Raw genomic sequence first — 57,671 nt, forward strand, 5'->3', positions numbered from 1 at the left:
GCTTTGATTACATATTCATACTTCCCGAAAAAGCCTTCTATTAATAATATTAACGACATTATTGATCAAAATAGACTAATAGCTTAAGTCGAACTCACGTTACTTTATTGTTATGGTGTTTTGTATTTCTCTCTGGATTTTCTCCTCCAGTTTATAGAGCAGTATTGATGTTTAGTGTGATTAGTCTAAGCGTTGTTTTAAGTCGGGATAGTAAATTGGAGTACAGTATCGGTATAGCTTTGGTTCTGAGTCTAATATTTGAACCCTTACTGCTGTACAATGTCAGTTTTCAGATGTCTTATGTGGCTGTATTGAGTATTGTCTTTTTGCTACCTATCTTGAGAAAGTTTAGATCCAAGTATAAAGTGTTGAATTATTTTATCGACATTACCTTTGTGTCTATTGTGGTTCAAATTGGCTTATTACCCTTGCAGTTGTTTTATTTTCAACAATTTACTTTTGCATTTTTTATTGGAAATCTGTTGGCTATTCCTGCTGTTACTGTAATCCTTTTACTTGCCATTTTGGTTGTATGTAGTATTGTGTTTACAGGGAGGTTTTACCTATTCTTAGATGTTGTCTTTAATGCTTCTTTAGATTTGTTTCTTGGTTTAGTTAGTAAACTGCAATTAGTCGAGTTCTTAGTTTTTAAGGAGGCCAAGGTAAGTAGCTTAGCTATATTGCTTTATTTTGGTTGTATTGTATTACTGTATTGGTGTTGGAAGTTAAAGAACAGATGGAGCTTTGCTTTCTTGTTGATTTGGTGTAATGCGTCTATTTATGCACTTATTCTTGAAAGGAAAAACACTGCGACGGATTGTCTTTTGATGCCTTATACTTCAAGAAGGGAGTCACCTGAGATTGTGGTTTATCAAAATAGTAAATTGATACATCAGTTTGGTATTAGCGATGCTACAACGAATAAGATTATTCCTTATTTAGACTGGAAGATTTTAGTTCTGCATGAACACTCGCCTTTTTACTTGAATGATATTGCTTACGACTATCTGATTGTCATTGGAAATGCAAAGGTAAATTACGATCGGTTGTTTTCTGAATGTACTTTTTTGGAAGTCGTTATCAGTAGTAATACACCTACTTGGTTGAGAGAGCTGATTAAGAAAAGTTGTTTAAAACACAATATCCCTTTTCACGATATTTATGAAAAGGGATATTGGGAATTATCAGTATAATATTTTAAATCTGATTTAGAAGTTTTTCAGGAGTCTGGTAACCTACAATTGTTTTGGTAACTTCTCCTTTACTATCAAAGATAACCATTGAAGGATATCCTGGTATTCTCAAGAACATTGTGAAATCGTGTGTAGCATTCTTGTTCTTTCTTTCTGGGTCAAAACCAGGATTAGTATATTTATTTCCCTTGTGGTTTATTTCTTCATTACCTTCAGCGTTAAACTTAACAGCATAGTAATTCTTATTGATGTGTTCTACTACTTTGCTATCAGTAAATGTCATTTTATCTAACATTTTACAAGGTGTACACCATTCTGTAAAGGCATCCATAAAAATCGGTTTAGGATTTTTCTTTTGAGCTTCAGTTGCTTCGTTAAAAGTCATCCATTTGATTTCTTGTGCTTGTAATGTAAATGAAAGCATTGAAATAGTGAATAATAAGAATATTTTTTTCATGAGTTGTCGAGTTTTTTTATTAATGTTTATTTTACTCCGTGCATTAGTTTCTTAAGCAATGGGTTTAATGCGATAACTAAGATACCCGCAACTATAGGAACAACAGTAAAGATTAAGAAAAATACTGATAGTGAATATTCTTCAGTTATTTTTTCAATTTGCCCTCCTAATTTAGCAGCTAAATTATTTCCAATTGCGATTGCAAGATACCACATTCCAAACATTAATGCAATCATACGGCCAGGTACGAGCTTTGAAACGTATGATAAGCCAACAGGAGAAGAGAATAGCTCTCCAAGTGTATGGAAAAAATAGGCGAATACTAACCACATCATCGAAACCCTTGTACCTTCAGATATTCCATGAGATCCGTAGGCAAGAATACCAAATCCAATTGCCATAATGATTAATCCTAATCCATATTTAATAGATGCTGGCGGGTTAAATCTTGAATCCCATAGTTTTGATACAATGGATGCCAAGGCGATGATAAAGAAAGAGTTAAGTATTGAGAACCACGAAGCAGTTATTTCTACTTGATTATCTTTTATTTCAGTAATTTCAGCTTGAACGATTGTCGTTGCTTTATTGTGTGTTTTGAAATCAGTAGTCAGCTTATCTTTTTGTTTATCACTAAGAATTGTGAAATTTCCCAATTCCTCATAGATTTCAACTTTTTTCCCTTTTTCCAATATATCTAATTGAGATACGACAGCAGTTTGTTTTACAATATCGTCCCCTTCTTTTGGTTGATTTGCTGGTGAAATAGGCGTGTACTCATATATTTTTTCATTGTGTTTATCCAATTTTGGCTCACCAGCTTTATCTAAAGCTACTGTTTTAATTGCATCGAAAGTTACTTCGTACGCATTAGAAGACCAATCTCTCCCTAACATCCAGATTGCTGCAGCCCATACCCCAATAAAGGTAATAGCTAAAACAATATTTGATATCAAAGCTTTCTTGATTGTTTGTTTGGCCAGTAAAAATAGAACCCAAGAGATAATCAATAGTGGTACTACTGTTAATAGGAGATTAAAGACATTGAATAGCATGGCCTTGTTTCCAATTAGTACCCTTTGTGTATTATCTCGTGCAAAAACTATAAGCGAAGTTGCTCCCTGTTCGAAAGACATCCAAAAGAAAATAGTAAAGAATGCAAATATGATTACAGCAATCATTCTATCTCTTACGATTTTAGTATATCTAACAATACGAGAAATAATTAGGTAAAGAAAAATCAGTAAACCAGCTATAATAATTAGTGTCTTTCCGTCATATCCCAGTATGGTCTCAGGAAACAATTTTATTTTACCAACGATATAGAACGCATCGTCAAAAGCATATAGAAAGCCAATGATAGATGTAATTACAATAAGTATATAATCTAAAGTTGTGAAAGGGTTCAGCTTTACTGCTTCTTTCTCTTCATGAATAGTTGTATGTGTGTTTTTTATATCACTCTCTGACAGTTCTATCGACTTGTTTGGCACATCTCCTATGTTTCCAAATATAGGCTTAGCAAACCAGAATTGCAGTGTTCCTAAAAGCATAAAGATACCTGCAAGTCCAAATCCATAGTGCCATCCAATACGCTCTCCAATGTAACCACATAACATCATTCCAAAGAATGCACCTGCATTTACCCCCATGTAAAAAATGGTGTATGCTCCATCTTTTTTCTCAGGAAAAGACTTGTACATTTCGGATAAGATTGAGGTCATGTTTGGCTTGAAGAAACCTGTACCGACTACAAGTAATACGAGCCCTAGATACATAAAGAACTCTGTTTCTAAAGTCATTGAGGCGTGCCCCAATGTCATGATAAGAGAGCCTATGACAACAGCCCATCGATATCCTATATATTTATCAGCTAATATTCCACCAAAGATTGGTGTGATATAAAGTAACATAGCATAAGTTGCAAATATAGCTCCAGCATCTACCATACTCATTTCCCATCCGGGATTTAGTCCTATGACTGACATGGTTAGGAATTGGATTAGTAGTACGCGCATCCCATAGAAGGAGAATCGTTCCCACATTTCTGTAAAGAAAAGAACGAATAATCCAGAAGGATGTCCTAATACTTTACTGTCAAAGAAATTGGGTTGCGTAGAAGTGTCTGTTTTCATTATATATAATAAGTTTAGGTTGGTGTTTCCTCTTTTAGGCAATGCTAAAAGGCTAAAAATAGTAAAATAAACTTATAAATATTTTAATTGAAAAAAAATTACTGTAATTATATGTCTTTTTTGTTGTGTTTTCTTCGTTATTTACTTTTTTCTTGTTTCTCAGGATCATTTGTAACAACCGCTTTATTTAAAAGTATTAGTAGTTTCCATACTTTCTGTTCTTCATTGTGTTTGTAATGTCTTTGATTCGTTACTTATCTTGTTTTAGTTTTAAGTAGGAATAGAGGAGTTGTAAGAACAAGTGGCAAATCAATCAATGCTTTTTGGAGTATCTATTTAAAAATAAAAAAAAGCGCTTTAAGTATTTAAAGCGCTTTTCTTACCATTTATCTTATCTATTTTTCTTTTCAATTGGTCGAATAATCAATCTATCATAAGCAATCAATGTTATTACTGAGAAGATTCCTATTCCAAATACGACATACCATATTTTGTTTGGATTATACGTACTCCACAACATATCTGCCATTTCCCAATGTGATAGATTTAGCTTTTGTTCTGCTAAAGCAAAATATTCATTCTTAGAGAAAGGGAAATGTACTTGACTAATATCGATATTTTTTGAGGCTGCAAACTCTTTGAAAGATACAGTTACTGCATTCCAATCTACGGTATCAGCTTTAAGGTTAAACTGTTTTTCGAAGGCAGATAAAGTCATATCTAGTGTTTTTGCACCTTGTTCCATGAATTTTTCATGGCTGACTACTTCTGGCATATCAATATTTCGCGTAGTCATTTCTCTTTTCAATAAAGACAATTTATCTGACCAAGATTGATACAATCCTCCCGATATAAAACTGGTTACGAAGTAACTTGCTGCAACAGGTAAAAAGTATGTTCCTTGATATAGTCCTTCTTTTCCTTTTGGTGTGATTAAGGCGATAAAAGATGAAACGGTTGGGCTTGACATCATTTCTCCGATAGAGAACACCATTGTTCCTATGATTGTAAAAATAGGATTATGAGTGTAGAAAGTTAACCCAACACCTATACTTGCTATAACAGCCCCTCTAATCACAGCGTTTATATGACGCATTTTTGTCACGAAGTATGAAATACTCACTTGGCAAACAATAATCATAAAAGAATCAATATTCGTAAACCACTCTGGCTTAACTTGTCCATCTTGAGTCATTAGTTTACCTAATACGGGTATGTTTTCATTTAACCAATTGCTCAAGGCAGCAGAATTTACCCAATCTTCAATAAAGTTTGGCAACGTATTAAATAACTGGTTGAACATCGTCCAAAAACCGATCATTAAAACAAGTAATATACCTAAACGAATATCTTTTAGTGCTTCAAATATACCTAAGATAGAATCTTTGATAGCTTTACCTATAGAGTCTTTTGGCTTTTCTATTCTAGGTTCTTTATAAAATAACAATAGGACAATTAAATTGATTCCTATTACTATTGCTGCTTGAATGAAAATAATTTTCCAACCATAAGTAGTACGAAGTCCTGAAGACATAGCGGGTCCTATAAAGCCCCCGATATTAACCATCATGTAGAATATCCCAAATCCCATGGTTCCTGTAGTTTCGTCTGTGTTTCGAGCTACGATGGCTGAAGCAACTGGTTTAAAGAAAGCTGCACCAATCGCAACAAGTAGGAATACCATATATACACTCCAATATGCGCTTACTTGACCTAATAGGAAGTAACCTGAGATCATGATTAAGTAGGCTATTGTTAAAGAGATCTTATATCCAATACGATCAGCTATCACTCCAAAGAGCAAAGGCAAAAAGTATAATATCCCAACGATACCTCCCATAATACTACCTTTTTGTACATGGTCGAAACCAAGACCTCCTGTATCTGTTGACCCTACCAAATAAAGACCTAACAGTGTATAGATACCATACCATGCCCAACGTTCCATTAGTTCCATAAAGCTGGCAATCCAGAAGTTTTTATTGAAAGATGTTACAGTTTGTCCGAATGATTTATTGTTCTGTGACATTGTTAAAGACTGTTTAAATTTTAGGGGAGTAAGTTAAGTCGTATATTTTATACGACAATGAATTAATGGGAGAAATTAAGGTTTTTTTCGGATGTATTTTATAGGAGTAGATAAATAGAAATTATAGCTTCTTATTTTTATACTGTTAATGCTACAAAAAGAAAAAAAGAAGAGGTTACTGATAAGTAGTAACCTCTTTTGGGTAGTCTTCCAATTTGCTCATTTGTATTACTACCTGTTTTAATGTGCAAAAGCTATTTACTTTGTTTTTGTATATATACAAATATACTAAAAACTTCTACATGTGTTTTATCCTTATAGACAATCTATTTAGATAATTCTTCTTATGTACACTTTGCTTATTTGTTTAATTGAATCTACTGTTTTTATTTGGTATAGGTACTTATTGTGACAGTTTTTAGCATTTTTAATTTTCTAAAAGTCTATCTGACTCATTTTATATTAAAAAACAAAGAAAAAGTACCATGATTTACTTAAAACACCGCAAATATTTGTAAAAATTAATAAAATAACGCATTAAGTTGTGTTTATTTTATTAAATTTAACACGTTTTAAAAAGGGATGTGATACGTTAGTTGATATTTTGTTTTTGACTGAGTAAAACACTCTTGGAAGTCTTCAATTTTGATAAGATAGGTTGCAAGTTACAAGTGTTCTTATGAAAGATAATTAAATTGTATTCCTGTGATGAAATGGAGAGTAAACTTATAGTAGTATTACCTTTATCAGTAGTATTGCTTATTTCAAAAGTGCCTTGAGTTTATACATTAGTACTTTTGATTTTTTAAAGATTTGTTTCAGTTACCTATAGTTATACTATTCGTATAAGAGCAAATGATAGTAATGTTGACAATAACGAGCAGAAGGAGAGTGATATAAAGCCTAATAGTACTTTCCAGAAGCATAGAATAATGTAGACTAACCTGTTTACGATGAAGTAATAGATAGAATGAATAGACATCTTAATTAGGTTGATGTAGACAACAAAACAATTTTTCTTTTCAGCTGAGCATAACGACTTTGTCGTTATGCTTTTTTTTATGATATAAGTGTAATCCTTGTAAATTATTTGTTATGTAATTTAGAATATTAGATTCTATTTTTGTCAGTTCTTTACAACCTGTAATTAGTTTGTGTATGATTAAAAAAGAGGATTGAGAATCACTTTTAGCCTACCTAACAACTTTTAATAAAAATCGTAAAAGTTAATAGATTCAAACTTCTTGTGTGCAGATGTAAACGTTTAGCGAGGATACATGTTTCGGTAGTCAATTCAAGAATCTAATAGTTGTCATCAAATATAGAGCCATTTGTCGGTATCGAACCTCCAAATTGTGGTGATATTAATTTGCTTGTTTCGATTATTCTATTATTGTCTTTTCTATCTTACTTATCTTCTTATCAACTTTTAGGAAAGTTTCAAAAGTCTCCAATCTCAATAAATTTGCGATGAGCATCTTAAGTTAGTTTTGTGTAGATTAGTGTGGTATTTGAGTATTTGTGGGGTATGATTGAAGTTTGTTTGCAATACAATGCTCTGTGAATCTTTTATTGCTAAGTTGCTTTGTTTATTTTTAATTGAAGTTATCTTGCAATTATTACTATAATAAATTAAGCTATTAGTTCTTACTTACATTAACTAACCCCATGTCCGTTAATTAGTATAAAGGGATAATAGATACTATTAACTCTTGTTTATTTGAACCAAACCTCGTAGCCAAAACGGCAAATAGCTATAAACATAATAAAGAGGAATACATATCTAACCCAAACTTGCCCTTTTAGAATAGCCATTTTAGCTCCACAATATCCTCCTAATCCATTGCAAAGAGCCATTGGAATAGCTATTTTCCATACTATTGCACCCTTTAATAGGAATAAACAAATACTTCCAAGGTTAGTTACTAAATTTATCATTTTAGCATAAGCAGATGCTTTAAAAAAATCAAACCCCATTAAGAATATAAACCCCATAATAAAGAATGTACCTGTAGCAGGGCCAATGAAGCCATCGTAGAATCCGACTACAAGGGATATAATTATTCCCCAGATGTACTTTTGTCTATCGGTGATATTGCTTATTGCCTTTCGCGTAAAGTCTTTCTTGAAGTAGGTGAAGATCCACAAGAGTATTAATATGACGAATAATAAGGGTTTCATAAAGTCATTATTGACCTTAGTGAGTGTATAGGAGCCTAAAAAAGCACTGCCAAATGACAGAAAAGCAAGAAAGGCGAAAAAGAGCCAATTAATTTTCGTTTTTTTAATATACAGTCTGACAGCCATTGCCGTACCTGAAAAAGCAGGGATTTTTAACGTTCCAATTACTGTAGATACTGGTATTTGAGGTAGTAATGCTAAGCCTAAAGGGGTTTGAATTAGACCACCACCACCAGCTACTGCATCAATAAAACCAGCACAAAAAGCTACAATACCTAAGTACAACAAAATGTCTAATTCCATTTCTGTTATTAAAGTTTTAAATTTTAGAAGTGTAATTAATCTTTACCAATCTATGTCTATAATTTCTCTATTAAAGAATCATATCACAATAGTTAACTATTGTGTTATACCCTTTCTCTTGAAAGTAATGCTTTGGGTCTTGTTCATGGGCAACTAATACGAAGTCACCTCCCCATCCTCCTAAGCTTTTTATTGAACCCGGAAAGTCGCTGAATAATTCCTGTTTAACAGTAGGTGTGTTTAATACACGACTCATGATGTTTTCGTGTTCTTCAATGAGTGTTTGGAATTTGACAAAAGATTGCGTCGTACTCATTTCTTTACTGATAGCAGAAACTTGATTAATTTCATATGTAAGATTGCCCTTTTTGGAATGAAAATGGGCAATAGCTTCTTTGCTATCTTTCTTTTTATTTAGGTATACAAAATATAAATTGTCAGCAAATATCGGTTTAAAGTCTATTAACTCAACAGTTGGTTGAAGTGGATCTGTAAGCGTATAATATAAGCCTTGATTGTGTTGCGCACAAGCTATATCATATCCACTGCCTCCAAAAGATTCAAAGAGCAATTGGTAAGGATTAATATTAAACCACTGAGCAATATTATTTATCCATGTAGAAGAAGTACCTAGTCCCCAAAGCCTTGGGAAAGTTAACTCTGTAATAACTTCAAACCCAATCTTGTCTTGTGATAGTAACTCACTGTTTTGTTTATGAGCAGCACGTAGAACTTGGAGAAGAGTTTCAAAGTATGTTGAATGATCAGTAGTAGTCGAGTTTGACTTGATGTCAGTAATGCTTATTTCTTCATCTATCCACTTTTTCCCATCGATGTCTAATCCAACCCACTTAATTGTAGGTTTGTTGGTTTGTTTCACAATCATCGATTGCCCAAACTTTGTAGGTAGGGCAAAGGCAAGAGCTCCTTCTAAAACTAAATATTCTCCTGATAACAAGAGTTTTCCGTTGCTGTAAAACCTCTTAGTCATTATTTTCGTAGACTTTCTAATAGTTCAACTACAGCGCTGTGTGATACTACATTCTTTTCAAAATGAGCAACTACTTTTGCGCGTTCTGCATCTGTAGCTTTAAATTGATTAAGGATATTCATTAAGTGCATTTTCATATGACCTTGTTGAATACCTGTAGTAGTCAATGATTTCACAGCTGCAAAATTTTGAGCTAATCCTGCAACAGCGATGACTTGCATTAATTCAGTAGCAGAAGGATTTTGAAGCATAGTAAGTGCTACTTTGACCATTGGGTGTAAAGAAGTCAAACCTCCAACTGTACCTAATGCTAACGGCAAATCTATCCAAAACTTGAATTGGCCATTTTCAATAGAAGCATGAGATAAACTACTGTATCGCCCGTTTCTCGATGCATAGGCATGTACTCCAGCTTCGATAGCTCTAAAGTCATTACCAGTTGCTAATACAACTGCATCAACTCCATTCATAACACCTTTGTTATGAGTGACTGCTCTATAAGGCTCAACTTCTGCTATGCGGACTGCTTGAACAAACTTTTCGGCAAAGAGTTGAGGATCTTTTATATCTTTTCCTTTTAGGTCTTCTATCGGGCAACTTACCTCTGCACGAACAACACAGTTAGGTACGTAATTTGACAGAATACTCATAATTACATCGATAGCCTTTTCTTTTTCTGAAAAGTTTGAATATTGCATTGCCTCATTCTTAAGGGTTTTGGCAATCTGTTCAAGACAAGAGTTGATGAAGTTAGCCCCCATACTGTCTTTTGTTTCAAATGTAACATGTAATTGATAGTAGTTCTCTATATCAGTTGTTTTGTCACGTAACTCAATATTCTTAATTCCGCCCCCTCTTTTTTGCATATTCTGAGTAATTGGTGCGGTATCTTCATAAAATTTGTGTTGGATTGTATTTATGAATTGGGTCAAAAGATCAATATGACCTTTGTATATGAAGTGTACTTGTCCTATTTTTTCTGTGCCAAGTATAGTTGTTTTGAACCCTCCTCTTTCAGACCAAAACTTTGCCGCCTTTGCTGCTGCAGCGACTACGGAACTTTCTTCTATCACCATTGGTATGGTATACCACTTCTCATTTATTTTAAAATTTGGAGCAACTCCAAAGGGAAGGTAGAAGTTAGTAATCGTATTTTCAATAAACTCATCGTGTAATTTTTGTAACTCTTGATCACTATTCCAATATTGTTCAATGATTTCTATTACATCTTGATTATTATTGAAATAGGTGTTTGAGATCCATTTGATCTTATCGTGTTTACTCAATTTGGAGAATCCGTTTATAGTATTGGCCATTTGATTGTCTTATTTTGAAAGGACAAAGATAAAGTATTCTGATAAGGTTAGGAAAAAACTCGCCAGTCAATTCTGTAAATGTGTGTATTGGGTATTTTGATATAGGTGATTTGCGTTTTTCTAATTCCTTGATAGGTAGTGAGCTGAACGATTTTTATTCTGATTTGTTTGACTTTTCTACATGTGCATTAGGATTATATTGTCGTAAATAAGAAGTACGATTAAGCTATTTAACTGATTTTATCTGCATTAAAGCTTTGTAAAAAGCAATGAAGATTATATAGTTTAGCCATTTTTATTTAAGCGTTAACAATAAAGCATAGTTAGTCCGTTTAAAAAACTAAAAAAAGAACTATTAATATTATTTGTTCAAGTTATTGTGAGTTTTAGTGTCAAAAGTGTGTCAATAGAATTAAGCTTTTATTGGTTAATTCCAAAAAAAAGTTGGTGTAAATCAGATTTTTTCATTAAAATTGGAAGTTTTTTCGATTAAATAAATAATGAAACACCTTAACTTTACCCTATTATTTTGTGTTATTGCCTCACAATTTGGGTTCGCTCAAAAACAGATTGAACTTAAAGAAATTTGGAATGGCACATTTCGTACAAAAGTAATGCAGTCAGTCAATGCTATGGCAAATAGCAATCAATATTCCCGTATTGAGCAAGCTGCTAAAGAAATTCAAGAAATCAATTTATACGATTTTCGTACACTTGAAAAGACGAATACAATATTTAATACTCAAGATTTTAAAGAGATTAAAACTATTGATAGTTATGTTTTTGACGATAAAGAAGAACAAATCTTAATCGGTACAAATTCTCAAGCTATCTATCGCAGATCAAGTTTAGCCGATTTTTATTTATATAATACACTGACAAAATCTTTTGTAAAAGTAGCTGAACATGCTATCATGGAACCTACGTTTTCTAAAGATGGAAAGAAGATTGCTTATGCTTACCAGAATAACTTGTTTATTTATGATATAGCAAGTCATAAGTCTACACAAATTACAACTGATGGTCTGAAGAATCACGTTATTAACGGTATCTCGGATTGGGTTTATGAAGAAGAGTTCAGTATTGTAAGAATGTTTGATTGGAGTTTGAACGGAGATAAAATTGCATATGTCAAGTTTGATGAAACTGAGGTTCCTGAATACTCAATGGATGTCTATGGAAATGGATTATATCCTACTCAAGACAAGTTTAAGTACCCAAAAGCAGGTGAAAATAATGCGATTGTATCCTTACACATATATGATTTAAACACAAGTAAGACCTCTCAGGTTGACTTAACTGAGTTTTCGGATTTTTATATACCGAGAATCAAGTGGACAAATGACAATAACTACTTAAGTGTTCAAGTTATTAATCGTCATCAAAATGATTTGAAACTGTTTTTTGTCAATGGAGGAACATTAGAGAAACAACTAATTTTAAATGAAACAGATAAGGCTTATGTAGATGTTCAGACGTTGTCTTTTCAACCCAATAATGACTTTATTTGGCTAAGTGAGAGAGATGGGCATAATCATTTATATCACTATAACAGAGAAGGTAAACTTATCAATCAGATTACTAAGGGAGATTGGGAAGTAACGGATTACTATGGTATTGATGCAAAAAATAAAACATTATTTTTTCAGTCTGTTGAACAAGGATCTATCTATAGAGATATTTACTCTATAAGTCTAAATGGCAAAAATAAAAAGCGTTTAACAAGTGAAGTTGGAACGCATTCTGCTATCTTTAGTCCGAGTTTTGACGTCTTTATCAACACATTTTCATCAAGTGTTAAGGCTCCAAGATATTCGTTGAAAGCTGCACAGACTGGTAAAGTAATTAAAGAAATTCTCAATAATAGTGAGTTGGAATCTAAGGTTGCTGATTACAACTTGCCTAAGAAAGAGTTTGTTCAGATCCCTACAGAAGAAGGGGTGCAATTAAATGCTTGGATTCTAAAACCTTCTGATTTTGATCCAACAAAGCAGTACCCAGTATTTATGTATCAATACAGCGGCCCTGGATCTCAACAGGTTGCAGATAAATGGTTTGATTCGAATGATTATTGGCATGCAATGTTAACTCAAAAAGGGTACATAGTCGTTACAGTAGACGGTAGAGGTACGGGCTTTAGAGGAGCTGACTTTAAGAAGGTTACTCAATTGCAACTTGGTAAGTATGAAGTAGAGGATCAGATTAGTGCTGCAAAATATTTAGGAAAACAGAGCTATGTAGACGAAAGCAGAATTGGAATATGGGGATGGAGTTATGGAGGATTTATGTCATCTAATTGTCTTTTGAAAGGAAATGATACCTTCAAAATGGCAATAGCTGTTGCTCCTGTTATTAATTGGAGATATTACGACAGTATCTATACTGAGCGTTATATGACTACTCCTCAAGAGAACCCAGAAGGGTATGATGACAACTCGCCTTTTACTCATGCGGATAAATTGAAAGGGAAATATCTTTTGATTCATGGTACAGCAGATGATAATGTGCATGTACAGAATGCAATGGCAATGATAGAGACATTGGTGCAAAAGAATAAAGACTTTGACTGGTTAATTTATCCAGATAGAAATCACGGTATATACGGAGGCAATACAAGACTTCAGTTATATACTAAGATGACTAATTTTATTTTGAATAATTTATAATAGAAGTACACCTTAAAAATATATATAACACCAACCAAAAACAACCTTTATAACACGTACTTAATTTTTAAAACAAACTAATAACTTATTAAATGGCAGCAGAAACAGCTACAAACGCAGATCTTTTTAAGTCTAAGGTACTTGGGCATCCAGCAGGTCTGTTCGTTCTGTTCTTTACTGAAATGTGGGAACGATTCTCTTTCTATGGAATGAGAGTTTTATTAATTCAATTTTTAACAGCTAAAGTTATTTTTGGCGATGCATTCTCAGGATGGGGATGGTCAGCAGAACAAGCTGGTGCACTATATGGTACCTATGCTATGTTGTTATATCTTACACCGATTTTGGGTGGAGTTATCGCTGATAAGTATATAGGCTCACGTTGGGCAGTTATAATCGGAGCTATTATCATGACTTTAGGTCATGCATCCATGGCTGCTGAAGGAATATCTAAGCTATGGTTTTTCGTAGGGCTAGCTTGCTTAGTAATTGGTACAGGATTTTTTAAACCTAATATGCCTTCTATCTTAGGAGAAATGTACAAAGCATTACCTGAAAAGAAAGACGCTGCATATACTATATTCTATATGGGTGTAAACTCAGGAGCTTTCTTTGGAATGATGCTATGTGGATATTTAGCCGAAACTGAAGGATGGCATTATGGATTTGGATTAGCAGGTATCTTTATGTTATTAGGTACAATCCAATTCTGGTTAGCGAAACCTTTGTTGGGTGAACTAGGGGAACTTAAAAAAGTAGATAATACAGTAGAGAAAACATCAGAGCAGATCAAAGAAGATCATGACACTAAAAACCCTTACACATTAGTAGATTATATCTTAATCGGTATTGTATCTGTAATCGGTTTATTATATGCTTTCAATGATCCTTTGTCTAAGAACGGAGTACTTGACCTTTTTGCTTTCTTAGATACAGAAACATTAAGAGGACAGAATATCATGGCAATCCTTGCTTTATTGACTTTCTTATATTTGGTTATTTCTCGTATTTTACGATACGGAAAGGTGATTAGAGATAGAATGTTTGCGGTGATTCTATTGGCATTTTTCTTGATGTTCTTCTTCATGAGTTTTGAGCAAGGAGCTACCTCATTGGTACTTGTTGCGAGAGATTATGTGGATAGATCATTAGAAGGAGGAGCTTTATTGGCATTTAATATTATCAATACTTGTTTAACAGTAATTCCATTGCTGATTATCTCTTGGGTATTATTCTTGTTAGCTAAAGCTACTTGGACTAAGATTGCTATGTCAAATATCATTTTATTCATTTGTTTTGCTGGTATTTGGGCGATGGCTATTTATATGTTGAATGCAGAATTCAATAAAGAAGTTTCTGAGATTACTGTATCTTGGTTCTCTATTTTGAACTCATTTTTCATTATATCATTAGCATCTACAGTTTCTAAATTATGGGATTCTAAGTATAATCCATCAGCGGCTTTCAAGTACGGAATAGGGTTAATCTTTGTAGCTATTGGTTTTTTAATTTTAGGATTAGGCTCAATGGGAGCAACAGAAGGAGTAAAAATGTCGATTATATTCCTAATATTAACATACTTATTCCATACCTTAGGGGAATTATTTATCTCTCCGGTAGGGCTATCTTATGTATCTAAATTAGTTCCTGGAAAGATGCTTGCATTCATGTTTGGTATGTGGTATTTAGCACTTGCTATTGCTCAAAAGTTTGCGGCTATCTTAGGAGGACAAATTGAAAATATAAAAGAGGAATATTCGTTGAGTCACTTCTTCTTCTTATTCACTTTAATACCTGCTACAGCTGCTATATTGGTAATGTTAGTGAATCCACTATTGAAAAAACTAATGCACGGTGTTCGTTAAGAACTCCGTGCATTGCACAATATAAATAATTATAAAAATGAGTCAACAACAGACATTAGAGGAGATCCAAAATTTTGAGGGAAAATATCCCAAGCAAATTTGGAGTTTATTCTTCTCAGAAATGTGGGAACGTTTTAGTTTCTATGGTATGAGAGGAATGTTGGTTTTCTTCATGATACACCAACTAGACTTTGCACAAGCACAAGCCAATTTACAATACGGTGCTACTCAAGCATTCGTTTATGCATTCACTTTCTTAGGTGGTATTTTTGCAGATAAGATCTTGGGCTTTAGAAAATCTCTTTTTTGGGGAGGGGCAATGATGATTTTAGGAAGTGTAATTCTTGCTATTGATCCTCATAAGTTCTTCTTTGAAGGTATTGCCTTCACTGTGATTGGTACTGGTTTCTTTAAACCGAATATTTCTACCATGGTAGGGTATTTGTATAAAAAAGGTGATAATCGTACTGATGCTGGTTTCTCATTGTTTTATGCAGGTATTAACTTAGGGGCTCTTATCGGAGGTTATCTGTGTATTGCTATTGGTAAAGGACATATTTTATCAAGCTATATTGATGAAGCGCATCGTTGGAATGTTGCATTTGGATTAGCTGCTTTTGTAATGTTAATCAGTTTAATCAACTTCATCTTTACCAAAAGACATTTAGGTCCAATTGGACTTCAGCCAAAAGAGGTATCAAAAGATGGTCAAGAAAAGAGAATGCCGTTATGGAAGGAAGTGGGGACTTATATATTGACATTTGCTATGGTACCTGTAATTGTGTTCATGATTGACAATACTGAGTATACGGCTTACTTTATGTATACAGTAGGGCCTTTAGCATTATTGTATTTGATCTATGAGATGACAAAATTGACCAATAGTGAGCGTAAAAAGATTATCGCTGCTTTGGTGTTTATTTTCTTCTCAATCTTATTTTTTGGTATTTACGAACAAGCTGGTGGATCGTTAAGTATATTCGCTGCTCAGAATCTTAATTCTGATTTGTTGGGTATGCATTTAGATCCAAATGGTGTGAATAACTCTGGTGGTGCCTTTTTCATCATTTTCATTGCACCGATTTTAGGTTTATTGTGGATATGGTTAGCGAAGAAGGGAATTGAGCCGAATACAGTAGTGAAGTTTGGTCTTGGTTTCGTGCTTTTAGGAGCAGGTTATTACGCTTTATTTGCGACGAGATTATTTGCTGATTTACAAGGTATGACATCTTTAGATTTCTTTACTTTTGCTTTATTAATCATTACACTTGGGGAGTTGTGTTTGTCACCTATTGGTCTTTCGATTATGACTAAATTGTCTACTGCTAATCTACAGGGGATGATGATGGGGATGTGGTTCTTAGCAAGTGCTTATGGTCAGTATATGGCTGGTATCATTGGTGCAGCAATGTCTACTTCTGATACAGAGAATGTATCTAATTACGAAGCTTTAATCGCATATACGGATGGTTACAAGGAGTTAGGACTTTATGCTGTAATCGCCGGGATATTGCTTATTGCTCTTTCTCCACTTATGAAAAAACTTATGCAAGACGTACGATAATAGTTTGTCTATAGTCTATATAGTATAACAAGCCCCTTGGTTTTTCCGAGGGGCTTGTCGTTTTTTATCACTTGTCTTGCAATGGTTATTAGTTGATATTGATTTATTTATGCTTACCTTTAATGTAAAATTTAGCTATGAATAAGATTGAAGATGTACTGCAAAATACTGACCATAGACCCTGGCCGCTACCAGAAGATAAGTGGGTTTACTATCAAGAGTGGAATAGATTGCTCTTTTTGCACTTTGAAGTCCCTTTTGAAGATCTTAGGGAATTGGTACCCGATTGCCTTACTTTAGATGATTTTAACGGTAAGTACTATATCTCTATAGTACCTTTTACTATGGAGAATATTCGCCCTCGCCAACTCCCTTCAGTGGGGTTTATTTCGGACTTTGATGAATTGAATGTGAGAACTTATGTCAAGCATGGTGACAAAGCTGGTGTTTATTTCTTAAATATAGAAGCAGGTAAGCGATTGTCAGCTTTTGTTTCTCGTTTACTATCTGGATTACCGTACGAAAAAGCAAAAATGAAAAGAAGTAAAGGACAATACTTATCTTTAAACGAGGAGAAGAAGTTCTTTCTCAAAGCTAAGTTTATCGTGGGAAAACCAGTTGTGGAGAAGACCGCCTTACAATTATGGTTGACAGAGCGTTATTGTCTGTATATTTATGAAAATGAGGAATTGTTTAGATATGAAATACATCACAAAGAATGGGATATAAAAGAAATTACATTTGAGGATTTGGTGTTTAACTATCGCTTTGGCAATATTCATTTAACGGAGGAAAACTATATCTGTCCCAATTATTCTGATGGAATAGTTGTTGTCTCCTGGGGTAAAGAAAAAGTAGAAATATAAAGGAAGATTCCTATTCGTTATATACAAAATCAGCGACTCTTTTTGGAGTCGCTGATTTGTTATATTGAGCTTTAGGCTATTATCTGACAGGTCTAAGCGTATTGCTAAATGTCACCTTGAAAGGGACTTCTTTGTTTGAATTGTTCTTCATGATATAGATGAACTTAAACATTTTAGCATGATCTGTTTCTATGGTAACCTCTCCTTTTGTATAGCTATCTTTTACGAGAATATCTTTTGTGTTTTCTATTCTTATTGATTTGGCTATACCCGTAGATAAATCACTCATTATCATCGATTTTAAAAATGTTTTGTTCTCATTCTTAATCGTGATATCCTCTCCTTTGAATCCTTGAGTTAGAATTATGACAGAATATTTATCTTCTGTAGCTCTCATTCCCTTTAGATAGTTCTCTTTTGTTTTCTCAGTTACAGAGCGGAAGTCATCTCGGACTTGTGCATAATCTGGTAAATCGATAACATCTTTTTCGTCTGGTAATCGATCTTCGGTCTTAATTTCTTCGATGCGTTCTTCGATTGTTAGGTCTTTGTTAGGAGCTTTAACATGTGATGCCGATTTACACATTGAGAATAAAACAATTAAAGCTAAAAAGGGTAGTTTTTTCATATTCTTAATTTAACGATGATAAGGATGCGATCGTAAGTAAGTATCTTTGTGCAGTAAAGATAAATTATTTTGAAGCATATTAAAAATGCGAATAGTTAAAATTGACAATTGATGAAATACGATGTGATTTTAGTCGGAGGTGGAGCAGCAGGATTTTTTACTGCCATTAATCTTGCAGAACAAAACAAGAAATTGCGTATCGCAATTCTTGAGAGAGGCAAAGAAGTATTGTCAAAAGTGAGAATATCTGGTGGAGGACGATGTAATGTAACACATGCATGTTTTGATCCAAGAGAATTAGTGCAGTTTTATCCCAGAGGTGAAAAAGAACTATTAGGACCTTTTCATCAGTTTTGTTCAGGTGATACTATTAGCTGGTTTGCTGAGCGTGGAGTGAACTTAAAAATTGAAGAAGATGGAAGAATGTTTCCCGATACTGATTCTTCAGAAACGATTATTAACTGTTTTTTAGGTGAAGCTAAGCGCTTGAAAATTGATATTATTACAGGAGTGAGTGTTCAGAGTTTCTTTAAGAAAGAGGACACTTGGAAACTCGATACATCCAAAGGAGGATATGAATGTTGTCATTTAGTAATTACTACAGGTAGCAATCCAAAGATTTGGGGCTTGATGCAAGAGCAAGGGCATAGCATTGTCGAGCCTGTACCTTCTTTGTTTACTTTTAATGTCAAGGATAAACGCATTAAAGATTTAATGGGGATAGCTGTGCCTGCTGAAGTAAAAGTAAAAGGTACTAAGCTTGAAGCAAGTGGTCCCTTATTAATTACACACTGGGGAATGAGTGGCCCTGCAGTTTTGAGATTGTCTGCTTGGGGTGCTCGCATTTTAGCAGATAAAAAGTATCAGTTTTGTATTACTGTGAATTGGGTTCCTCAACACAGTAGAGAATCTATCTTTGAAGATCTACAAGAGGTTCGCAAGGAACAGTCCAAGAAGAATGTCATTAAGCGTGGGCTGTATGATTTGTCAAATAGGTTGTGGGAGCGAATTGTTTTATCTTGTGATATTGCTGAGGATGCAAAGTGGGCTGATCTAAACAATAAACATCTGCAAGTATTATCAGCAGCACTTACTGAGGCTGAGTACCAAGTAAACGGTAAGAGTACCTTTAAAGATGAGTTTGTTACTGCTGGTGGAATTGACTTAAAAGAAATAAATTTCAAAACAATGGAGAGCAGAATACAGGATAATTTATATTTTGCTGGAGAAGTTATGAATATTGACGCTATAACAGGAGGTTTTAATTTCCAAAATGCTTGGACTACTTCTTATATAGCTGCCTTAACTATTGCAAATAAAAATGGAGAATCAGATGAAGTATAATTATTATAATTTCCCAAGTAGAATAGTATTGTTGATTATTAGTATAGGACCATTTCTCGGAATGGGCATTTACTTTTTATTGCAGGGGATTGGTTTTGCGAAAGTTCTTTCAGTTCTTTTATTCTTTTTGTTTGCTGTATTTTTTTATAAGGCATTTTTTATGAATGTGATTATTGATGAAGAAGGAGTTAAGTATCAAAGTCTATTTAGAAAGCAGTCTTTTGAATGGGCAGAACTACACGATGTATTAATCGTAGTTAGACAAAGGCGATCCGTTCCTGATTTCTATAAATTGAATGAGTGGTTCGATGCTGGATATAGTGGTAAAAGCTACTTTTTATTATTTAGAACAACAGATGCTTTTCCTGAGAACCCAATGTTTATGTTTAGCGCTCCGATGAGCTATCATTATATTAGTGTTCAGTATCGAAAAGGAATGGAGAAGATTATAAGAGAAAAGCTTAAATAGAATTTTGTATTATAATTTTATCGATGCAATATTAGTTTTTTTAACTATTTTTATGAAAAAATTAATATATGTTAGATAAAATTAAGTATGCGGCTACCCTCTCTATGTTAGGAGGTGTTAGTTTCTTTAAGTTAGTGCTATTAGGGCTTTGTAGTTTGGTAGTGACTTTTTCAGCAGGGTTTTTATTGCTAATTAATGCGTCAAAATATACCTCTCAAAAGGTAGAGTCTGATTTTTTCTTAGTTAGTTTATTTAAACTGTATCCACTTCAAACCCTTTTGTTATTGTTGATTATTGCAAGTGGTTTTGTCTTATTTAGCATTTCTGGTAAATACGCTATGCAAAAAGTTGCAAACAAAATTGTCAATGACAAGGCAGAGACTGCACTTTATCCAGTGCTGGACAAAGTTTTGAACAAGGCATTTGGCGGTATTGGTGAGGAAGAAAAAAGGAATATGTTTCAGAAGGGTGTAGACTTCTCGCTGGTACAAGTTAAAGCAGTTGACGCGGTCAAAAACGAGACTGAGAATAAATGGGTAAGAGGATTGCTTGTTTACGGCTTTGAAAAGTTGAGTATTGACGATATTCCTTTCAATGATCCCAATATTGATATACGGGATATAGTGAAAATTAAGGTTGTTGACTTTATCAAGGAAATGGCTGAACCAAGTAAAGGTTTGTTTTGGTATCTTGTTTTATATCATTGGATTGTATTGGGGATTATTATTTTTACGAGGTAAGACAAGTTAATCTGCAACTATACCTATTTGGTAAAAAAGAGAAGCATACATTACTTATAAAAATATAGAAATACAGCATTTAGTTATTTGCTCTATTCTAATTAGAGACCCTCTATTGCAACGCTGTTAGCTTGTAATAGAGGGTTTTTGTTTAGAGTTATCACAGATGCAAAAATTGGTGGTTCATTTTTTATGCCTTTAGTCTTGTTGCTCAGTCATCTGGTGTCTATTTGATGTGCAAGTTGGAGATTAAAGCGATTTTATATTTGAATCATAGAAAACAGAACTTATTTTAAAAGATAAAATGCTCGTTTACCAGATTGAAGTAAACTGTTTTTTTCTTTTGACTATCTATAAAAGTACTTTCTGTATCGAAAAGAACGTTTTTTCTACTTTGTTTGCAACAGGATTTGTTTTGTTTATAGCGTGGATTTTAAAATTTTTAATGTGTGTTCAATAGAAGAACAGAAAAAAGATTGTAGTCTTTAAGAGATTAATTTATTGGTGTTTGTTTATTCTAAGGAGTGAGTTTTAGCTGATCTATTAATGAAATCATCGAAAATGATGATCAAGTTGACAAATTAAAAAAAGCAGATTTGAATGCCTTATTAGAGGGTCTCGCTTGCACTATCTTCGGGATTCCTTGCGCTTTTCTTGGGGTTTTCTTGCCTAGAGGGCACTTTTCTCGAAGAAAGGTGCAAGAAAGGTGCAAGAAAACCCGAAGCAATACCCAAACACATTGGAACAAAATCATCGGTAGGGAGTCAATAGAGATGTGGAAGTAATAAACTGCTGGCTTGAAATGATTTCACCTTGTTTTGTGTGTTTCTTACACCAGGTTTGATTCTTTTTTTGGTGATTAAAACTCTGGTATTAGTTACACTTGTATCTATTTGTTTCAATACTCCTTTAGCACGCCCATGAGAATGCCATAGAGAGCAATGGCTTGTTGATACATGAACGATACATCGGAGATACGAATAGAAAGAAGCGAATTTTTGTTTTCGCTCTCTTTTTACTTTTGTTAGAAGTATAGTTTCCAGCTAAAGAAAGTTTATTAGTGTTTCTTGTCAAAGAATGAACTGAGTCGAAGTTTTATTTAAGATAGTATTTTAGGTAAGAGTTGCTCTCTAATAGAGATGTGATGTTGAGCTTTACAGGTGTAATTTCAATATTAGATGGGTTTTACGAAGAAAATAGGGATGTGTTAGGAGAATAAAATTGGCAGTTAATAGCGATTATGAGCAAATACAGTTTCACAAAAGCGATTACTTTGTTTGGAATAGGGGGACAATCAAGAAAAGATAGTATTTTTGTCAAGATAGAAATTAAGAAGAAATGAATATAGAAGATTTTATTTTTAATCAAGAAGTAGATAAGTCGACTGCACTACAGGGGACTTTTACATGGAGTGCACCGAGTAATATCGCATTGGTCAAATACTGGGGAAAGATAGGAGATCAGATACCTGCCAATCCTTCTTTGAGCTTTACGCTATCTGAGTGTAAGACGATTACATCTCTTGACTATAGAGTGAAATCTGAGAAGGGGATAAGCTTTGATTTGCTATTTGAAGGTAAGCCCAAAGAGGACTTTAAGCCCAAAGTGCAGAAGTTCTTTGAGCGTATAGTGAAGTATTGCCCTTATATAGAGGATTACCATTTCGCAATTGATACGAAAAATACCTTTCCGCACAGTTCGGGGATAGCGTCATCTGCATCAGGTATGGCTGCATTGGCTGTGAACGTGATGTCATTAGAGAAAGCGTTGAATCCCACTATGACAACTGCATATTTTGATCAAAAGGCGTCTTTTTTGGCGCGATTGGGTTCAGGAAGTGCTTGTAGAAGTATTTCAGGAAGTATCGTTGTATGGGGTGAACAAGCAGAAGTGTCAGGTAGTTCTAACTTGTATGGGGTAGATTTTCCCTATGAAGTACATCCTAAGTTCAAATCCTTTTGCGATGTAATTTTATTAGTTGACAAAGGAGAGAAAAAGGTATCGAGTACAGTTGGTCACAATTTGATGAATAATCATCCTTATGCAGAAAAGCGATTTGAACAAGCTCATGTTAATTTGAGTGAGTTGAAAAAGATTTTGATAGAGGGTAATATTAATGGCTTTGTGTCGTTAGTAGAAAGTGAAGCTTTAACACTTCATGCGATGATGATGACCTCTATGCCTTATTTTATTTTAATGAAGCCAAACACACTTCAGATCATTGAGAAAATATGGGCTTTCAGAGAAAAAACGGCAATACCTGTGTGCTTTACTTTAGATGCTGGGGCAAATGTCCACGTTTTGTTTCCAAAAGAAGATAAAGATTTTGTGATGACTTTTATTAGACAAGAATTGGCTCTTTTATGTCAAAACCAGCAATTTATTGTAGATGAAATTGGTTTTGGCGCAGAACAAATAAAATAATTTTGTATCTTTATGTAATGGTATATTTATTGCCTATATTATAAACTAAAAAATTTTGGTTATGAAAAATTTGGTGAAAATATTCGGAATAGTGTTAGGTACTGTCTTGATTGGACAAGTATCTTATGGTCAAGAATTAGTTGAAGATCAGAACCCAAACTATAGAAATAGTATGTATAAATATGTTGCAATTAAAGACTCATTGACTACAACTTTGAGTACTACGGTTCAGGATACATATAAGGCATACGATTGGTATGAGGCTAAGCAAGAGCGAAAAGCGCAACGTAAATTGTGGAAACACGAGGAGCGAATGGCACGAGCTAAGTATGGTAGAAATCACTATTACTCTGATTACTATGGTAATAGTTATGGTGGGTACTATAATGGATACAATAGCGGATGGAATTGGAACTGGTTAAGACCAAGTATTGGTTTTAAAACAGGTAACTGGTTCTTCTCAATTTAAAATAAATAGCTAAACGAAAAATAAAATAAGAAAATTATGCAGATGAAACGTATTGCATTAGCAGCAATCTTAGCAGTGTCAGGATTGTTTATCTCGTCTTGTGGACGTCAAGTAACAAGAGTAAGTACTGATGAAACTATTGATATTAGTGGAAGATGGAATAACTCTGATTCGAGAGAAGTTGCGCAACAAATGACAAAACAAGTATTAGAAGGGCCTTGGATTTATAATTATCAAGATGAGAACGAAGGGAAAAGACCTGTAGTGATTGTTGGTATGGTTTACAATAAAAGTCACGAGCATATTGAAGCTGAAACTTTTGTAAAGGATGTAGAGCAAGCGTTTATTCAGTCACAAAGAGTACGTTTAGTACAAGGTGGTAAAAAACGCGAGGAACTTAGAGGAGAGAGAGCTGATCAACAAACAAATGCATCAGTATCTTCAATGAAAAAATTTGGACTTGAACAAGGTGCAGACTTTATGTTGCAAGGTTCAATTAACTCAATAGTTGATTCTCACAAAAAACAAAAAGTGGTTTATTATCAAGTTAATTTAGAGTTAACTAATATTCAAACAAATGAAGTGGTTTGGGTAGGAGATAAGAAAATCGCTAAATATGTAAAACGTTAATAAATAGACATTCATGGTTTTAAATAGAACCATAAGTATATTACAAAGAACATCAGTGCTTTTTGCGCTGATGTTCTTCGTGTTTGGATGTGCATCATATCACGATAGAATAACTGATTACTATAAGAAGGTAGGTGCAGGTGATTACGTTGAGGCTGAAAAGTCATTAGATAAGAATGCCTTAGTAAAGAAAGATCGAAACAAGCTTTTATATCTTATGGAGAAAGGTAGGTTAGCCCACCTTCAAGGAGAGTATGCTAAGAGTAATAATTATCTGAACGAAGCGGATTTATTGATTGAGGATGCGGTTAAAAGTGTCGGAGATGTTGCTGTCGGCTTATTCTTAAATTCAATGTCTCAAAGTTATAAAAGTGAGGAGTTTGAGATTTTTATGTTGCATTATTACAAGGCATTGAATTATTTGTTTTTAGGAGAAACTCAAGAAGCTGTCGTTGAAGCAAGAAGAATTTCTCTGCAAAATTACGCTCAAGGAGATAAGTATAAAGACAAGACTACTCGCTATTCGAAAGATGCTTTTTCGCTAATTCTTCAGGGGTTGATTTACGAACATGCAAAAAATTACAATGATGCATTTATTGCTTATCGCAATGCAGTGGAAGTTTTTAAATCTGCTCAAGGTTCTTATTACGGTGTGAGTACGCCAAGAGCTTTAAAGATGGATTTATTGCGCATGGCTTATAATCTTGGGTTTACTGGCGAATTAAATGCTTATCAAAAGGAATTCAACTTAAAGTATAATCCTAAAGAGGAAAGTGAAGGAGGAGATTTAGTTATTTTTTGGGAAAATGGTATGGCTCCTATAAAAACGGAAGAGAATATCGTTTTCACTCTTGTAAAAGGTGAAAAGGGAGGACTGTTTTTTACAAATGCTCTTGGAATTATGATTCCTGTTAGTTTAAATATTTCTGGAGGGACTACATTGAATGATGTTCACAGTTTGAATATTGCCTATCCAAAGTATATTGTGCAACAGCCACCTTATTTTAAGGCCTTAGCGAAATCGAATGACTACAACTATTCTTTTGAATTGGTTGAAGATATTGATGCTTTAGCTGTAATGACTTTAAAAGAAAGAGCAGGAAAAGAATTAGGTGATATTTTAACGCGTATGGCAGTTAAAAAAGCAGCTGAATACGCATTGAAAGCAGCAGCAAAATCCAATGGAAAAGACGGAGAGGCAAATGCAGTTCTGGAAGGTATTGGATTCGGAGTACAGTTGTTTAATATGTTTTCAGAGAAAGCAGATACCAGAAACTGGCAAACTTTGCCAGCAAAAGTAAATTATACGCGTATTCCTCTAAAAAAAGGAGAAAATGTAATCAATGTTGAAATGGAACGTCCTACAGGACAACGTTCAACATATAGTATAACCGTTTATGGTACTGGAGGTGTTCAGTTTCATAACTTTGCAACAATGAGGTAAGTATGATTGTAAATAAAGTGTGTACACATTGTAAACAGGAGATAGAATGTAAAGTTGATCAGATTGCTGATTGTGATTGCAGTAAGGTTGAGGTGAGCAATGATACACGTCTTTTTTTGAAACAGACCTATCACAAGTGTTTGTGTAATACCTGTCTTGAAAATATCAATGATTTAGTTGCTCAAGCAAAAGGAAAAGATTTTCCCAAAAGGCGAAGTGAGATGATTGAAGGAGTACATTATTATATCGAAAACGGGTATTTTGTATTTACAGAACTGTATCATTTAATGAAAGGGTATTGCTGTCAAAACGGCTGTAGACATTGTGTTTATGGCTTTAAGAATAGATATTTATAAAAATCCAATTGAAAAAATAACTAAGTGTATAATATTGCTTATTTTTGCATTGAAAAAAAAATCGTAAAGTAACTATGAAAGGACCTTTATTTTATTCAAAAATTCTTCTGTTCGGTGAATATGGAATTATAAAAGATTCAAAGGGATTGTCTATTCCTTATAATTTTTATAATGGAGCTTTGAAGGTTGAAGATAATCTGGAAGGATTTGCTTTAAAGTCAAATGCAAGTTTAAAGAACTTCGCTTTGTATTTAAAGGATTTACAAGAAGCTGAACCGACATTAGTACAGTTTGACATTGATGCTCTTTTAGTAGATATTAATAGAGGTTTGTATTTCGATTCCAGTATTCCTCAAGGATATGGAGTAGGAAGTAGTGGGGCTTTGGTTGCGGCAATTTACGATCAGTACGCAAAGGATAAGATTACAGTTCTTGAAAATTTGACTAAGGACAAGTTGTTGATCCTTAAAGGAATATTCGGTAAGATGGAAGCTTTTTTTCATGGAACAAGTTCTGGTTTAGATCCTTTGAATAGTTATCTGAGTTTACCAATCTTGATTAATTCAAAAGACAATATTGAGCCTACTGGTATCCCTTCTCAAAGTGTTGATGGTAAGGGGGCTGTGTTTTTAATAGATAGCGGTATTGTAGGCGAGACAGCTCCGATGATTACTATCTTTATGGAAAAGCTAAAAGATCAAGGTTTTAGAAACGTATTAAAAGAGCAGTTCATTAAACATACGGACGAATGTGTTGAGAGTTTCTTAAAAGGTGATTTTAAAAACCTTTTTTCAAATACCAAACAACTTTCTGCTGTTGTCTTTAATCATTTTAAACCTATGATTCCTGAGAAGTTTCATCAAGTATGGCAAAAGGGAATTGAAACAAATGATTATTATTTAAAACTTTGTGGATCAGGTGGAGGGGGATATATCCTTGGATTTACTCCTGATATCGAAAAAGCAAAAGAATCATTGAAAGAATATGAATTGGAAGTAGTTTATCAATTCTAAAGAAATAAAATAAAAGTTCTAACCTTTCGCAATCGCGAAATAAACAGGCAATTCACTTAATGTTATCTAGGAAAAATAAAATACTCTTAGCTAAAATATTCAGCTTGTTCTCTGTTGTGAGAGGTTATAACATTTTGATTATTGTTATTGCGCAATATCTTGCATCAATCTTTATTTTTGCTCCTGAAAAAAGAGCATTAGATGTTATTTTAGATTGGAGACTCTTTCTGATTATTTTCGCGTCTTCGTTGGCAATTGCCGGTGGGTATATTATCAATAATTTTTACGATGCAGAGAAAGATTTGATTAACAGGCCAATAAAATCTATGTTAGATCGCCTTGTTAGTCAAGCTACTAAATTAAGAGTTTATTTTGCTCTTAACTTTATTTCTGTTTTATTGCTGATACCCGTTTCTATTCACGCTTCTATTTTCTTTGCGGTATATATTTTCTTACTGTGGTTTTATTCTCATAAGTTGAAGAAGTACCCCTTAGTAGGTAATTTGACTGCTTCTTTATTAGCTATGTTGCCTTTTTTTGGTATATTAATGTACTTTCAATCTTATTATATTGGAATATTTATTCATGCGTTCTTTTTGTATATTCTTATTTTAATACGAGAGTTGCTAAAAGATATGGAAAATATTAAAGGTGATTTTGCAAACGATTACCAAACGATACCTGTTCGATTTGGTGAAAGTGTGGTTAAGCAGGTGGTTAGTGTGTTAGTTTTAATCGCTTTTATTCCGATTTACGTTTTGGTTAGCTATTTGGATATAGGATATATGAACTACTATTTCTATTTAAGCTGTACGGTATTAATCGTGTTTTTGATCATGCTTTGGAAGGCCAATTCAGTATCCGAATATCACAAACTTCACATTAGTTTGAAATTGTTAATCTTGTTAGGTGTATTTTCAATCATGTTAATTAAACCTGATGTTTTAGTTAGTGGTAAGATACTATTAGAAGAAACTTTGTAAGTTTGCACCCTATTTTTAGAAACATTCTTTAATAGAGAATTAGTTTAACTATCTTTGCAAAAATAATTTAATATGAATAACGGTAAGTCAAATTCGAGAAATAATAATAAATCTACTCGTAGTGGTGGTGGTAATACCGATAAGAAGAAGACCTTCAAGCAAGGTGGTAGCAGTGATGGAAAGAAGTTGTATGGGAAATCGAATAAGCCATTTGACAAAAAACCTAAAGTTATAAAACAAGTAAAAGAGTCTGATGAGATTCGTTTAAATAAGTATATCGGTAATTCAGGTGTTTGTTCAAGACGTGAAGCTGATATCTATATCGTTTCGGGAAATGTAAAGGTAAATGGTGAAGTGGTTACGGAATTAGGTTATAAAGTGAAGCCTAATGATGTTGTTAACTTTGACGGTACTGTTATTACCCCTGAAAAAAGAGTATATGTGTTGTTGAATAAGCCTAAGGGATTCTCTACAATTAACGAGGAAGTTGTAAGCCCTGAGAATGTATTGTCATTAGTAAAAGGAGCTGCAAATTATCCAATTGTACCTGTAGGACGTATGGATAAGTCAACACTTGGATTAATGTTGTTTACAAACGATACAGCTCTTATTCAGAAGCTTAATTCTCCTGAGCAGCGTTCTTCTAAAATGTATCAAGTAACTATTGATAAGAACTTGAAGTACGAAGACTTAGAAAAGATACAAAAAGGTGTTTACATTGACGAAAGACGTGTATTCGTTGAGGAGGTTGCTTATGTAGCAGACCAGCCTAAAACTGAGATTGGAATTAAATTGAAAGCATCTAACGTAAAGTTGGTTCGCGCAATTTTCGAAAGTTTAGATTACAATGTGATTAAACTTGATCGCGTGATGTATGGTCCTTTGACAAAGTGGAATTTGCCAAGAGGTAAATGGAGATTCCTTACAGAAGAAGAAGTTAGAAACCTTAAGAATGGCTAATTCTTAATCGTTTTTGTGATATATAAAAGCTCGCTTGTAAAGGCGAGCTTTTTTTATTTTAACTGTAATGATATTCCGTGAACGAGTATCAGAGATTATCGGTGTTACTCTTTGTTGAACCCAGATTAGGCAAACGAAAAGTAATTGTACAAAATAACTTTGAATTAGTGAGTAGAGCCTACCATAGTAAGGTTTTAGAACTAATACAAGAGATATGAATTAGAATTGCTTTGTAGTATTTGACTAATGAATCTGGGTTCAAACTCCGTTTTTTGGGTTAGTAAGTTAAGTGTTACTCCTGTTGTGAAATATCAATTGATTTTCACTCATAAAAAAAGTGAACAGACGCCTGTCTATTCACTTTAATATTTAGATTGAAAGTGTTTATTTATTGTAAGTACGCAGGAAGTTCCATAGGTACTTCCATTAATAAGACTTGACTATTTTTACTTGCTTTGATAGAGAAAGATTCCTTTTCGTCAAAACCAATCGCATCTCGTCTGTGTAGAACATCTTCTTCTATGCTTATTTCGCCTTCTAATACAAATAGGAATATGCCATTTGATTTGTCTTTTAATTCGTAACGTAGTTCTCTGTCTTGATCTAAATCAGTGAGATGAAACCAAGCATTCTGGTGAATCCAAACCCCTTTGTCGTCTGGGTTAGGCGATAGTATTTGATCCCATTGATTTGCTCGATCCTCTTTGTTTAGCTTAAGTTGATCGTAACGTGGTTTTACATTTAGTTTATTTGGAAATAGCCAGATTTGTAGGAATTGTGAGGCGTTAGTTTCATCTGGATTAAACTCACTGTGATTAATACCTGTTCCTGCACTCATCACTTGAATTTCTCCTGTGTTTATAATAGTGCCGTTTCCCATGCTGTCTTTATGTGATAGACTGCCATTTAGCGGAATAGAAATGATTTCCATATTCTCATGTGGATGTGTTCCAAATCCCATTCCAGGAGCTACATAATCGTCATTTAAAACTCGAAGAACACCAAAGTGTATTCTCTCGTTGTTTTGGTAATTTGCGAAGCTAAAAGTATGATATGATTTTAGCCAACCGTGGTTAGCATATCCTCTACTGTCAGCTCTAAATATAAGTTTGTTGTTCATAATTTTACCCTTTTAAATTCACTTACAAAGTTAAGATATGTTCCCTCATACCAACTTAATATAGGTTAAGAAGGAGGTAGTCATCCGAGAAGAAATAAAAAAGAGTAACTTTCTAAGTTACTCTTTTTAAATTATCTTGTTAAACTGTAATATTCTTTAATAATATCATCTCTAAAGTCAGGATGAGCAATATTGGCTAAAGCATGTACCCTTTGGTCAATAGTCTTTCCTCGGAGATCTGCAACTCCATATTCTGTTACAATAAATTGTGCGTGTGCTCTTGACGTGACTACACCAGCGCCAGGTTTAAGAGTGGGAACAATTTTATTTTCACCTTTCTTAGTTGTAGCGGATAGAGCGATAATAGCTTTACCTCCCTCGCTCATTGTGGCTCCACGCATAAAGTCTACTTGACCGCCCACACCTGAGTATAATCGGTGTCCAATAGAGTCAGCAACTATTTGACCAGTAAGGTCAATTTCTACAGCAGAATTAATGGCAACTACTTTAGGGTTTTGTCTAATGACAAAAGGATCATTGGTATAGCAAGATTCTCTTAATTCAAAGAAAGGATTATTGTCAATATACTTATATAAGCGTTCTGTACCAACACAGAAAGTAGAAGTCGCTTTTCGATTCGTTGTTACTTGTTTAGAACAATCAAGTGCTCCTGCCTCAATGAGGTCAATCACTCCATCAGCAAACATTTCGGTATGTAGTCCTAAGTGTTTGTGATTTCTAAGTTTAAGTAAAACTGCTTCGGGAATTGAGCCAATTCCCATTTGTAATGTACTGCCGTCGTCAATCATTTCAGCGATAAAACTGCCTATCTTATCTTCAGCGTCACTAATAGTTGAACTATACTCTGTAAGAATAGGGGTGTCATGATGTACTAAAACGTCAATTTGAGATAGGTGTAAAGTAGCATCACCAAAAGTACGCGGTAAGTAGTTGTTTACTTGTGCAATAACTAACTTAGCTGTTTCTATTGCTGCAGGTTCAGCTACAACTGATGGTCCTAATGAACAAAAACCATTAGCATCAGGCGTTGATACTTGAAGGAGTACGACATCTAAAGGAACTAATCCACTTCTAAATAGCTTTGGTAGTTCACTCAAAAACACTGGTGTATAACTGCCATTGCCTGCTTTGATTGTATGTCTTACATTTCCACCAATGAAAAAGGAATTTACCTTAAAGCTCTCTTTGTATTTGGGGTCAGCATATGGTGCTGATCCCAGCGTGTGTATATGAGAAAATTCAACGTTTTTTAACTCGTCAGCTCTCGCAATAATTGCATCTATTAAGTGATTGGGAGTAGAGGCTACCGAGTGTAAGTATATTCGGTCATTTGATTTTATCAATTTGGCTGCTTCTACTGCTGTCAGGTGTTTCATTGTAGTGTTTTAATAATGTTAATACTGTTGTAGCGGTTAATAGATTAGCTGGACTAAATTACGCTTTTGCTTTTGATAGCCAAAGCAAAAACTATATCTATTCATTTTTTTCATTGAATCTAAAAACGTAATTTTGTAACACTAAAAAAATACAAGGTATGATTATTCCAAAAACTCCAGAAGAAATTGAGTTGATGAGACAAAGTGCCCTATTAGTTTCAAAAACATTAGGGATGCTCGCAACGGAACTAAAGCCAGGAGTAACGACTTTAGAATTAGATAGAAAAGCGGAAGAATTTATTAGAGATCACGGTGCTGTGCCTGGATTTAAAGGACTTTATGGTTGTCCATCTTCTATTTTGACAAGTGTAAATGAACAAATCGTACACGGATTACCTACCGATAAACCTATTGTAGAAGGGGATATCGTTTCTATTGACTGTGGTACTGTTATGAATGGTTTTTATGGAGATCATGCATATACATTTGAAGTTGGTGAAGTTGCACCAGAAGTAAAGAAGTTATTACAAATCACAAAAGAATCTCTATACGTGGGTATTCGTGAGTTCCGAATTGGAAATCGCGTGGAAGATGTAGGTAGTGCTATTCAAAGATATTGCGAGGCTGAAGGATATACTGTTGTTCGCGAGTTAGTAGGTCACGGACTGGGTAGAAAAATGCACGAAGATCCTGAAATGCCAAACTACGGTAAGCCTGGTAGAGGGAAGAAATTTATCGAAGGACAAGTAGTTGCAATTGAACCTATGATTAATTTAGGTACTCGCAACATCAAGCAATTAAACGATGGCTGGACTATCGTTACTCGTGATGGAAAGCCTTCTGCGCATTTTGAACACGATGTAGCTATGGTTAATGGAAAGCCTGAATTGTTATCTACTTTCCAGTATATCTATCAAGCATTGGGTATTGTGAGTAACGAAGAGGATGAGTTTAGAGCTAAACCTTTAGTGCTTTAATTCTCCTTAATTCTTTTATGAAGAAATTATTCAAAACGATATTGAACATTGTACCTCGGCCGATTTTAATTCGGCTGAGTTATATTGTTCGCCCTGTTTTGGCTTTATATCTTAAAGGCAGTCGTTATACTGACCCAATAGATGGTAAAAGCTTTCGTTCGTTTTTGCCTTATGGTTATGCTACACAACGTCATAACGTACTTTCTCCAAGTACACTTTCTTTAGAAAGACACCGCCTTTTATGGCTTTATTTAAAGAGTGAAACAGATTTTTTTACTGCTTCAAAAACTGTACTTCATTTTGCTCCTGAGCAAGCTTTCTACAAAAGATTTAAGAAACAGGCTAATCTGTCGTATACTACAACTGATTTAGAATCTCCTTTGGCCGATGTAAAGGCTGATATATGTAATCTTCCCTTTGAAGATGATAGTTTTGATGTCATCCTTTGTAATCATGTATTAGAACATATACCTGATGATACTAAGGCGATGCAAGAATTATATCGCATTTTAAAACCTGGTGGTATGGGGATTTTTCAAATACCTCAAGACTTATCACGTGAAGTGACTTTTCAAGACGACTCTATTACAGACCCAAAAGAGCGTACACGTATTTTTGGACAGTATGATCACGTTAGGGTTTATGGGCGTGATTACTTTGACAAACTTAGAGCTATAGGTTTTCAAGTTGAAGAAGTATATTACACAGATAAGCTAACTGCTGAGCAAATCGACAGGTATTGTTTAGCGGCTGGAGAGATCATTCCAGTGTGTTATAAAACAATATAATCCTATTCATTGCAAAGGTGATTTTACAACCTTTTTTTATTCAATAGTACTAGTTTGCATCATCTCCTTATGTATAGTTGTTAGCTTAGGACCAATGTCTTTTCGATTCCTTTGATATTTCAGTATCTTCGTTTGCGAATAATAAAAAAGAGATACGATGATAGATACAGTAATATTTGACATGGACGGTACGTTAATTGACTCTGAGAAATTCTGGCAACAAGCAGAAAGGGAGGTGTTTACTGAACTTGGTGCTGTCTGGGAAGAAGAAATTGCACATCAAACGACTGGTAAAACTGTTCGTGAAGTAACGGAATTATGGTATAGTATGTACCCATGGGAAGGTAAGACATTTGAGGAGGTTGAAAAGGCTGTTATTGATCGTGTAGGGGAGTTAATACAGGAACAAGGAGAAGCAAAAGTAGGCGTAGTTGAAACGTTGAAATTCTTGAAACAGAATGGGATCAAGATAGGATTAGCAACTAACTCAACTGTGGGGTTAATTGATGTAGCTGTAGATAAACTTAATATTAGAAGTTACTTTGAAACATTGGTTTCTGCTTTTGAGGTACCTAATGGCAAACCCGCTCCAGATGTGTACTTAAAAGCTGCTGCAAATTTAGGTTCTTTGCCTATTCATTGCGCTGCTGTTGAAGATTCAATTACGGGATCTCAATCTGGTCGTAATGCTGGAATGACTGTAATTGCGATTCCCGATAACCTTCCATACGACGATGAGCGATTTAACTTTGTAGATTATAAGTTACACAGCATGTTGGATTTCGAAAAAGTAATCAGTCCTATTTTAAAAAAATAGTATCTTAGGGTTTTAAATAGATCATCATGCTTTCAAAAATCTCTATTCTCTTGTGTACTTTGTTTACGGTGGTATCCATGGGACAAGTTCCTCAAAATATTACTGTAGATTATATTAAGTCGGCCTCGTTTATGAGGGGAAATCAATCGACATTTCCCCATTTTAGATTAGGAGAGAGTTTTACATTAGAATTTGATGACTTATATGGAGATGAAAGCAACTATTATTATAGAGTAAAAGCTTATAATTACGATTGGACCCCTTCTAAGTTGAGGACGATTGAGTATATCGATGGAATGGATAATCAGCGTATACGCAGTTATGAAAACTCGTTTAATACCTTACAAGATTATACGCATTACAGTTTGACTTTGCCCAATTCCCAATATAAGATCACCAAGAGTGGTAATTATGCCTTAGAGATTTACGACGATCAAAATGAGGTTGTCATCCGAAGAAAGTTTGTCTTGTATGAGGATAATGCCAAGGTGTCTTTACAAGTAAAAAGGACAAGAAACTTGGACTTTTACGATTCGAAACAGCGCTTGGAGTTCAGTGTCCCTATGGGAGAAGCTGAGTATCAGAACCCCATGAAAAATATTAAAGTTGCAATCTTTCAGAATGGCAGATGGGATAGCTTTTTACACAATATTGCACCTCAGTATATTATTGGAACAGACTTGGTTTACAAATATGATGAGGAAACACAGTTCTGGGGAGGTAATCAGTATTTGAATTTCGACAACAGCGATATTCGACAAGTGAACAATATGATTGGAGCGACAAATGTAACGAATGGTATTTATAATACATATTTGCATATCAATGAGAGTAGAAGGGCAAAGGTGTATACGTATTTTCCCGATTTGAATGGTCACTTTTATCCTCGTATGATTAACCAGTATAAGAAGGTTTCGACGGAGGGAGAGTATAGCTGGGTTTATTTTTCGTATAGTCCAGAGTTAGATATGCCTGAGAATACCGATTACTACGTTACGGGAATGTTTAATGATTACGAGTTGACATCAAGTAATAAGTTGGTGTATAATGAGGAGAAAGATGTCTATGAGAAGGCGATATTAATTAAGCAAGGGTTCACTAACTTCAATTACACAGCAACTGTTGATCGAAAGGTTGCTCCAGAGTGGAATGCAGATGGTAATTTTGCATTGACAACCAATACTTACCAAGTAATAGTGTATTACAGAGGAAGTATCGATCTATATGATCGTGCAATAGGCTACGGATTTATCAATGCACAAGATATTACAAACTAACAATGTGCAAAATGCGAATGGTTTTCTGATAATTTGCAGTGATTAAAATTGTGATATTGTTATTAAAAAAGCGTATATGTTTAATATAATTTACTTTTAAAGCTTTTTAACTCTAAAAATTGGGGATTCTGCTATAAAATGATTAGTTTTGATGTATCAATTAGCAATAATTATGATTACGAAGGTAACCAAAGGTGTGAAGATATCTATAAAAACGGCTTATGAAGGTAGTTTTTATAGAAAAAAGAAGCTTAGTTATGCTTTTACTTATGAAATAACTATTGAAAATCACTCTGATGCAATCATACAGATAGACTCTCGTTTTTGGAAGATTTTTGACTCTACTAACGGATTTGAGTTTGTGCAAGGAGAAGGGATAGTTGGACAGCAACCTATATTGTATCCTGATGATTCACATACCTATCGAAGTGGGTGTGTTCTGGAGTCTACTATGGGAACTATGGAGGGAAATTATACCGTAAATAACTTATTGGATAATTCTACATTTAAAGTTTTAATTCCGCGTTTTCAATTAATAGCACCATTCAGTATGAACTAAATACTGTTGCTTTTAAAGGAGATAAGCGAAATATCTTCCTTTATTTTTATTTATATTTGTAATCATTCAATTTTTAATAAACTACTTAAACATAACAAATATGCCAAAAGGAATCTATAATGTTCCAAAAGCTGTAAATGAGCCTGTAAAATCATACGCTCCTGGAACTACAGAGAGAGAGTTGACGTTGAACTCTTTTAAAGAGCAATACAATTCTCAAGTTGATATCCCATTATATATTGGTGGAGAAGAAATCAGAACTGGAAATACAAAAGATTTATTTCCTCCTTTTGATCACAAACATAAATTAGGTGTTTATCACCAAGCAGATAAAGCATTAGTAGAAAAAGCTATTGCTACAGCTTTAGAAGCAAAGAAGAAATGGGCTGCTATGCCATGGGAGCACAGAGCTTCGATTTTCTTAAAAGCTGCTGAATTATTAGCAGGTCCTTACCGTGCTAAGATTAATGCTGCTACAATGATCGCTCAAGCGAAAACATTACATCAAGCTGAAATTGACTCTGCATGTGAGTTTATTGACTTCTTGAGATTCAATGTAGAATATATGACTCAGATCTATGCTGAACAACCAACTTCAACAGATGGTGTTTGGAATAGATTAGAGCACAGACCATTAGAGGGATTTGTTTATGCAATTACACCATTTAACTTTACTGCAATTTCGGGTAACTTACCGTCTTCAGTTGCAATGATGGGGAACGTAGTTGTATGGAAACCTTCTGCTACTCAAATTTACTCTGCAAGAGTAATTGTTGAGGTATTCAAACAAGCTGGTTTACCTGATGGTGTAATCAATGTTGTTTATGGAGACTCAGCTATGATTACTGATACTTTGTTAGCAAGCCCTGATTTTGCTGGTATTCACTTTACTGGATCAACAGGTGTGTTTAACAGTATGTGGAATAAAATTGGTCAAAATATCAATAACTATAAAACATACCCTCGTATCGTAGGAGAAACAGGAGGAAAGGATTACGTTTTAGCGCATCCATCTGCTTGTCCAAAAGAAGTAGCTGTTGCTCTTACAAGAGGTGCTTTTGAATACCAAGGACAAAAGTGTTCTGCTGCATCAAGAGCTTACATTCCTGCTTCATTATGGGATAAAGTAAAAGATTTTATGGCAGCTGATTTAGCTACTATTAAAATGGGATCACCAGAAGATCCAACAAATTACGTTTCTTCAGTTATCTCTGAAAGCTCTTTTGATAAGTTAGCAAAAGCAATAGACCAAGCAAAAGCGGCAAGTGATGCTGAAGTAATCTTAGGTGGTAAATATGACAAATCGGTTGGTTATTTCATTGAACCAACTGTAATTTTGACTTCAAATCCTAAGTACGATACGATGCAGACTGAATTATTCGGACCTGTATTAACTATCTATGTGTATGAAGATGCTAAATGGACAGAAACATTAAAATTAGTAGACGAAACTTCTGCTTACGCATTAACAGGTGCAATTTTCTCTAAATGCCGTTATGCAATTGTTGAGGCTACTGAAGCATTAGTAAACTCAGCTGGTAACTTCTACATTAATGATAAACCAACTGGAGCTGTGGTTGGTCAACAACCTTTTGGTGGAGCAAGAGCTTCAGGAACTAACGATAAAGCTGGTTCAGTATTGAACTTATTACGTTGGGTTTCTCCAAGAACAATTAAGGAAACTTTTGTTCCTGCAACTGATTATAAATATCCTTTCTTAGGATAATATAATATATTAAAGGCGGTTGCAACTGTTGCTAACCGCCTTTTTTTATTAACACTTAGATTCAATTCAGTGCTTTTTATTGGGAATGTATAATTATTGTTATTATACTACTTAAGTAAGAATACACTAACTATTTTGCTTTTATCTTTTTTCGACAATAGAGAAAAGTCCCTTTTTATTAGGATCGTTTTTTAAGAGACTATTAAACCATAACCACTTATTAAACGACTGATTAAAAATATATCATCTATTTTGCTTTTATTATTTTTCGAATACTGAAAAATGATCCTTTTTATTTTAAAGTACTGGGTTATAATTATTAATTAAAAATAGTATAACTCATGTTTAAAAAATTAATTGACAATAAACAATTAGTCATTAATCCCCCTGTATTTATTACCTCTATTTTATTGATTATATCTCTAATAGCGGTTTGTTTGATTTTTCCAAATAAGGTAGGTGGATGGTTTCACGTGGCTCAATTAGCTGTTACCGAGAATTTCGGATGGTTTTTTGTAATCACTGTTAATATAATTTTGATTTTCGCGCTGTATTTAGCCTTTAGTAAGTTTGGAAGTATTCGCCTTGGAGGAGATGAGGCTGAACCAGAGTTTAGTCGTCCTTCGTGGTTTGCTATGCTATTTAGTACAGGTATGGGAATTGGAATTATGTTCTTTAGTATTGCAGAGCCTGTTTCCCATTTCTTTAATCCACCAAGAGCAGTTGATGGCGATATTGAAGCTGCAACTCAAGCTATGGAATTTACGGGTCTTCACTGGGGATTGCACGCTTGGGCTATTTATGCAATGGTAGGTCTTGCATTAGCTTTTTTTGGTTTCAATAGAAAACTCCCAATGACTTTCCGTTCTTTATTTTATCCTTTCTGGGGAGAAAAGATACACGGTTGGTGGGGACATATTATTGATATCTTATCGACTTTAGCTACTGTTTTTGGATTGTCTACTTCTTTAGGTTTAGGTGTAACACAGATCTCAGCTGGTCTTAGCTATTTATACGGATGGGAAATCACGCCAGGTATCCAAGCTATTATTATCATCGGAGTAATTGGTATTGCTACTATATCCGTATTCTCTGGATTGGATAAAGGGGTTAAATTGTTGAGTAACGCCAATATGTATATAGCATCAGGTTTTATGCTATTGATTTTCATTTTGGGGCCTACTTTGTTTATTCTGAAAGGATATGTACAAAATACAGGAGCATATTTGGCTAATTTTATTGACATTAGTACTTGGAATGACACTTATCAAGGATCAGGTTGGCAGAATTCATGGACCATATTTTATTGGGCATGGTGGATTGCTTGGTCTCCATTCGTAGGTAGTTTTATTGCTAGAATCTCAAAAGGGCGTACAATTAAAGAGTTTATTCTCGGTGTATTAATTGTGCCAGGGTTGATTACGCTATTGTGGATGAACGTTTTTGGAGGAAGTGCTTTAGATACTATATTGTCGGGAGATTTAACAATGGTTACTGCTGTTAAGGAAGATATCTCTACTGCTTTGTTTGTGTTTTTAGAGAATTTCCCAATGACTAAGTTTTTGTCAATTATAGCAATTATTCTAATATTCTCTTTTTTCATTACATCTTCAGATTCAGGTTCTTTAGTAGTAGATAATATTACTTCAGGTAGCTATGGAAAATCACCTGTATGGCAAAGAGTCTTCTGGTCTTTTGCTCAAGGATTCATTGCGATTGTCCTACTATGGGGTGGAGGATTAGATGCCTTACAAACTGCTGTTATTATTACGGGATTACCTTTTGCTGTGATTTTGATAGTGATGTGTTATAGTTTACAGAAAGGTTTAAAAGAGGAGATGAATAAGAGAGATAAGAAATTAAAATCTAAACAAGAAAAGAGTTATAAGGATATTATCTCTGACTTATTAGATGAACAACAAAATAACTAATTATGACGACAGATAAAGCTTTACATATTTTGGTCGGAATCGACTTGTCAGAAATGGATCAGCACTTGATTGACTATATGGGTGTTTTAGATCATATTTTGAATATTGAGAAAATTACGTTTATACACAATTTAAAATTAGGTGAGTTGCCAAAAGAACTTGTGCAACCAGAAAGAATTGAGTTACTTAAAACTCGTATTGCAGAGAAAGTGAAACGCATGATAGGAAGTACAAGTGCGACTTATCAATATGAAGTACAAGTTCACTGTGAAAGTTATTCGGAAGTAGCTTTTATGAATATCACCAAGAAGCATCCCTTTGATTTGTTGGTGTTGGGTAATAAGCAAGAGTTAGAAGGGAATGGTGGATTAGCAGATAAGTTGGTGCGCATTATTCCTGCAGCAACGCTTCTTGTGCCAGAGACATATCAAACGCCTGTAACTACAATTATTGATGCTATTGACTTTTCGCGTTATACATCATTGATTATGGGGTGGGCAGATCGCTTCAAAAATAATTCTAAAGGACAAAAGATTGTGCATTCAGCAGTACACGTTTCTAAGTTTTATTGGGGATTCTATCCTACGATGACTGAAAAAGAATGGGAGAAGGCAACGAGAGAAGATATAAAGGAGAAACAAGATAAATGGAATAAGAAGTATGCAAACTATTCTGATATTGAGATTGTGCCTGCAGAGGACAAAAATATATCAGCCTCACTTATTCAGTACGCAAGAAGAAAGAAAGCAGATTTGATGATCTTAGGAGTAAAGGGATCTACTGGTATTAAGGAGATCTTCTTGGGAAGTGTTGCAAACCATTTGTTGCACAGACCTACTAATACCTGTTTGCTATTTGTAAAAGCTCCAAAGGCTTAATTTTTTGATTGAGGTAAGGTATGGCATTTTATGCGAGGTACTTGCTGCCTCAAAGAGAACAAGTATTACTTATTGTTCTATTCTCTATTTTAGACATTAAAAAAACCGATCAGATGATCGGTTTTTTATTATCCTTTATATTTAAGAGGAAGATAAACTACTTTTTTTGTATCAAAGAATTCGTTGTCAAAAATATTCTTTAAGTCAAATTGCACTGCTTTAGGGAAGTTTTGGAGTTCCTCTGTTAAGTCCCCTCCTTTTAGGTATAGGATACCATTATCAAATTCGTGTATGTTTTCTTTTTTGGTTTTGTGTCTTATCCAACTTACAAAATCAGGCATATTTGTAACAGCTCTACTGACAATGAAGTCAAACTTTTCGTCAATATTTTCAGCTCTTTTCTGTTCAGCTCTTACATTTTGAAGACCAAGTGCTTTTACCACTTCATTGACAACGCGTATTTTCTTAGCAATGATGTCGATTAAGTAAAAATTAGTTTCCGGATATAAGATAGCTAAAGGTATTCCAGGAAATCCTCCACCAGTACCTACATCTAAAATAGAAGCCCCTGGTTTAAACTCCATTACTTTGGCAATTCCTAAAGAATGTAAGATATGTTTGGTATACAATTCGTGTATATCTTTTCTTGAGATGACATTGATTTTAGCATTCCAGTCCGTATAGACTTCTTCTAACTTTTCAAACTGTTCGATTTGCTCGGGAGTAAGATTAGGGAAATATTTTAAAATTTCTTCCATGACTATATTTTTGGCAAAAATAGGCTTTTTATTGGTAAAATTAGCTGAGTTAAACTATTTATGAGTTATTATAATTACCTTTGGTATATTGAATATCGAAAAACAATAGTAGAGATATGAATAGTAAATTTTTATCTGATAGAATTAATAATCTAACAACATCTCAGACTTTGGCTATGGCAGCTAAAGCTCGTGAGTTAAAAGCACAAGGGATAGACGTGATTAGTTTAAGCCTTGGTGAACCTGACTTTAATGCTCCTGAATTTATTAAAGAAGCAGCAATACAAGCAATTAAAGACAACTACAGTAAATATCCCCCAGTAGATGGATATCTTGAGTTAAGAGAAGCTATCAGCAAAAAGTTTAAAAGAGATAATAACTTAACGTATGCTCCGAATCAAATTGTTGTGTCAACTGGAGCTAAGCAATCATTATATAATGTAGCTCATGTGATGATCAACCCAGGAGAGGAAGTTGTTATTCCTGCACCGTATTGGGTAAGTTATGCAGAGATAGTGAAAATGGCTGGAGGTATTCCAGTGGAAGTTCCAACATCAATCGAGAGCGATTTTAAGATCACACCTGATCAATTAGAACAAGCTATTACACCTAAGACAAAGATGATCTGGTTTTGTTCTCCTTGTAATCCAAGTGGTTCTGTGTATAGTAAAGAGGAGTTTGAAGCACTTGCTAAAGTTTTAGATAAGTATCCGAATATTTTTATCTTATCTGATGAGATTTACGAGCACATTAACTTTACTGGATCACACTGTAGTATTGGTACTATTGGTAACTTAATTGAGCGTACAATTACAGTGAATGGTATTGCAAAGGCATTTGCAATGACTGGATACCGCATAGGATATATTGGAGCACCTGAATTTATTGCTAAAGCATGTACTAAAATGCAAGGTCAAGTTACTTCTGGAGCTAATAGTATTGCTCAACGTGCTACTATAACTGCTGTGGAGGCTGATCCAAGTGTTCTGAAGGATATGGTAAGTGCTTTTAAGAAAAGAAGAGATTTAGTAGTTGGACTATTAAACGAAATACCAGGAGTTAAAATTAACGTACCTGAGGGAGCTTTTTATGTGTTCCCAGATGTTTCTTCGTTTTTTGGGAAAACATTGCATGGCGTTAAGATAAATAATGCCGACGACCTTTCTATGTACTTATTAGAAAAGGCAAACGTTGCCACTGTAACAGGTGAAGCTTTTGGTAATCCAAACTGTATACGTATGTCTTATGCAACAAGTGAAGATCAATTGAAAGAAGCTTTTAGACGAATTAAAGAAGCTCTAAAATAACAAAGAGATATAATCTTTATGTTAAAGCCTCACTAAAGTGGGGCTTTTCTTATATGTATATAGTATTTATTTTTTATTTTTAGAGAAGTAAAATTTATAAGTTGTGGATTTATTATTAAAGAGCATTGCCAATCATGTTAAACTAACAAAGGAGGAAGAGCAAATAGTTTTAGAATCTTTTACCATAACAAGATATCCCGCCAAAACAAAACTGCTAAATGCTGGAGAAGTTTGCATTAATTCATCATTTGTGATTTCGGGTATTTTGCGAAATTACTGTATGGATGATCAAACAGTTGAGCATACGATGAGTTTTGCAACAACAGGTTGGTGGATGGCAGATATGTATAGCTTCTTATCTCAAGAGCCTGGCCAGTCCTATATTGAAGTCGTAGAAGATGCTATCGTAATGACCTTGACAAGAGATCACCAATTATCGCTTTTTGATCGTGTTCCCAAAATGGAACGTTATTTTCGCATATTGATAGAGCGTTCTTTAGTAGCTAATCAACAGCGCTTAATGGATAATATGTCTTTATCTGCTGAAGTTCGATACGAGCGTTTCTGTGAGCGTTTTCCTACTATTAAATTCTGTCTTCCTCAAAAGCAAATTGCTTCTTATTTGGGAATCACACCTGAGTTCTTTAGTAAAATGAAAAAGAGAATGTTACAGGGTAAGTAAATTAGTCAATTTTTTGATGTATATAAGTAAAAAGACCATGCAAGTTATTGCATGGTCTTTTTCGTATGTTGTAATCTTTTATACCAAAGAATGTCTTGTCATTTCTTTTGGTTGAGGTACGCCCATTAATTTTAAAATAGTAGGGGCTAAGTCACCAAGAACACCGTCTTTTACTTCTTTAATGTCTTTATCAACTATGATAATAGGAACAGGATTAGTTGTGTGTGCTGTATTAGGAGTTCCATCTGGGTTAATCATAACCTCACAATTTCCGTGGTCTGCTAATATAATCACAGTGTAATCATTGTCAACTGCTGTTGTAACAACCTCTTCAACACATTTATCAACAGCCTCACAAGCTTTAATAGCAGCAGACATTACGCCAGTATGTCCAACCATATCTCCATTGGCAAAGTTCAAACAAACAAAGTCAACCTCTCCTTTTTTAAGTTCTGGTACAAGTGCATCTTTTAAATCAAAAGCACTCATTTCTGGTTTGAGGTCATATGTTGCAACTTTAGGAGAAGGACATAGGATACGTTGCTCTCCCTCAAAAGGCAACTCTCTACCACCAGAGAAGAAGAATGTTACGTGTGGGTATTTCTCTGTTTCAGCGATACGAATCTGCTTTTTACCGTGTTTTTCAAGGATTTCTCCTAATGTATTGTGAAGGTTTTCTTTGTCGTAAACCACTTTTACATTTTTAAAGGTATCATCATAATTAGTTAAAGTAACAAAGTACAATGGCAGTTTTTTCATGTCGTGCTCAGGATGATCTACTTGAGATAATACTTGAGATAACTCACGACCTCTATCTGTACGGAAGTTAAAGAAGATAACTACGTCGTCTGCTTCCACATTGCCAATCGGTTTATCGTTTTGATCTACCATTACAATTGGTTTTATAAACTCATCTGTAATGTCATTTGCATAACTTGCTTTTATGCTTTCAATAGCATTTGTTGAATGTTCTCCCTGACCGTTTACGATAAGGTGATAAGCTAAGGCAACTCTTTCCCATCGTTTATCTCTATCCATTGCATAATAACGGCCTATGATTGAAGCAAGTTTACCAGAGGTTCCCTCAAGGTTCTTCTCTAAGTTTGTTACGTGTTTTACACCTGATTTTGGATCTACGTCACGTCCATCTGTAAAAGCGTGTACAAATACATCTTTTACTCCAGCATCTGAAGCGGCATTTACTAGACCGTAAAGATGTTGTTCATGCGAGTGTACTCCACCATCAGAAAGCAGTCCTAAAAAGTGAACTTTCTTATTATTTTTCTTAGCATATTCAAATGCTTTAACTAATTCTGGTTCTTTGGCAATTTCATTGTTTTCTACTGCCATGTTGATTTTTACAAGGTCTTGGTAAACAATTCGCCCAGCTCCTAAGTTCATGTGTCCTACTTCAGAGTTCCCCATTTGCCCTTTTGGTAGTCCCACATTTAGTCCATCAGTAAGAACGAATGTATTAGGATATTTTGTGTATAATGAATCTATAAAAGGTGTTTTAGCAAATTCTATAGCAGATACTTTTGGATCTTGTGTTTGTCCCCATCCATCCAAAATCATTAAGATTACTTTTTTATTCATAGCCTTAAAATTTAATTATAACTTCATTGTGTTATACAAAGTTACGTATAGTTATCAAATTAGTAGATTGTTTCCTCCTTAATTCTGTTAGACTTTTATTTTTTTCGAATCTGTAACTGATATTGCTTAATTCTATTTTTATTAACCAAAAATGGCCCGATATTTTCTAAGTTGTTGAAATATAGTTGGAAGTGTTGCGTTTTAGTAGTAGTTATTTAGTAACACATTTATAAAATTGTAGGAAAGTTTAAAAGATATTTTATAAATTTACGTTTCTATAAAAATTTTAACCCTAAAAAAGAATAATGAATTAATGAGAACAAAGTTTATTGCTTTATTTGTATTGACGTTTTCTATTGTTGGAGCTGGTCGTACAAATTATGAGAGAAATTGGACAAATGTAGAGACAATTAACTTAGTGAATGAAGTTGATGTTGCGAATACAAGAGAATTAGAAGAGATCAAAAGTGAGGATAGTTTTGAAAGTTTGGCAACTTCAACGTATAACTCCCTTACTTTAAATTCATATGAAGCTCCTTCTTTAAAGGTTTTTAGTACGGCTTTGCGCGGCTATTATAAGATGGTTGAGAATGGTGAAATATTAAACACTAAGTTGACAATCGTCGATTTTAGTTTATCTTCCTCACAACAGCGCTTATGGGTTATTGATATGGATTCGAATGAGGTTGTTCTACAGTCGTACGTTGCACATGGCAAAAAGACGGGTGATGAATATGCTACTGCTTTTTCTAACCGAATAAATTCACATATGAGTAGTTTAGGGTTCTACAAAACAGGTGAAACATATACAGGTCGCAATGGGTTTTCATTGCGATTGGATGGAGTAGAAAGAGGGATTAATGACAATGCAAGAGCAAGAGCAATTGTTGTTCACGGAGCAGACTATGCTTCTGAAGACCTTGTAAGAGCGCAAGGAAAATTGGGTAGAAGTTATGGTTGCCCTGCAGTTCCAGTAGAAGTGAATGATACTTTGATAGAGTTAATTAAAGGTAAATCATGTCTTTTTATTTACCATCCTAATAAAGACTATCAAGTAAAGTCAAGAATAGTTTAGTTTTTTAGTGTAAAACGTTTATATATAAAAAGCAGTTCATCGTGAACTGCTTTTTTATTGGGCTATTGTAATTTTTTATATAAATCAGAGTCAAAGTTGTATACATCTCTGTACTCTTTAATATTTCCTTTCTTATCCACTTGTATTGTCCAATACAATTGATGTACATGAACTGGTATTTCCGATACTTTAAAGTTAGTCGTTTTGTGCGATTTTATGATTTCGTCTACTTTTTCTTTTGATATATCATTCTCTTGTACTTGAAATATAAATTCGGCCAAATCAAATGGGTCTTGTACTCGAACGCAACCTGAACTCATATTTCTATTTTCTCGGTTAAAATAAGCGTGATTTGGCGTATCGTGTAAATATACGGCATGATTGTTATTGAACATAAACTTGATGCGGCCCAATGTATTTCCTGGACCTCCTTTTTGCACATATCGATATGAACCGTATTTGTCCGCATTCCACTCTTTTGGATCTACTGCTTTTCCTGTTGATTTATCGTAGATTGTAAAGTTTCTTTTGCCAAAATAAGTTGAGTCTGTGGCTGCTTTGGGTGCCATATCATTTTTTAAAATAGTTGGTGGCACTGTCCAAGTTGGGTTCATTGAGATATTAGTCAATGTGGAGGTAAGAATTGGTGTTTTACGCGCTGTAGTTCCCACAATTACTTTATGTTCTTTTATTGTGTCCTTATTAGAAACAGTAACCAAATTAAACCCAGCTATATTTACCAAGATATAATGATCACCAAAAGTTCTTGGAAACCAACGCCATCTTTCAAGGTTTACGATTAGCTTTTCTTTTATTCTATTTTCTTCATTGTCAATGGCCTTAATAAGATTTACATCAAGCTTGTTCGAAACTGGCAATTTCTTAGCTGTTTGAAGCTGCTTTACAGTAGTTTCTAAACCTTGATCGTATACGTTGTCTATTTTCAAAGAGTCTGCATATAAAGACAGAAATGACAAGTGTTTCTTGATTGTTTCTATTCCCTGTACTGTATCATTGACATTCACGTTTTGGGTGATAGGGTGCAAAGTATCTTTTTGTAAATGATACAAATCTTCCAACTTTTGTTTCAGATAAGTATATTCTTTATGTACAGGGCGCAGACTATCAAAGGTTGTAACAATAGCTCTATTGTCAAGAGCGAGTAGCATAGTGGCCTCAGCATTTAACTCTTTTCGATCTAAATCCCAATCTTTAGATAGGCGCTTTGGGTTCAGTACGCCATTGAAGAAATTATTTGCATTCAAAACAAAGCTCTTACTGAAAAGAATATCCGCTCTTGTTTTTGCTTGATCATCTAAGTCAGCGTAATTCGCATGATAGTATTTCAAGCTATCAATTTGCAAGTTCTTATTCTGAATGATACCTTCTTTGTAATTATCATTTATAATCTGAATTAACTGAGCTCTGTTGTCTTTGTCAAACCAAGCTGATTTATTGTCATTTAGTGCATAAAACGACTGCACATTTTCGCTCTGTTTAGATAGGATAATACTGTCCATAACAATAGCAGCCTTATAGTCTAAAGGTTGAACTTTAATGCTGTCGTTGTAGACAATTTGCATTTGCTGAGCCACTGGTTTCTTGCACGCAGTATAGAAAATCAGCAAGGGTATTAGATAGTATAAGTTTTTCATTTTAAGAAAATAATACTAAAATTAGTAATAATTTTTAATTTTAAATGATTTATTTTATTATAGTCTGAAATTGTGCAGTTTAGCAATTTTCGCCATGAGGGTTATCCGTTTGTTTACATTATTAGAATTTTAGGGATACAAAGTGGACTATGCTAAAATTAAAAACCGGACTATTCGCTTTAGCTGTTCTCCCTGTAAGTTTGCACTGTGATTCATTGTGAAGATCAACAGGATAAACTAACGATTGAAATAAATACAAAATGAAAAGATTTCTAATTACTTCGGTGATTGTATTTAGTTATTTGGCTGCAAATGCACAAGTACAAGAAAGAGAAGATAGAATAGACGATTCTACAAAGATTGAGGAAATAGTTATTTATAATCAGCGCCTTCAGCTGCCAAGTACCTTAAAGAATAGGAATATTACCATTATAGGTCAAGAGGAAATTAAACAACTTCCTGTTTCTTCTGTCAATGAGCTATTAAGTTATAGTGCTGGGGTTGATATTCGTCAACGTGGTCCATTTGGTACTCAAGCGGATTTGAGCATAGACGGAGGTAGTTTCGAACAAAATGTATTGTTGTTAAATGGACAAAAAATTTCTGATCCACAAACAGGACACAATAGCTTAAATATACCTATACCTTTAGAGGCGATTGAACGCATCGAGATTGTGCGTGGACCATCTGCTCGCTTGTATGGTATCAATAGCTTGACAGGAGTAGTTAATATCGTAACTAAGAACCCAAAGAAAGATGGTTTATTTGCTCATGTATATGGCGGTACAAACTTTAAGAAGGACAAAGAGGATGATCACGGTGAGGTTTTTAATGGGAGAGGAGTTCAAGTAGGCGGTACTTTGCTGAAAGAGAAGAGCAACCATATGTTGTTTGGTAGTCATGATTCGGGAAATGGCTATCGCTACAATACTGCTTATCACAATAACAAAGCCTTTTATCAAGGTAACTTTGTACCTAACGAGAATAACAGTATAATGGTGTTAGGAGGATATGCGAGAAGCTCTTTTGGAGCTAATGGTTTTTATGCTGCCCCAGGTGATAAAGAGTCAAAAGAAATTGTATCAACGACAATGTTTAATATTAGTTCAAGACATTATTTGAGTGATCGTTTTACACTTATGCCAAGTGTGGCTTATCGCTATAATTTTGATGATTATCAGTATTTTAGACATAATTTAGATGTAGCGAGAAGTAGACATTACTCGCATGCAATAACATCTAATCTACGAGGGGAATATCTTGCTGATTTCGCTAAGATTTCATTTGGAGGAGAGATGAGATATGAAGAGATAAACTCTACGAATATTGGCGATCACAGTAAGACAAATTATGGAATGTATGCGGAATTACAACGAGAGTTTTTTGATCGTTTAGACATCAATGTAGGAGCTTATGTCAATTACAATACGAAGTATGGTTGGGAATTCTTTCCAGGTGTAGATGCAAGTTATACTATCAACGAGAATTGGAAAGCTTTGTTTAATGCAGGTACAGCAAGTAGAATACCGAGCTTTACGGATTTGTATTTAGATCAAAGACCGGGTAATATTGGAAATCCTGATTTAGAACCAGAAAAAGCTTATCAGATTGAGTTAGGAGGTAAGTTTCAAAAGAATAGGTTGAGTGTTGAAGCATTTGCTTTCTACCGAGATATCAACGACTTTATTGACTGGGTGAGAGTAGATGTTTCAAATCCTTATCAGCCATATAATGCAATGAAGAATAAGACAAAAGGATTTAATACTAGAGCAAACTATCTTATCGGTAAAGGAGTTTCTAAATGGAATATAGGGATGTCCTACACCTATTTAGATCCAAAAGTTGAGAACAAGGATAGTGAAAAGTTATCTAAGTACGCTATTGAGAGTTTGCGCAACCAATTTGTAGCTTCAGTTAATTACAGTTATAAAAACTTTAGTGCGACATTGGTAAATCGCTACAGTGAACGCATTAGTTATAAGAGCTATTGGATTAATGATATTCGACTAAATTACAATGTAAAGAATTACAGCTTTTACTTAGATGCACAAAATATATTTGATACCACTTATATTGAAGCAGGAGCTGTCCCTATGCCAGGTAGATGGTTTTCAGTAGGAGTCAAGTTTAATGGGCTTTAATAGACCAGGGCTATAAAAAAACGGGAATAGTAAGTTCCCGTTTTTTTATACCCATCAATCCGCTATTTTTACTCCTTTTTTATTGATAATAAACGATTGAAATCTCACTTCTACCTGTGCTTGTCCATCTTCAAAATTACTTGCGTAATCGTATTGAAATGGAATGGCGATTTTGCCTTTTTTGTTGATGTATCCAAACAAATTGTCTTTGGATGCCAAGACCAGACCATCAGAAAAACTTCCGACGTATTCAAAAGATGGCTCTATAACCACTTCACCTAATGTGTTGAAAAAGCCCCATAAGCCATTTTCATAGAAAGCAATCATCCCTTCACTGCTTGTTTGTAATTCTTCATATTGAAAGGGAATAATTATTTCTCCTTTATTATTTATAGCACCTTGAAGGTCATCAAAGGTGACAATAGATAGATTATCTACAAATGATTCAATTTGTGAGAACATCGGCTCCATAAATAGTTCTCCAGTCTTTTTCTTTATGCCAAAAAGAGCTAAGTCGGAATCTTGAAACCAACGTAAGTTATTTTTGAATTTAAAATCAGGATCATTCTTTAAATCAATAAAAACAGTATCTACTTTTACTGTTATTTCCGATTTAATATCTAATTGTGCATGAATTGTTTCAGCCCAACTAACATTGCAATATAGCCCTATAAAAAGTCCTATGGCTATTATTTTTTTCATTCTATAAAAATTGAATTACAGTGAGTTTTATTGCTGTAAAGTTATGTGATTTCCCAGTATTTTTTTTACTTTTTATTAAATACAGTTGGTCCAGCTTGTGCTTTTGGAAATATAGTCATATCTGCTATTTGAACGTGCTCTGGCGCATTAACTGCGTAGGCGATTGCATGGGCAATGTCTTCTGCCAAAAGGGGAGTATATCCTTCGTAAACTTTTGAGGCTCTATCTTTATCTCCTTTAAATCGAATGAGAGAAAACTCTGTTTCAACAGCTCCAGGGGCAACATTCGTAACTTTAATGCCGGTATTGACTAAGTCTAAACGCAGACCTTTCGAAATAGATTCTACAGCTGATTTAGAAGCACAATACACAGTCCCATTTTGATAGGTTTCTTTACCAGCAATAGAGGATAGGTTGATGATGTGTCCACTTTGTCCCAATAGCATTAAAGGGAGAATTGCTTTCGTTACGTAAATAAGACCTTTGACATTAATGTCAATCATCGCTTCCAGGTCATCGAGTTCAGCATCTTGGAAAGTCGATAGGCCATGTGCATTCCCTGCATTATTGATTAAAACATCGATCTTTTGCCATTCTTTTGGCAAAGATTGGATTGCCTCATTTACTTGTCGCTTATCGCTAACGTCGAAAGTCAGTGTTTGAACTTCTGTTTGAGAAGAAAGTTCTCTTTTCAATTCCTCTAATTTATCTGATCTTCTTCCGCACAATATTAGTCTGTAATTGTTAGCTAATGCAATAGCTGTTGCTTTTCCTATGCCAGAAGTAGCACCAGTAATGAAGGCTGTTTTCATAATAGTCTTTTTTAGTGGTTATAATATGGTTTGCTTTAAACCTTGTAGAATACATAACCAAAGGTAGTTAAAGAAAGACTTTTCTTCAACTTTTTGAACCTTTTTGATATTTACCGTTTTTAGCTCTCCTTTAGAGTTATCGCGAATGATTAGGTTACCTAATGCAGAGAGTACTTTTTTCTTTGCTTTGCCATCTTTACGGTAAATAGTTACTCTTAAGTTTTGGTATTTCATACCGAATGTACCTGTAGCGACTTTGGCATCTCCTGAGAAATTAAACTGCACAAGTTCAAGTTTTCCATCTGTGGAGGCTTTGACATAAGGTTGTAGGAAGGGCTGCATCGCAGTAGCAGGGAAATTTTTTACAGTTCCCTTAATATTAAATTTATCAGCTCTATTCAGAATATTAAATGACCAATCTACATGTAGAGGTGCTGCATTCATAAAGTTGGCATCTACGGATATAGTTGTTAGTGGTAGTTTTTTCTTGTTGTATCCACTGGCTAAGTTCTTAATATTTGCAGTGAAATTACCAAGTGTAATTTTACCCGGTGCTACTGCTTTAGCATCGCTTTCTTCATATACCAAATGCGATTTTCTTATGCGTACTTCATCTATTCTTAACCCAAAGTTGATGTCGCGTAGCTTTTTGCTAAACATCGACTTATTACTCATGTTATGAGGAGGTATTTTATCTCTATAGATGTTTGCATTTAGTTGGTCTAACTGCAAGAGTTTTGTATTAAAAAAAACAACTCCTTTCTCGTCAAATCCCCATTCGTAGTCTGTCAAAGAAATTTCTTTCGCTTTTAACCTGAAAATATCATCGGCGTACTTGAATGTTTTGACCATTTGCTTGCGAGACATTTTAGGGTTCATCACAAAGTTATTAAAGGACATCGTATGATTGGAAATGGCTATATTATCCATTTCTATTTGGTAATACTTACCAGAGTCAAAATTTACTTTACGTGTTTTGAACTGCGTTTCTCCATAGGCAAATGGCAATTTGTTAACAGCTGTTAGCGGAGTGATATAGATGTCTTTAATAACCGCACTAACACTATCTACAGATAGTTTATTTTGTTTGTTGTTGTTTTCTTTTATTACAAAGTTTGTATTGCTAACGGTCAGAGAATCTATTTTGACTATATCTAAGATCTTTTTTCCCTTTGCTTTTGGAGTGATTAATTTACGTTGTGGTATATGTGTTACTTCAGCATTATCGACTGCTATTGAACCGATATGCAATGTATCGTTTACTTTGTTGACAATGCTCTTAATTTTTATATTCGTGTGTTCAGATTTCCAAGCATCCAAAGAGTTAAATGCAAAGTCCTCTATTGCAATTTTGTTTATACTTAGATCAAAAGGGACGAGCTTGGGTAGGGCTGTTTCTAATTCTGTTTGCTCTTTTTTGTCCGTTTTTTGCTTTTTATTAAGTAGCCCAAACTTTGCTGATTTAGTGTTGATTTCGTCTATAGTGACATAGAACTCATCCATGTTCTTATATCCCCAATCGACTTTGGATAAGTGTAGCGTTGGTATTTTTAACAAGAGGATGTTTTCGTTAATCGCGTCAATATGTTCGTGACTCTTTTGCAAGGGCTTAATGCGGATACTATCTGCTTGAATGTCCGTTGTAGTGATATTTACTTTACCGATAGTTAAACTGTGTCTGTCATTTAGTCGATTGTATACAGAGTCACTACTCATGCTATAAGAGGTATAGGTAAAGGGGATAGGTTTGTCTTTCGTTTCTTGTCCAAAATGTACACCTTCTACTTTACTCGAAAAATTGTAGATTTGATTGATGATATGTCCACCTTTAAGACTTTTGATAACTACATCAGCATGGTTTACTTTGATTTTAGAAATATCTATACCTGCAGTTAGTTTAGTAGATTGATTCTCTTGTATACTGTCACTTTCGCTTTTCCATACGGTGATATAAGGCCGATCAAGTTCGATGCGATTAGCTATTAAATTGTGCTGTTTCAGCAGCGTCCAGATTTCTACTCCCTGTATGAAAATAGAGGATATATTTCCTTCAATACGCGTTGCTTGCTTGTCTTTTAAAATTTGATGAGGTGTTAGCTCAATGTCTTTAATCGTAAGTTTTCGAAGTGCAAGTGAGTATTCTACTTTGCCGTACTTTAGGTTATAGGGAGTATTGTTCTTTTCGGTGATTATCTTTGGAAGTTCAGTGTGAATAAAATGGTTCACATAGTTCTGTCCTACTGCGTATAAAACGAATAAAATGGCGACAATTAGGAGATACTTATATGATTTTTTTATTACTCTCATGAACTTATTGGTATTTACTGATAACTAAAGTAATAGAAATAATAGAGATATTCTATTATTTTAGTACTAATTGGTATTTTATCAATAAACCTGCCAAACCATCTTTAGAGAAAATTGCTTTTTTGATTTTGGTAAACTGTGGGTCAATATCGTAATTGTAACTTGTGTAGAAATCTGCGCGTTCAGCGTTTGCTTTGTGGAAGACAGCGCGATATAAATTGCAATTGTCAAACATAGCCATAGTCAAATCAGCATCTGAAAAATCAACACTAATCATACTACAGTTGGTAAACATCTGATTCTTTAGTTTAAGACCATAGAATTGCGTGAACTCTAAATTGCAATCTGTAAAGGTAAAGTCAAAGATCGTTTGATCCATCATGGAAAAGTTTACCCTTGTAAAATTGGTATTGAAAAAATGACAAGTTCTGAAGCCAATATGACCTATTTGCGCATCTTTAAAATTGCAATGTCTAAAGTTGCAATCCATAAATATAGTAGCAAGGAAAGAACATTGCGTAAAATCGCAATTGATAAATTGACAGTTTTCAAACTCTTTGAAGGAAATATCGTGAGGATTAAAGACTACATTCTCATAAGTCTTGTCGTAAATAAATTCTGATGTCATGGTTTATGGATTAGTAAGTATGTGTTTCGTCAAGAAACATTTGGGTTGATAAAAAAAGCTGATATCGTTGTTATCAGCTTTAATAAATTATTCTATGATATGAGGGATAAACCTACTTTTGTCTGTTGTAATTAGTCGATTACTCTCTCTAAAGGTGATGCCACATGGTTCTTGTCCGATGATCCAGCTTCCGATGATAGAGTATCCTGTATTTTCTCGATGTAGTTTTGCTAATGCTTGGCAGATGTATCCTTCCTCACCATATTCACCTGGTGTAGCCTCTGTAATCTTTCCATTTTGATAGAGGGTAACATTTGCACCTTCTCTTGACAATAGCGGTTTTTTTACATAATCTAACATACCATTTGGCTCGTCAAAGTAAGCCTCCAATAAAAGGGGGTGATTCGGATATAGCTTCCATAGAATAGGCATTATAGCCTTATTCGACAACAGCATTTTCCACGAAGGCTCAATCCAGTTTGCTTCAGCCATATCATTTGGAATATGTAAGGCAAATTGCTCATAGATTAACCACTCCCAAGGATAAAGTTTGAAAATATCAGTAATTACTTCATCCTCTAAGTCTGTAAAAGTTTCTCCATCCCATCCGATGTCTTCTACGAATATCAGCTTGGTATTAATACCTGCTTGTATGGCACAATCTCTTAGATACTCTACATTTGTAAGATCTTCTAAGTGTTCTTTTATACAACTAAAGTGGAGGGTGTTTCCTTTTAAGTATGGTTTAAGGTCTTTCCACGTTTGTATTAATTGGTCGTGTACAGAATTAAATTGATCTACTCTATTTCCAAAGTAGTGTTGCATCCACTGCCATTGGATAACACCTGTTTCGAAAAGGGAAGTAGGTGTATCTGCATTAAACTCCAATACTTTTAATCGATTTGTCTCCTTGTCGTAGGCAAAGTCAAAACGGCCATATAAGCTCGGAACATCATTTTCCCAACTTTTCTCAATGTGCTCTTGCATGAAAAGTGGAATTTGAAAATGATCGTATAACTTATGGCTGATTACATATTCTACTGCTTCAAGGCACATGGTCCACAAGTCTGCGGTAGCCTCAAATATTTGATTGGCAAAATCTTCAGATATACTGTAATAATATTCTTCAATCCAATAAGGAATGTTGTTATCGTCTGTGTGAAAGCCAAAGCCATTATCCTCTAATCTCTTTTGCCAATCACGGTCAGTCGTTAAATATTTAATTTTCATTTAAGTTCATTAAGATGTTGCACCACTGGATTTAACTTTAGATGTATTTCCAAAGCCTCCTCTTGTCGTTTGTGTCTTTTTTACAGCATTTGCTTTTGCAGTATTTGTTCCAACATTGGATTGTTGGTGTAAGCCTGGACTTGTATAACCAAGGCCACCGCCTCCCATCATTGGACGAAATGCCATATACCAAAGTAAGGCGCTCCCCATTCCACCTCCATGGCTACGTTGATTTTCATATTGTTCAGTTACCTCAGTATAAGGAGCTGAACTATCAGCACGCATATAAACACGTTGAACATCTCCTTTTTGTTCTTCTACTTTAGAACAAGAAGCTAAAGCTGCTGTGATTAAAACTAAGCTGACTGCTTTACTACTTTTTCTTTTCATCATTTATTCAACTGTTACGTATATTGGTGCTTTCTCTAATGTAGTTGGAGCTTCTCCATTCCAACCAGGTACTTCTTTTACTGTTTTGATTGTATCTGTTTTCTCAATGATTAACTGACCATTAGCCCATACCTTCTGCGAAGTAATGTGATAGATACTATCGCCTACAACAGTTGATTTTAGCGATACTTCACGAGATGATTTTTTGTCTAATGTCGCTAAGTTGTTAGCATTTTGTTGTTGACTATTTGTACAAGAAACAAATGTGATTACAATTGTTAATAGAGCAGCTAATTTATATGTCTTTTTCATCGAGATTTGATTTAGGGTTAAAGATAGTAAAGTTTGATAAAAACAGAAAGGTGTTGTGAAATTGATTTCTTTAAGTTTGGCATGATTTGTACTCTGCTATGTGTTTATTTGGGATTGTGAGTACCCTGCTTGTGTATGTTGTTCGATTGGAGTATTTGTAGATTTGATCCTTGTTTGTGTTGAGCGATTCTCAATGACTGAGTACGTTTCACAAGAGGTGTGATTACAAGAAATTAGTTGTTCAGCTTTAATCGCGAAGGATGTTTAGGGCATAATTGCTTTTTCTTCTTTTTAGAACTAACGATAACTCTGTTGTAGAATGGGGTTTGTAAGATCTGAATTAACCTGCTGGTTTTTGGGAGGTATATGCTAAAATATGATTAAAGTTATTCCATAAGTTAAGATTATAGGTTAATTTGTGTGCTGAATTGCGTTACAGTCGAAGTATAACTGTAGGGGGATTCACTTTAGCTCGTATTGTATTTGATCGTAGCTGTGACAAAGTTTAAGTCGCAGTGAATTTGAATATGATACAGTAGTGACCACTTTTTAATTTAATACCACTTCAAATGACTAATATCACTGTGTTACAGATGGGGGATTTGACTCATGATCAAGTTAGGAACGACTTTTATGCCAATACAATTCCCAATCACTTAAAGACAAATCACGCCCATGTAGAGAAGCCCCACAAACACAATTTTTACGTGTGTATGATTTTTACTAAAGGTTCAGGTAAGCACGAAATTGACTTTAATACTTATGATGTGGTACCAGGAAGTGTGTTCATGGTAGCGCCTGGGCAGACACATAGCTGGGTGTTGTCAGAGGATATCGATGGGTATATATTCTTTCACACCCAAGAGTTTTTTGACTTGTATTACGTTCGGGAGTCGATACGCGAGTATCCTGTGTTCCGCTCTGTATTTTCTCCTAATGGGTTTTATATTTCTGGGCAGGAGAGGGAGGAGATAGAGCATCTGTTTAAGAAGATGGTTCAAGAAGTAGAAGGTGATCTGTGGAAGAAAAACCAGGTCTTATTGAATATTGTTTCTCTTTTTTACATCGAGACCAATAGAATGTTATTGACTGATCAATCTTTTAAGGTGCAGTATAGTTCGTCTTATTACAATCACTTTCAGGCTTTCGAGGGGTTGTTAGAGAAGTTTTTTATGATAGAAAAGTCAGCAGCGGTGTATGCAAATAAGCTAAATATGACTCAAAAGCACCTTAATCGCATTTGCAAGACTCTGGTTAATCAAACTACAACCGATATTATCTTAGATCGCGTTATTTTGGAAGCCAAGCGTATGCTGATGTATACAGGAAAGAGCTTTAATGAAATTGCACTTGATTTAGGTTATGAGGATTATTCTTATTTCTCAAAAGTATTTAAAAAGAGAGCGGATTGTACTCCAAAAGAATTTCAGAAACGATATGAATAAAAAAAACTCCTTAATGCAAATTAAGGAGTTTTTTATTTGATGCACGGGTGGAGGGATTCGAACCCCCATCAACGGTTTTGGAGACCGCTATTCTACCCTTGAACTACACCCGTTTCTGTGTTTCGTGGTGCAAAT

General features: G+C 34.4%; 48 protein-coding genes and 1 tRNA gene. 29 read left to right on the top strand and 20 right to left on the bottom strand.

What is annotated here, in order from left to right:
* Positions 1-107: 107 nt before the first annotated feature.
* Positions 108-1,193, top strand: a complete 1,086-nt coding sequence (locus GOQ24_RS05655; RefSeq protein WP_208103210.1) for a ComEC/Rec2 family competence protein — start codon at positions 108-110, stop codon at positions 1,191-1,193.
* A 4-nt stretch (positions 1,194-1,197) separates the two neighbouring features.
* On the opposite strand, the gene GOQ24_RS05660 is transcribed toward GOQ24_RS05655, so the two are convergent.
* The 6 genes from GOQ24_RS05660 to GOQ24_RS05685 form a co-directional block, all read right to left on the bottom strand.
* Positions 1,198-1,650, bottom strand: coding sequence for a thioredoxin family protein (locus GOQ24_RS05660; protein WP_155091015.1), 453 nt, complete (start codon positions 1,648-1,650; stop codon positions 1,198-1,200).
* Positions 1,651-1,676: 26 nt separating this feature from the next.
* Complete coding sequence (locus GOQ24_RS05665) at positions 1,677-3,785, bottom strand: peptide MFS transporter (RefSeq protein ID WP_155091014.1); 2,109 nt, start codon at positions 3,783-3,785, stop codon at positions 1,677-1,679.
* A gap of 391 nt (positions 3,786-4,176) precedes the next feature.
* Positions 4,177-5,814, bottom strand: a complete 1,638-nt coding sequence (locus GOQ24_RS05670) for an MFS transporter (protein ID WP_160339275.1) — start codon at positions 5,812-5,814, stop codon at positions 4,177-4,179.
* Between the two features lie 1,716 nt (positions 5,815-7,530).
* Complete coding sequence (locus GOQ24_RS05675) at positions 7,531-8,298, bottom strand: sulfite exporter TauE/SafE family protein (protein ID WP_155091012.1); 768 nt, start codon at positions 8,296-8,298, stop codon at positions 7,531-7,533.
* 70 nt (positions 8,299-8,368) lie between these two features.
* Positions 8,369-9,289 carry a GYDIA family GHMP kinase gene (locus tag GOQ24_RS05680; RefSeq protein ID WP_155091011.1) on the bottom strand — a complete coding sequence of 307 codons (921 nt, stop codon included), beginning with the start codon at positions 9,287-9,289 and terminating at the stop codon, positions 8,369-8,371.
* Positions 9,289-10,605 carry a hydroxymethylglutaryl-CoA reductase, degradative gene (locus GOQ24_RS05685; RefSeq protein WP_155091010.1) on the bottom strand — a complete coding sequence of 439 codons (1,317 nt, stop codon included), beginning with the start codon at positions 10,603-10,605 and terminating at the stop codon, positions 9,289-9,291. Before GOQ24_RS05685 ends, GOQ24_RS05680 begins: the two co-directional genes overlap by 1 nt.
* A gap of 500 nt (positions 10,606-11,105) precedes the next feature.
* On the opposite strand from GOQ24_RS05685, the gene GOQ24_RS05690 reads away from it, so the two are divergent.
* From GOQ24_RS05690 to GOQ24_RS05705, 4 genes are all read left to right on the top strand, one after another.
* Complete coding sequence (locus tag GOQ24_RS05690) at positions 11,106-13,271, top strand: S9 family peptidase (protein WP_155091009.1); 2,166 nt, start codon at positions 11,106-11,108, stop codon at positions 13,269-13,271.
* Positions 13,272-13,363: 92 nt separating this feature from the next.
* A complete protein-coding gene (locus tag GOQ24_RS05695) occupies positions 13,364-15,136 on the top strand; it encodes a peptide MFS transporter (protein WP_155091008.1) in 1,773 nt (590 codons plus the stop codon).
* Between the two features lie 37 nt (positions 15,137-15,173).
* The gene (locus GOQ24_RS05700) at positions 15,174-16,700 is read left to right on the top strand and encodes a peptide MFS transporter (protein ID WP_155091007.1); all 1,527 of its coding nucleotides are present in this window, start codon (positions 15,174-15,176) and stop codon (positions 16,698-16,700) included.
* Positions 16,701-16,837: 137 nt separating this feature from the next.
* Positions 16,838-17,566: a YqjF family protein gene (locus tag GOQ24_RS05705; protein WP_155091006.1), complete on the top strand. Its 729-nt coding sequence runs from the start codon at positions 16,838-16,840 to the stop codon at positions 17,564-17,566.
* Positions 17,567-17,645: 79 nt separating this feature from the next.
* Here GOQ24_RS05705 and GOQ24_RS05710 read toward each other — a convergent pair whose 3' ends face one another.
* Positions 17,646-18,194 (bottom strand): hypothetical protein, encoded by a 549-nt coding sequence (locus GOQ24_RS05710; RefSeq protein WP_155091005.1) that lies wholly within the window; start codon positions 18,192-18,194, stop codon positions 17,646-17,648.
* Between the two features lie 111 nt (positions 18,195-18,305).
* Between GOQ24_RS05710 and GOQ24_RS05715 the strand changes: the two genes are divergently transcribed.
* From GOQ24_RS05715 to GOQ24_RS05765, 11 genes are all read left to right on the top strand, one after another.
* Positions 18,306-19,538 carry an NAD(P)/FAD-dependent oxidoreductase gene (locus GOQ24_RS05715; RefSeq protein WP_155091004.1) on the top strand — a complete coding sequence of 411 codons (1,233 nt, stop codon included), beginning with the start codon at positions 18,306-18,308 and terminating at the stop codon, positions 19,536-19,538.
* Entirely contained in the window at positions 19,528-20,007 is a 480-nt protein-coding gene (locus GOQ24_RS05720) for a PH domain-containing protein (RefSeq protein ID WP_155091003.1), read from the top strand. The genes GOQ24_RS05715 and GOQ24_RS05720 overlap by 11 nt, the downstream gene beginning before the upstream one ends.
* A 68-nt stretch (positions 20,008-20,075) precedes the next feature.
* Entirely contained in the window at positions 20,076-20,747 is a 672-nt protein-coding gene (locus tag GOQ24_RS16620) for a hypothetical protein (protein WP_230381480.1), read from the top strand.
* Positions 20,748-22,085: 1,338 nt separating this feature from the next.
* Positions 22,086-23,171 carry a diphosphomevalonate/mevalonate 3,5-bisphosphate decarboxylase family protein gene (locus GOQ24_RS05730; protein ID WP_155091002.1) on the top strand — a complete coding sequence of 362 codons (1,086 nt, stop codon included), beginning with the start codon at positions 22,086-22,088 and terminating at the stop codon, positions 23,169-23,171.
* A 61-nt stretch (positions 23,172-23,232) separates the two neighbouring features.
* A complete protein-coding gene (locus GOQ24_RS05735; protein ID WP_155091001.1) occupies positions 23,233-23,640 on the top strand; it encodes a hypothetical protein in 408 nt (135 codons plus the stop codon).
* Positions 23,641-23,676: 36 nt separating this feature from the next.
* Entirely contained in the window at positions 23,677-24,270 is a 594-nt protein-coding gene (locus tag GOQ24_RS05740; protein WP_155091000.1) for a penicillin-binding protein activator LpoB, read from the top strand.
* Between the two features lie 13 nt (positions 24,271-24,283).
* Entirely contained in the window at positions 24,284-25,714 is a 1,431-nt protein-coding gene (locus tag GOQ24_RS05745; protein WP_160339276.1) for a COG3014 family protein, read from the top strand.
* A 2-nt stretch (positions 25,715-25,716) separates the two neighbouring features.
* On the top strand, positions 25,717-26,070 hold the full coding sequence (locus tag GOQ24_RS05750) for a cysteine-rich CWC family protein (RefSeq protein ID WP_155090998.1): 354 nt from the start codon (positions 25,717-25,719) through the stop codon (positions 26,068-26,070).
* Positions 26,071-26,144: 74 nt separating this feature from the next.
* Positions 26,145-27,083, top strand: coding sequence for a mevalonate kinase (locus tag GOQ24_RS05755; RefSeq protein WP_155090997.1), 939 nt, complete (start codon positions 26,145-26,147; stop codon positions 27,081-27,083).
* Positions 27,084-27,142: 59 nt separating this feature from the next.
* Entirely contained in the window at positions 27,143-28,066 is a 924-nt protein-coding gene (locus tag GOQ24_RS05760; protein WP_160339277.1) for a geranylgeranylglycerol-phosphate geranylgeranyltransferase, read from the top strand.
* A gap of 72 nt (positions 28,067-28,138) precedes the next feature.
* Complete coding sequence (locus tag GOQ24_RS05765) at positions 28,139-29,026, top strand: pseudouridine synthase (RefSeq protein ID WP_155090995.1); 888 nt, start codon at positions 28,139-28,141, stop codon at positions 29,024-29,026.
* A 388-nt stretch (positions 29,027-29,414) separates the two neighbouring features.
* Here GOQ24_RS05765 and GOQ24_RS05770 read toward each other — a convergent pair whose 3' ends face one another.
* Both GOQ24_RS05770 and GOQ24_RS05775 read right to left on the bottom strand, forming a co-directional pair.
* Positions 29,415-30,146: a pirin family protein gene (locus GOQ24_RS05770; RefSeq protein WP_155090994.1), complete on the bottom strand. Its 732-nt coding sequence runs from the start codon at positions 30,144-30,146 to the stop codon at positions 29,415-29,417.
* 131 nt (positions 30,147-30,277) lie between these two features.
* Complete coding sequence (locus tag GOQ24_RS05775; RefSeq protein ID WP_160339278.1) at positions 30,278-31,543, bottom strand: acetyl-CoA hydrolase/transferase family protein; 1,266 nt, start codon at positions 31,541-31,543, stop codon at positions 30,278-30,280.
* Between the two features lie 158 nt (positions 31,544-31,701).
* Between GOQ24_RS05775 and map the strand changes: the two genes are divergently transcribed.
* The 8 genes from map (at position 31,702) to GOQ24_RS05815 (ending at position 40,496) form a co-directional block, all read left to right on the top strand.
* A complete protein-coding gene (gene map / locus GOQ24_RS05780; protein ID WP_155090992.1) occupies positions 31,702-32,520 on the top strand; it encodes a type I methionyl aminopeptidase in 819 nt (272 codons plus the stop codon).
* Between the two features lie 17 nt (positions 32,521-32,537).
* Positions 32,538-33,308, top strand: coding sequence for a class I SAM-dependent methyltransferase (locus tag GOQ24_RS05785; RefSeq protein ID WP_160339279.1), 771 nt, complete (start codon positions 32,538-32,540; stop codon positions 33,306-33,308).
* Between the two features lie 157 nt (positions 33,309-33,465).
* On the top strand, positions 33,466-34,125 hold the full coding sequence (hxpB, locus tag GOQ24_RS05790; RefSeq protein ID WP_160339280.1) for a hexitol phosphatase HxpB: 660 nt from the start codon (positions 33,466-33,468) through the stop codon (positions 34,123-34,125).
* Between the two features lie 26 nt (positions 34,126-34,151).
* On the top strand, positions 34,152-35,402 hold the full coding sequence (locus tag GOQ24_RS05795) for a DUF5103 domain-containing protein (RefSeq protein ID WP_155090989.1): 1,251 nt from the start codon (positions 34,152-34,154) through the stop codon (positions 35,400-35,402).
* 172 nt (positions 35,403-35,574) lie between these two features.
* Complete coding sequence (apaG, locus tag GOQ24_RS05800) at positions 35,575-35,961, top strand: Co2+/Mg2+ efflux protein ApaG (RefSeq protein ID WP_155090988.1); 387 nt, start codon at positions 35,575-35,577, stop codon at positions 35,959-35,961.
* Positions 35,962-36,061: 100 nt separating this feature from the next.
* Positions 36,062-37,687 carry an L-glutamate gamma-semialdehyde dehydrogenase gene (gene pruA, locus GOQ24_RS05805; protein ID WP_155090987.1) on the top strand — a complete coding sequence of 542 codons (1,626 nt, stop codon included), beginning with the start codon at positions 36,062-36,064 and terminating at the stop codon, positions 37,685-37,687.
* A gap of 341 nt (positions 37,688-38,028) precedes the next feature.
* Positions 38,029-39,618 carry a BCCT family transporter gene (locus tag GOQ24_RS05810; RefSeq protein ID WP_160339281.1) on the top strand — a complete coding sequence of 530 codons (1,590 nt, stop codon included), beginning with the start codon at positions 38,029-38,031 and terminating at the stop codon, positions 39,616-39,618.
* Positions 39,619-39,620: 2 nt separating this feature from the next.
* Entirely contained in the window at positions 39,621-40,496 is an 876-nt protein-coding gene (locus GOQ24_RS05815; protein ID WP_160339282.1) for a universal stress protein, read from the top strand.
* A 128-nt stretch (positions 40,497-40,624) separates the two neighbouring features.
* Here GOQ24_RS05815 and rsmG read toward each other — a convergent pair whose 3' ends face one another.
* A complete protein-coding gene (gene rsmG, locus GOQ24_RS05820) occupies positions 40,625-41,254 on the bottom strand; it encodes a 16S rRNA (guanine(527)-N(7))-methyltransferase RsmG (RefSeq protein ID WP_160339283.1) in 630 nt (209 codons plus the stop codon).
* 116 nt (positions 41,255-41,370) lie between these two features.
* On the opposite strand from rsmG, the gene GOQ24_RS05825 reads away from it, so the two are divergent.
* The gene (locus GOQ24_RS05825; protein ID WP_155090983.1) at positions 41,371-42,561 is read left to right on the top strand and encodes a pyridoxal phosphate-dependent aminotransferase; all 1,191 of its coding nucleotides are present in this window, start codon (positions 41,371-41,373) and stop codon (positions 42,559-42,561) included.
* A gap of 103 nt (positions 42,562-42,664) precedes the next feature.
* Positions 42,665-43,243, top strand: coding sequence for a Crp/Fnr family transcriptional regulator (locus GOQ24_RS05830; protein ID WP_160339284.1), 579 nt, complete (start codon positions 42,665-42,667; stop codon positions 43,241-43,243).
* 78 nt (positions 43,244-43,321) lie between these two features.
* Here GOQ24_RS05830 and gpmI read toward each other — a convergent pair whose 3' ends face one another.
* Complete coding sequence (gene gpmI, locus GOQ24_RS05835; protein WP_155090982.1) at positions 43,322-44,839, bottom strand: 2,3-bisphosphoglycerate-independent phosphoglycerate mutase; 1,518 nt, start codon at positions 44,837-44,839, stop codon at positions 43,322-43,324.
* A gap of 313 nt (positions 44,840-45,152) precedes the next feature.
* Between gpmI and GOQ24_RS05840 the strand changes: the two genes are divergently transcribed.
* Positions 45,153-45,914 carry a murein L,D-transpeptidase catalytic domain family protein gene (locus tag GOQ24_RS05840; RefSeq protein WP_155090981.1) on the top strand — a complete coding sequence of 254 codons (762 nt, stop codon included), beginning with the start codon at positions 45,153-45,155 and terminating at the stop codon, positions 45,912-45,914.
* 62 nt (positions 45,915-45,976) lie between these two features.
* Here the strand turns inward: GOQ24_RS05840 and GOQ24_RS05845 are convergent, their stop codons facing one another.
* Positions 45,977-47,569 (bottom strand): murein L,D-transpeptidase, encoded by a 1,593-nt coding sequence (locus tag GOQ24_RS05845; RefSeq protein ID WP_155090980.1) that lies wholly within the window; start codon positions 47,567-47,569, stop codon positions 45,977-45,979.
* Positions 47,570-47,829: 260 nt separating this feature from the next.
* Here GOQ24_RS05845 and GOQ24_RS05850 point away from each other — a divergent pair, with 260 nt between their 5' ends.
* Entirely contained in the window at positions 47,830-49,710 is a 1,881-nt protein-coding gene (locus GOQ24_RS05850) for a TonB-dependent receptor plug domain-containing protein (RefSeq protein ID WP_155090979.1), read from the top strand.
* Positions 49,711-49,764: 54 nt separating this feature from the next.
* On the opposite strand, the gene GOQ24_RS05855 is transcribed toward GOQ24_RS05850, so the two are convergent.
* The 7 genes from GOQ24_RS05855 to GOQ24_RS05885 form a co-directional block, all read right to left on the bottom strand.
* Positions 49,765-50,412: a WG repeat-containing protein gene (locus tag GOQ24_RS05855; protein ID WP_155090978.1), complete on the bottom strand. Its 648-nt coding sequence runs from the start codon at positions 50,410-50,412 to the stop codon at positions 49,765-49,767.
* Positions 50,413-50,477: 65 nt separating this feature from the next.
* Positions 50,478-51,224 (bottom strand): SDR family NAD(P)-dependent oxidoreductase, encoded by a 747-nt coding sequence (locus tag GOQ24_RS05860; RefSeq protein WP_155090977.1) that lies wholly within the window; start codon positions 51,222-51,224, stop codon positions 50,478-50,480.
* 18 nt (positions 51,225-51,242) lie between these two features.
* Positions 51,243-53,531, bottom strand: a complete 2,289-nt coding sequence (locus GOQ24_RS05865) for a DUF748 domain-containing protein (protein ID WP_155090976.1) — start codon at positions 53,529-53,531, stop codon at positions 51,243-51,245.
* 55 nt (positions 53,532-53,586) lie between these two features.
* Positions 53,587-54,159 carry a pentapeptide repeat-containing protein gene (locus GOQ24_RS05870; RefSeq protein ID WP_155090975.1) on the bottom strand — a complete coding sequence of 191 codons (573 nt, stop codon included), beginning with the start codon at positions 54,157-54,159 and terminating at the stop codon, positions 53,587-53,589.
* A gap of 87 nt (positions 54,160-54,246) precedes the next feature.
* Entirely contained in the window at positions 54,247-55,389 is a 1,143-nt protein-coding gene (locus GOQ24_RS05875; protein ID WP_155090974.1) for a glutathionylspermidine synthase family protein, read from the bottom strand.
* Positions 55,390-55,398: 9 nt separating this feature from the next.
* Complete coding sequence (locus GOQ24_RS05880; RefSeq protein WP_155091027.1) at positions 55,399-55,779, bottom strand: hypothetical protein; 381 nt, start codon at positions 55,777-55,779, stop codon at positions 55,399-55,401.
* A 3-nt stretch (positions 55,780-55,782) separates the two neighbouring features.
* Positions 55,783-56,091: a hypothetical protein gene (locus tag GOQ24_RS05885; protein ID WP_155090973.1), complete on the bottom strand. Its 309-nt coding sequence runs from the start codon at positions 56,089-56,091 to the stop codon at positions 55,783-55,785.
* Positions 56,092-56,660: 569 nt separating this feature from the next.
* Between GOQ24_RS05885 and GOQ24_RS05890 the strand changes: the two genes are divergently transcribed.
* Positions 56,661-57,536 carry an AraC family transcriptional regulator gene (locus tag GOQ24_RS05890; protein WP_155090972.1) on the top strand — a complete coding sequence of 292 codons (876 nt, stop codon included), beginning with the start codon at positions 56,661-56,663 and terminating at the stop codon, positions 57,534-57,536.
* A 42-nt stretch (positions 57,537-57,578) separates the two neighbouring features.
* Here the strand turns inward: GOQ24_RS05890 and GOQ24_RS05895 are convergent.
* Positions 57,579-57,649, bottom strand: a tRNA-Trp gene (locus GOQ24_RS05895).
* Positions 57,650-57,671: the final 22 nt, after the last annotated feature.

It is taken from the genome of Myroides sp. LoEW2-1 (genome assembly GCF_009767705.1).
Classification (GTDB): domain Bacteria; phylum Bacteroidota; class Bacteroidia; order Flavobacteriales; family Flavobacteriaceae; genus Flavobacterium; species Flavobacterium album_A.

Coding starts and splice junctions, on each gene's coding strand:
- GOQ24_RS05660 (WP_155091015.1), bottom strand. CDS start 1,650: ATGAAAAAAATATTCTTATTATTCACTATTTCAATGCTTTCATTTACA.
- GOQ24_RS05665 (WP_155091014.1), bottom strand. CDS start 3,785: ATGAAAACAGACACTTCTACGCAACCCAATTTCTTTGACAGTAAAGTA.
- GOQ24_RS05670 (WP_160339275.1), bottom strand. CDS start 5,814: ATGTCACAGAACAATAAATCATTCGGACAAACTGTAACATCTTTCAAT.
- GOQ24_RS05675 (WP_155091012.1), bottom strand. CDS start 8,298: ATGGAATTAGACATTTTGTTGTACTTAGGTATTGTAGCTTTTTGTGCT.
- GOQ24_RS05680 (WP_155091011.1), bottom strand. CDS start 9,289: ATGACTAAGAGGTTTTACAGCAACGGAAAACTCTTGTTATCAGGAGAA.
- GOQ24_RS05685 (WP_155091010.1), bottom strand. CDS start 10,605: ATGGCCAATACTATAAACGGATTCTCCAAATTGAGTAAACACGATAAG.
- GOQ24_RS05690 (WP_155091009.1), top strand. CDS start 11,106: ATGAAACACCTTAACTTTACCCTATTATTTTGTGTTATTGCCTCACAA.
- GOQ24_RS05695 (WP_155091008.1), top strand. CDS start 13,364: ATGGCAGCAGAAACAGCTACAAACGCAGATCTTTTTAAGTCTAAGGTA.
- GOQ24_RS05700 (WP_155091007.1), top strand. CDS start 15,174: ATGAGTCAACAACAGACATTAGAGGAGATCCAAAATTTTGAGGGAAAA.
- GOQ24_RS05705 (WP_155091006.1), top strand. CDS start 16,838: ATGAATAAGATTGAAGATGTACTGCAAAATACTGACCATAGACCCTGG.
- GOQ24_RS05710 (WP_155091005.1), bottom strand. CDS start 18,194: ATGAAAAAACTACCCTTTTTAGCTTTAATTGTTTTATTCTCAATGTGT.
- GOQ24_RS05715 (WP_155091004.1), top strand. CDS start 18,306: ATGAAATACGATGTGATTTTAGTCGGAGGTGGAGCAGCAGGATTTTTT.
- GOQ24_RS05720 (WP_155091003.1), top strand. CDS start 19,528: ATGAAGTATAATTATTATAATTTCCCAAGTAGAATAGTATTGTTGATT.
- GOQ24_RS16620 (WP_230381480.1), top strand. CDS start 20,076: ATGTTAGATAAAATTAAGTATGCGGCTACCCTCTCTATGTTAGGAGGT.
- GOQ24_RS05730 (WP_155091002.1), top strand. CDS start 22,086: ATGAATATAGAAGATTTTATTTTTAATCAAGAAGTAGATAAGTCGACT.
- GOQ24_RS05735 (WP_155091001.1), top strand. CDS start 23,233: ATGAAAAATTTGGTGAAAATATTCGGAATAGTGTTAGGTACTGTCTTG.
- GOQ24_RS05740 (WP_155091000.1), top strand. CDS start 23,677: ATGCAGATGAAACGTATTGCATTAGCAGCAATCTTAGCAGTGTCAGGA.
- GOQ24_RS05745 (WP_160339276.1), top strand. CDS start 24,284: ATGGTTTTAAATAGAACCATAAGTATATTACAAAGAACATCAGTGCTT.
- GOQ24_RS05750 (WP_155090998.1), top strand. CDS start 25,717: ATGATTGTAAATAAAGTGTGTACACATTGTAAACAGGAGATAGAATGT.
- GOQ24_RS05755 (WP_155090997.1), top strand. CDS start 26,145: ATGAAAGGACCTTTATTTTATTCAAAAATTCTTCTGTTCGGTGAATAT.
- GOQ24_RS05760 (WP_160339277.1), top strand. CDS start 27,143: ATGTTATCTAGGAAAAATAAAATACTCTTAGCTAAAATATTCAGCTTG.
- GOQ24_RS05765 (WP_155090995.1), top strand. CDS start 28,139: ATGAATAACGGTAAGTCAAATTCGAGAAATAATAATAAATCTACTCGT.
- GOQ24_RS05770 (WP_155090994.1), bottom strand. CDS start 30,146: ATGAACAACAAACTTATATTTAGAGCTGACAGTAGAGGATATGCTAAC.
- GOQ24_RS05775 (WP_160339278.1), bottom strand. CDS start 31,543: ATGAAACACCTGACAGCAGTAGAAGCAGCCAAATTGATAAAATCAAAT.
- map (WP_155090992.1), top strand. CDS start 31,702: ATGATTATTCCAAAAACTCCAGAAGAAATTGAGTTGATGAGACAAAGT.
- GOQ24_RS05785 (WP_160339279.1), top strand. CDS start 32,538: ATGAAGAAATTATTCAAAACGATATTGAACATTGTACCTCGGCCGATT.
- hxpB (WP_160339280.1), top strand. CDS start 33,466: ATGATAGATACAGTAATATTTGACATGGACGGTACGTTAATTGACTCT.
- GOQ24_RS05795 (WP_155090989.1), top strand. CDS start 34,152: ATGCTTTCAAAAATCTCTATTCTCTTGTGTACTTTGTTTACGGTGGTA.
- apaG (WP_155090988.1), top strand. CDS start 35,575: ATGATTACGAAGGTAACCAAAGGTGTGAAGATATCTATAAAAACGGCT.
- pruA (WP_155090987.1), top strand. CDS start 36,062: ATGCCAAAAGGAATCTATAATGTTCCAAAAGCTGTAAATGAGCCTGTA.
- GOQ24_RS05810 (WP_160339281.1), top strand. CDS start 38,029: ATGTTTAAAAAATTAATTGACAATAAACAATTAGTCATTAATCCCCCT.
- GOQ24_RS05815 (WP_160339282.1), top strand. CDS start 39,621: ATGACGACAGATAAAGCTTTACATATTTTGGTCGGAATCGACTTGTCA.
- rsmG (WP_160339283.1), bottom strand. CDS start 41,254: ATGGAAGAAATTTTAAAATATTTCCCTAATCTTACTCCCGAGCAAATC.
- GOQ24_RS05825 (WP_155090983.1), top strand. CDS start 41,371: ATGAATAGTAAATTTTTATCTGATAGAATTAATAATCTAACAACATCT.
- gpmI (WP_155090982.1), bottom strand. CDS start 44,839: ATGAATAAAAAAGTAATCTTAATGATTTTGGATGGATGGGGACAAACA.
- GOQ24_RS05840 (WP_155090981.1), top strand. CDS start 45,153: ATGAGAACAAAGTTTATTGCTTTATTTGTATTGACGTTTTCTATTGTT.
- GOQ24_RS05845 (WP_155090980.1), bottom strand. CDS start 47,569: ATGAAAAACTTATACTATCTAATACCCTTGCTGATTTTCTATACTGCG.
- GOQ24_RS05850 (WP_155090979.1), top strand. CDS start 47,830: ATGAAAAGATTTCTAATTACTTCGGTGATTGTATTTAGTTATTTGGCT.
- GOQ24_RS05855 (WP_155090978.1), bottom strand. CDS start 50,412: ATGAAAAAAATAATAGCCATAGGACTTTTTATAGGGCTATATTGCAAT.
- GOQ24_RS05860 (WP_155090977.1), bottom strand. CDS start 51,224: ATGAAAACAGCCTTCATTACTGGTGCTACTTCTGGCATAGGAAAAGCA.
- GOQ24_RS05865 (WP_155090976.1), bottom strand. CDS start 53,531: ATGAGAGTAATAAAAAAATCATATAAGTATCTCCTAATTGTCGCCATT.
- GOQ24_RS05870 (WP_155090975.1), bottom strand. CDS start 54,159: ATGACATCAGAATTTATTTACGACAAGACTTATGAGAATGTAGTCTTT.
- GOQ24_RS05875 (WP_155090974.1), bottom strand. CDS start 55,389: ATGAAAATTAAATATTTAACGACTGACCGTGATTGGCAAAAGAGATTA.
- GOQ24_RS05880 (WP_155091027.1), bottom strand. CDS start 55,779: ATGAAAAGAAAAAGTAGTAAAGCAGTCAGCTTAGTTTTAATCACAGCA.
- GOQ24_RS05885 (WP_155090973.1), bottom strand. CDS start 56,091: ATGAAAAAGACATATAAATTAGCTGCTCTATTAACAATTGTAATCACA.
- GOQ24_RS05890 (WP_155090972.1), top strand. CDS start 56,661: ATGACTAATATCACTGTGTTACAGATGGGGGATTTGACTCATGATCAA.